46 protein-coding genes, 1 tRNA gene and 1 pseudogene (1 of these 48 running past the window's edge) are annotated in these 57,671 nt (G+C 41.4%); 9 read left to right on the forward strand and 39 right to left on the reverse strand.

Going from position 1 to position 57,671, the window contains the following annotated elements:
• The 5 genes from L1272_RS11730 to L1272_RS11750 form a co-directional block, all read right to left on the reverse strand.
• On the reverse strand, positions 1 to 283 hold a 283-nt coding region (locus L1272_RS11730; RefSeq protein WP_235373501.1), incomplete at its 3' end, for a Wzz/FepE/Etk N-terminal domain-containing protein.
• A gap of 86 nt (positions 284 to 369) precedes the next feature.
• Positions 370 to 1,362, reverse strand: coding sequence for an exopolysaccharide biosynthesis polyprenyl glycosylphosphotransferase (locus L1272_RS11735; protein ID WP_235373502.1), 993 nt, complete (start codon positions 1,360 to 1,362; stop codon positions 370 to 372).
• A 19-nt stretch (positions 1,363 to 1,381) separates the two neighbouring features.
• Complete coding sequence (locus tag L1272_RS11740) at positions 1,382 to 4,054, reverse strand: SLBB domain-containing protein (RefSeq protein ID WP_235373528.1); 2,673 nt, start codon at positions 4,052 to 4,054, stop codon at positions 1,382 to 1,384.
• A gap of 127 nt (positions 4,055 to 4,181) precedes the next feature.
• Positions 4,182 to 4,961, reverse strand: coding sequence for a DUF481 domain-containing protein (locus L1272_RS11745; RefSeq protein ID WP_054552510.1), 780 nt, complete (start codon positions 4,959 to 4,961; stop codon positions 4,182 to 4,184).
• A gap of 26 nt (positions 4,962 to 4,987) precedes the next feature.
• Positions 4,988 to 5,806, reverse strand: coding sequence for a mechanosensitive ion channel family protein (locus tag L1272_RS11750; RefSeq protein ID WP_054552509.1), 819 nt, complete (start codon positions 5,804 to 5,806; stop codon positions 4,988 to 4,990).
• Between the two features lie 279 nt (positions 5,807 to 6,085).
• Here L1272_RS11750 and L1272_RS11755 point away from each other — a divergent pair.
• A tRNA-His gene (locus L1272_RS11755) sits at positions 6,086 to 6,161 on the forward strand.
• A gap of 370 nt (positions 6,162 to 6,531) precedes the next feature.
• On the opposite strand, the gene nagP is transcribed toward L1272_RS11755, so the two are convergent.
• The 12 genes from nagP to L1272_RS11815 all read right to left on the reverse strand — a co-directional run bounded on the left by nagP (position 6,532) and on the right by L1272_RS11815 (position 19,608).
• Positions 6,532 to 7,818: an N-acetylglucosamine MFS transporter NagP gene (gene nagP / locus L1272_RS11760; RefSeq protein WP_235373503.1), complete on the reverse strand. Its 1,287-nt coding sequence runs from the start codon at positions 7,816 to 7,818 to the stop codon at positions 6,532 to 6,534.
• A gap of 434 nt (positions 7,819 to 8,252) precedes the next feature.
• Positions 8,253 to 10,901 (reverse strand): family 20 glycosylhydrolase, encoded by a 2,649-nt coding sequence (locus tag L1272_RS11765; protein ID WP_235373504.1) that lies wholly within the window; start codon positions 10,899 to 10,901, stop codon positions 8,253 to 8,255.
• 372 nt (positions 10,902 to 11,273) lie between these two features.
• Entirely contained in the window at positions 11,274 to 12,701 is a 1,428-nt protein-coding gene (locus tag L1272_RS11770; protein WP_235373505.1) for an NAD-dependent succinate-semialdehyde dehydrogenase, read from the reverse strand.
• Between the two features lie 124 nt (positions 12,702 to 12,825).
• Positions 12,826 to 13,164: an ISC system 2Fe-2S type ferredoxin gene (fdx, locus tag L1272_RS11775; protein ID WP_054552505.1), complete on the reverse strand. Its 339-nt coding sequence runs from the start codon at positions 13,162 to 13,164 to the stop codon at positions 12,826 to 12,828.
• Between the two features lie 11 nt (positions 13,165 to 13,175).
• Positions 13,176 to 15,038: a Fe-S protein assembly chaperone HscA gene (gene hscA / locus L1272_RS11780; protein WP_054552504.1), complete on the reverse strand. Its 1,863-nt coding sequence runs from the start codon at positions 15,036 to 15,038 to the stop codon at positions 13,176 to 13,178.
• A 47-nt stretch (positions 15,039 to 15,085) separates the two neighbouring features.
• Positions 15,086 to 15,613 carry a co-chaperone HscB gene (gene hscB / locus L1272_RS11785; RefSeq protein WP_054552503.1) on the reverse strand — a complete coding sequence of 176 codons (528 nt, stop codon included), beginning with the start codon at positions 15,611 to 15,613 and terminating at the stop codon, positions 15,086 to 15,088.
• A 78-nt stretch (positions 15,614 to 15,691) separates the two neighbouring features.
• Complete coding sequence (gene iscA, locus L1272_RS11790; RefSeq protein ID WP_054552502.1) at positions 15,692 to 16,015, reverse strand: iron-sulfur cluster assembly protein IscA; 324 nt, start codon at positions 16,013 to 16,015, stop codon at positions 15,692 to 15,694.
• A gap of 11 nt (positions 16,016 to 16,026) precedes the next feature.
• Positions 16,027 to 16,410 carry a Fe-S cluster assembly scaffold IscU gene (gene iscU, locus L1272_RS11795; protein WP_054552501.1) on the reverse strand — a complete coding sequence of 128 codons (384 nt, stop codon included), beginning with the start codon at positions 16,408 to 16,410 and terminating at the stop codon, positions 16,027 to 16,029.
• Positions 16,411 to 16,450: 40 nt separating this feature from the next.
• Entirely contained in the window at positions 16,451 to 17,668 is a 1,218-nt protein-coding gene (locus tag L1272_RS11800) for an IscS subfamily cysteine desulfurase (protein WP_054552500.1), read from the reverse strand.
• Positions 17,669 to 17,690: 22 nt separating this feature from the next.
• Positions 17,691 to 18,182: a Fe-S cluster assembly transcriptional regulator IscR gene (gene iscR / locus L1272_RS11805; protein WP_054552499.1), complete on the reverse strand. Its 492-nt coding sequence runs from the start codon at positions 18,180 to 18,182 to the stop codon at positions 17,691 to 17,693.
• Between the two features lie 192 nt (positions 18,183 to 18,374).
• A complete protein-coding gene (gene trmJ, locus L1272_RS11810) occupies positions 18,375 to 19,097 on the reverse strand; it encodes a tRNA (cytosine(32)/uridine(32)-2'-O)-methyltransferase TrmJ (RefSeq protein ID WP_235373506.1) in 723 nt (240 codons plus the stop codon).
• 163 nt (positions 19,098 to 19,260) lie between these two features.
• Positions 19,261 to 19,608 carry a four helix bundle protein gene (locus tag L1272_RS11815; protein ID WP_235373507.1) on the reverse strand — a complete coding sequence of 116 codons (348 nt, stop codon included), beginning with the start codon at positions 19,606 to 19,608 and terminating at the stop codon, positions 19,261 to 19,263.
• A 313-nt stretch (positions 19,609 to 19,921) separates the two neighbouring features.
• On the opposite strand from L1272_RS11815, the gene suhB reads away from it, so the two are divergent.
• Positions 19,922 to 20,725 (forward strand): inositol-1-monophosphatase, encoded by an 804-nt coding sequence (gene suhB, locus L1272_RS11820; protein WP_054552496.1) that lies wholly within the window; start codon positions 19,922 to 19,924, stop codon positions 20,723 to 20,725.
• A 33-nt stretch (positions 20,726 to 20,758) separates the two neighbouring features.
• Here suhB and L1272_RS11825 read toward each other — a convergent pair whose 3' ends face one another.
• The 5 genes from L1272_RS11825 to L1272_RS11845 all read right to left on the reverse strand — a co-directional run bounded on the left by L1272_RS11825 (position 20,759) and on the right by L1272_RS11845 (position 26,766).
• Positions 20,759 to 21,589, reverse strand: a complete 831-nt coding sequence (locus L1272_RS11825; RefSeq protein ID WP_166339893.1) for a substrate-binding periplasmic protein — start codon at positions 21,587 to 21,589, stop codon at positions 20,759 to 20,761.
• A gap of 83 nt (positions 21,590 to 21,672) precedes the next feature.
• Positions 21,673 to 23,463 (reverse strand): GGDEF domain-containing protein, encoded by a 1,791-nt coding sequence (locus L1272_RS11830; protein ID WP_054552494.1) that lies wholly within the window; start codon positions 23,461 to 23,463, stop codon positions 21,673 to 21,675.
• Positions 23,464 to 23,550: 87 nt separating this feature from the next.
• Positions 23,551 to 24,102 (reverse strand): hypothetical protein, encoded by a 552-nt coding sequence (locus L1272_RS11835; protein ID WP_235373508.1) that lies wholly within the window; start codon positions 24,100 to 24,102, stop codon positions 23,551 to 23,553.
• 99 nt (positions 24,103 to 24,201) lie between these two features.
• Complete coding sequence (locus L1272_RS11840) at positions 24,202 to 25,158, reverse strand: sugar-binding transcriptional regulator (RefSeq protein WP_235373509.1); 957 nt, start codon at positions 25,156 to 25,158, stop codon at positions 24,202 to 24,204.
• A gap of 258 nt (positions 25,159 to 25,416) precedes the next feature.
• Positions 25,417 to 26,766 (reverse strand): carbohydrate porin, encoded by a 1,350-nt coding sequence (locus L1272_RS11845; RefSeq protein WP_235373510.1) that lies wholly within the window; start codon positions 26,764 to 26,766, stop codon positions 25,417 to 25,419.
• A 611-nt stretch (positions 26,767 to 27,377) separates the two neighbouring features.
• Between L1272_RS11845 and L1272_RS11850 the strand changes: the two genes are divergently transcribed.
• A complete protein-coding gene (locus L1272_RS11850) occupies positions 27,378 to 29,090 on the forward strand; it encodes a purine-cytosine permease family protein (protein WP_235373511.1) in 1,713 nt (570 codons plus the stop codon).
• A 17-nt stretch (positions 29,091 to 29,107) separates the two neighbouring features.
• Positions 29,108 to 30,604 carry a mannitol dehydrogenase family protein gene (locus tag L1272_RS11855; protein ID WP_235373512.1) on the forward strand — a complete coding sequence of 499 codons (1,497 nt, stop codon included), beginning with the start codon at positions 29,108 to 29,110 and terminating at the stop codon, positions 30,602 to 30,604.
• 65 nt (positions 30,605 to 30,669) lie between these two features.
• Here the strand turns inward: L1272_RS11855 and secF are convergent, their stop codons facing one another.
• From secF to queA, 5 genes are all read right to left on the reverse strand, one after another.
• A complete protein-coding gene (secF, locus tag L1272_RS11860; RefSeq protein ID WP_054552488.1) occupies positions 30,670 to 31,617 on the reverse strand; it encodes a protein translocase subunit SecF in 948 nt (315 codons plus the stop codon).
• Between the two features lie 8 nt (positions 31,618 to 31,625).
• Positions 31,626 to 33,485, reverse strand: coding sequence for a protein translocase subunit SecD (secD, locus tag L1272_RS11865; RefSeq protein WP_166339885.1), 1,860 nt, complete (start codon positions 33,483 to 33,485; stop codon positions 31,626 to 31,628).
• 22 nt (positions 33,486 to 33,507) lie between these two features.
• Positions 33,508 to 33,846, reverse strand: coding sequence for a preprotein translocase subunit YajC (yajC, locus tag L1272_RS11870; RefSeq protein ID WP_036973302.1), 339 nt, complete (start codon positions 33,844 to 33,846; stop codon positions 33,508 to 33,510).
• Positions 33,847 to 33,875: 29 nt separating this feature from the next.
• Positions 33,876 to 35,003, reverse strand: a complete 1,128-nt coding sequence (gene tgt / locus L1272_RS11875) for a tRNA guanosine(34) transglycosylase Tgt (protein ID WP_235373513.1) — start codon at positions 35,001 to 35,003, stop codon at positions 33,876 to 33,878.
• A gap of 138 nt (positions 35,004 to 35,141) precedes the next feature.
• On the reverse strand, positions 35,142 to 36,173 hold the full coding sequence (gene queA, locus L1272_RS11880) for a tRNA preQ1(34) S-adenosylmethionine ribosyltransferase-isomerase QueA (RefSeq protein ID WP_235373514.1): 1,032 nt from the start codon (positions 36,171 to 36,173) through the stop codon (positions 35,142 to 35,144).
• A gap of 214 nt (positions 36,174 to 36,387) precedes the next feature.
• Here queA and L1272_RS11885 point away from each other — a divergent pair, with 214 nt between their 5' ends.
• Together L1272_RS11885 and L1272_RS11890 are read left to right on the forward strand one after the other, a co-directional pair.
• Positions 36,388 to 38,898 carry a two-component system response regulator gene (locus tag L1272_RS11885; protein ID WP_235373515.1) on the forward strand — a complete coding sequence of 837 codons (2,511 nt, stop codon included), beginning with the start codon at positions 36,388 to 36,390 and terminating at the stop codon, positions 38,896 to 38,898.
• Between the two features lie 233 nt (positions 38,899 to 39,131).
• Entirely contained in the window at positions 39,132 to 39,335 is a 204-nt protein-coding gene (locus L1272_RS11890; RefSeq protein ID WP_054552483.1) for a hypothetical protein, read from the forward strand.
• A gap of 23 nt (positions 39,336 to 39,358) precedes the next feature.
• Here L1272_RS11890 and L1272_RS11895 read toward each other — a convergent pair whose 3' ends face one another.
• The 10 genes and pseudogenes from L1272_RS11895 to L1272_RS11940 form a co-directional block, all read right to left on the reverse strand.
• Positions 39,359 to 40,267, reverse strand: coding sequence for a hypothetical protein (locus L1272_RS11895; protein WP_235373516.1), 909 nt, complete (start codon positions 40,265 to 40,267; stop codon positions 39,359 to 39,361).
• 1 nt (position 40,268) lies between these two features.
• The gene (locus L1272_RS11900) at positions 40,269 to 40,868 is read right to left on the reverse strand and encodes a hypothetical protein (protein WP_138600189.1); all 600 of its coding nucleotides are present in this window, start codon (positions 40,866 to 40,868) and stop codon (positions 40,269 to 40,271) included.
• Positions 40,861 to 41,402 (reverse strand): annotated as a pseudogene (locus L1272_RS11905) (RNA polymerase sigma factor). Before L1272_RS11905 ends, L1272_RS11900 begins: the two are co-directional and overlap by 8 nt.
• A gap of 121 nt (positions 41,403 to 41,523) precedes the next feature.
• Entirely contained in the window at positions 41,524 to 42,441 is a 918-nt protein-coding gene (locus tag L1272_RS11910) for a hydrogen peroxide-inducible genes activator (RefSeq protein WP_054552479.1), read from the reverse strand.
• Positions 42,442 to 42,517: 76 nt separating this feature from the next.
• Complete coding sequence (locus L1272_RS11915; protein WP_054552478.1) at positions 42,518 to 43,786, reverse strand: inorganic phosphate transporter; 1,269 nt, start codon at positions 43,784 to 43,786, stop codon at positions 42,518 to 42,520.
• Positions 43,787 to 43,828: 42 nt separating this feature from the next.
• Positions 43,829 to 44,506, reverse strand: coding sequence for a TIGR00153 family protein (locus L1272_RS11920; RefSeq protein WP_054552477.1), 678 nt, complete (start codon positions 44,504 to 44,506; stop codon positions 43,829 to 43,831).
• A 150-nt stretch (positions 44,507 to 44,656) separates the two neighbouring features.
• On the reverse strand, positions 44,657 to 45,358 hold the full coding sequence (phoU, locus tag L1272_RS11925; RefSeq protein WP_054552476.1) for a phosphate signaling complex protein PhoU: 702 nt from the start codon (positions 45,356 to 45,358) through the stop codon (positions 44,657 to 44,659).
• 47 nt (positions 45,359 to 45,405) lie between these two features.
• On the reverse strand, positions 45,406 to 46,233 hold the full coding sequence (gene pstB, locus L1272_RS11930; protein ID WP_054552475.1) for a phosphate ABC transporter ATP-binding protein PstB: 828 nt from the start codon (positions 46,231 to 46,233) through the stop codon (positions 45,406 to 45,408).
• Positions 46,234 to 46,259: 26 nt separating this feature from the next.
• Positions 46,260 to 47,909: a phosphate ABC transporter permease PstA gene (pstA, locus tag L1272_RS11935; protein WP_054552474.1), complete on the reverse strand. Its 1,650-nt coding sequence runs from the start codon at positions 47,907 to 47,909 to the stop codon at positions 46,260 to 46,262.
• 15 nt (positions 47,910 to 47,924) lie between these two features.
• Positions 47,925 to 50,159 carry an ABC transporter permease subunit gene (locus L1272_RS11940; protein WP_194442158.1) on the reverse strand — a complete coding sequence of 745 codons (2,235 nt, stop codon included), beginning with the start codon at positions 50,157 to 50,159 and terminating at the stop codon, positions 47,925 to 47,927.
• A 347-nt stretch (positions 50,160 to 50,506) separates the two neighbouring features.
• Between L1272_RS11940 and L1272_RS11945 the strand changes: the two genes are divergently transcribed.
• From L1272_RS11945 to ppx, 3 genes are all read left to right on the forward strand, one after another.
• Positions 50,507 to 51,013: a glycine cleavage system protein R gene (locus tag L1272_RS11945; RefSeq protein WP_187489490.1), complete on the forward strand. Its 507-nt coding sequence runs from the start codon at positions 50,507 to 50,509 to the stop codon at positions 51,011 to 51,013.
• 160 nt (positions 51,014 to 51,173) lie between these two features.
• A complete protein-coding gene (gene ppk1 / locus L1272_RS11950; RefSeq protein WP_194442160.1) occupies positions 51,174 to 53,255 on the forward strand; it encodes a polyphosphate kinase 1 in 2,082 nt (693 codons plus the stop codon).
• On the forward strand, positions 53,248 to 54,735 hold the full coding sequence (gene ppx, locus L1272_RS11955) for an exopolyphosphatase (protein ID WP_194442162.1): 1,488 nt from the start codon (positions 53,248 to 53,250) through the stop codon (positions 54,733 to 54,735). The genes ppk1 and ppx overlap by 8 nt, the downstream gene beginning before the upstream one ends.
• A 37-nt stretch (positions 54,736 to 54,772) precedes the next feature.
• On the opposite strand, the gene L1272_RS11960 is transcribed toward ppx, so the two are convergent.
• Positions 54,773 to 55,228 (reverse strand): hypothetical protein, encoded by a 456-nt coding sequence (locus tag L1272_RS11960; RefSeq protein ID WP_194442164.1) that lies wholly within the window; start codon positions 55,226 to 55,228, stop codon positions 54,773 to 54,775.
• 142 nt (positions 55,229 to 55,370) lie between these two features.
• Positions 55,371 to 57,671, reverse strand: the 3' portion of a protein-coding gene (locus tag L1272_RS11965) for an efflux RND transporter permease subunit (protein WP_235373517.1). The gene runs 804 nt beyond the window's last position; the window shows 2,301 of its 3,105 coding nt (coding positions 805-3,105); its start codon lies beyond the right edge, outside the window; it ends in the stop codon at positions 55,371 to 55,373.

Genomic DNA, 57,671 nt, shown 5'->3' on the forward strand with positions numbered 1-57,671 from the left:
GCTCTACACCAGCTAGAGCTGCAAGCCCCCCCAACTGACTAGACATATTACCTAGAGCAGATCCTGAGTTTGATTGGGATGGCGTAAGCAAAGAAGTAGATTTATATATATTTGGCTGTAATACTGCGTACACAACAGCTAACAATAAAAATGCAATAGCACATATAGTTATTACCCACTTTCCTTGCCAAATAGCCTCAAGAAGGTCTAAAAATGTTACAGGGAGCTCTTTTACCTGCTCATTCTTAGATTTAGATACATGTTTCTGTAATTGTATTGTCATTTTATTAACTATAAATCATCTTTTAATTTCAATTTTTAAGCTATTGATGTTATTAACTTAAATTATATTCTTCACCTAAATGGTAACTATCTACCCTGACCAAAGATCACCACTTTTATAGTTTTAAGCAGTATTTTCATATCAACTATGGTGCTATGGTGTTTAATGTAATGAATATCGTATTTATGTTTCCAAATTGCATCTTCTACTGAGGCACCATATGGATAGCTAATTTGTGCTAAACCAGTTACTCCTGGTTTAACAGCATGCCTAAAACGATAATAGGGGATAACCTTTTCAAGTTCTTCTATAAAAACTTCACGTTCAGGCCTTGGCCCGACAATAGACATTTCACCTCTAATAACATTAATAAGTTGGGGGATTTCGTCTATTCTAGTTTTGCGAATAAATTGTCCCACTTTTGTTATTCTTTCATCGTTTTTTTCCGCCCATTTTGCACCATTAACCTCAGCATCTATACGCATTGATCTAAACTTTATAACGTTAAATTCTTCATTATATTGGCCAACTCGCTTTTGTTTAAAGATAGCAGGGCCTGGACTATCAAACTTAATGAATAGATATGAAATTAATGCAATAGGTGAAAATAATATGAGCAGTATCGATGCTAATATTAGATCTATAATGCGCTTAGCAACTTGAGTTCTTTTTGTGTTTAGTATAGAAAATGCTTTTTGATGCAAAAAGTAGCTACTTTGCAACAAAGTGACCTCTGTATAACCCATCCTTTTATCTAAATAGCTTACAAGTGGCTCTACCCAAGCACCGAGCTCAGTTGCTGCAACTAGAAAGTTTCTCTTTTCATCTGATAGTGAAGAATTATCAAAGTGAGTAATAATTTTTTTATCTAAGTTCTTTAACGAATAGTCATTAAAAATGAAATTAACATCGTAATTTATAAGAGATCTTTTAAGTAACTCCAGTTTATCTTCAGGGCAAAAAACATACACATCTATTGAGTTATATGCATATTTGGGAGCTCTTACCGAACGGCCTTTTTTTAACTGAGAGCTAAGTAATGGAGTATCAAGTTTATGAGCTAGATTAAATTCAGTCATTTTAAAATTTTCCAAAAATCTAAATACTACTAATTGCAGCTAACGCTACACCTAACTGATAAACAATCTGTGTTGCTGTGCTCCACAGTGTTAAGTTATCCATGTAGTCAGAGTTCATAGGTACAACAATCGTATCGCCAGCTTCTAATAACTTAGAATCATTCACAGCGAACCAAGTACCTGTATTCGGTATGGCTACAGAACCATTTGCCTTAATGATGTAAATTCTGTCTTCGTCCGCACGCTCTTTTAGACCACCACTTAGGTCAATATATTGATCGACACTCACTCCAGGCTTATATAAATGTGACGTGGTGTAATTTACTTCACCAATTACACTGATTGAGTCTCGTAGACTCGGAACATAAAGCGTATCACCGTTTTGTAGCACTAGATTTTGTTTATTCTCCGCAATGAGAGGTAAGTCAATGACTAAACGACCTACGGCTTCAACATTTGCCAAATCAAGTAATAGCTTATTCATTTCATCATAAGAAAGTCGCGTGCTACTAACTGATTTTTCGAAGCTTTTCGTTGCTATATCTCTTCGTAAATCCTCTGCTAGCTTAGCTAATTGCTTTTGCTCTTGTTGACGAATTGACTCACGTGTAAAAATGGCAGCATTTGGCTCTGCAAACTCAGAGAAGCCACCTGCTCGTTCTAATAAGTTAGTTAATGTTTCTCCACGACGAATGGTATAGATACCTGGGAATTTAACTTCACCTTTGAGCTCAACTTTTACATTTTCTTGCCAGTTAGGTATTGCGAAAATATTAATGCTATCTTTACTTTTCAGTACTTTATTGGCAGCGACTTTCCCTTGCATTGCATCATTTAAGTTAAATTTAATATGTTCAATTTCAGAATTAGCAGTTGATACCACTCGAGTTATCTCTGCTTGCTCTAAATATGATGATTCAAGTAACCCACCTGAAGCAGCTATTAATTCATTTACTTCACTTCCAACCGTTAACGGGTAAACTCCTGGATATGTTACGTGACCATTTATTTCAACAAGCTGAATAGCTGATTTTACAGATGCTTGTTGTTTTAGCTTTGCTATAACTGGTTTTAATAAGTTATTTCGACTAAATAATGCATAATCTTCAGGTTGAAGGCCTTCTTTTTTCTCTATTGCTTTCTTTTTAGAGATTTCAGCAACTGATTTTTCTTCTGTTTCATCAACTTGTTTAACTTCTGTCGATTTTAAACCAACAAACTTTTCAAATTTTGATTGCTGAAATGAGTGCCACTGCTTTACTTTTGTTTGCTGAATTTGTTGCTCTTCGCTCAGCGCCATGTTCTTTAATGCAATGTCTTCATCAAATCTACTTTCGTAGCGGCTAAATACCATGAGTTTATCATTAGCTTTTAAGGCTAAGTTATGCTCTGGCACTTTAACAATTGCTTGTGCAATATCAAACTGATGCACCTCAATATCACCCGAAATATTAACTTCTCGTATCAATAAACCATAAGCTAGATCAGCTTGAGGAAGTAAATCACCACGTACCGAAGTTAATACATCAGCAATTCGTTTACCCTGATGCCATTGATAATGCCCAGGGCGTACAACAGCACCAATCAAGCTGATGCTATTTTGATATTGTAAGCTTATGGGATTAAATCGAACTCGGTCACCGTCACGAGGGGTATAGTCTATTTCATTTCCACTAAAATCAACCGACAACACTTCCTTCATATTATTGTTATTGAAGCGTTCAACAATTGCTTTTTTCGCATAAGCTTGCGGTTTTAAACCTCCCGCCATTTTTAATAACTGTGCTGCTGTTTCGCCTTTTTTCAGCTCAAAAATAGCAGGTCGTTTAACTAACCCTTCAACAGCGACTTGCGCACCAACTGGTGGAATAAAAACAACATCGCCTGGCTTAAGAATGATATCGTTACTACTATCACCATTGATCAATAAATCATATAAATCAAAATTAGCAACAACTTTGCCAGCACGCTTAACTTGAATATTACGTAATGAAGCAATATCAGACACTCCACCACTAACAAATAGTGCATGCGATACAGTTGTAAGTGATGAAACACTGTAACTACCAGGCATATAAGCTTCACCTAATACCATTACTCGAATACTACGTAGTTGACCTATTGCAACAAATGCTTTAACACCAATAATTTCTTGTTCAACTTTAGCTTTGATGAGCTCTTTTACTTCAGCAAAAGTAAGCCCAGCAACCTGTACAGGTGATAAATTAGGGATACTTATACGCCCTTCTCTATCAACAACTACGTTATAGTTTTGAGTTTCTTTTCCATAGAAGTTAACATCAAGAGTGTCTCCCCGGCCTACAAGATAAGTATCTGGTACAGCGGCATTCTCACTTGGCATAAATGAAGTTGGTTCGCCCGCAAATAAGTCATAACCAAAAGGCATAACTTTATTCAATTCAGGATTGAATTTTTGCTCATCTGTAAGAGGTTCCGCTTCAATACTTTTTCGAGGTTTGACTGTAGCAACAGGCTCTTCAGCAATGTCATTACCTAAAGCCCCTTGATTTCCAATACTAGATAAATCGACTCCATATTGTCTTGCTAACGCTTCCTGTTGCGCTTTTGGTAATTTTTTGAATTGCTCTATTTGAGCTGCAGTAGGAGTAAATGCCAATACCGATGAAGTGGTAAGAAATAAAAAAGTAAGGAATAGTCTTTTAAAAAACATCACAAGTAGGGATATCCATAGTTCTACAGTCAAAAAAGATTGTGTATTCTACCTGAAATGAAAAGAAATAAAAAAGGGACTTTCGTCCCTTTTTGTCATTAAAATGTCAACAAAACGGTTTATGTAGTTAAAAACTGTAAACCAGTGTTAATGAGGTTTCTGTATCTGTGTTTTCTTTATCATCCGCAACGTCTGAGTTGTGAGTGATGTTGTAAGCTACTTTCATTTGTAGTGAGCCGTTGATTTTGGCAAGAATTGCAGACTCTGAACGTGTTTTAGTATTGGTATCACCATATTCAACTGATACTAACTGAGTAAAACGTGCGCTGTCTGAAATCTGCCAGTTATAATCAACTTTACCTAACGCGATAACTTCACCTTCGCGCTCGCCGGCAAGTGAGTTACCGTTTTCATCAACTTCAGTGCTGTCATCAGGGTATTGGAAATACTTATAACCTGGACCGATTTCAGCGTTTAACCACATATCAGAACGGTCGATTACGCGTAAACCATAACCTGCTGAGATTACTGATTCGTTGCGATATGCACCAAAGTAATCAGATACGTGCGAGCCGTAGATGAATAAGTGTGAGTGCTTTTCGTTTAACTTGTAGTTACCTTGTGCAGAGATTGAGTACTTTTCGTTAGTACGTTGTGTTTCTTTAACACCGTCGTCGTTTTCGATCTCATCTTCTTTATAAAGACCGTCTAACTTGTACTCGTTATTCCAGTTTTCTAGGTTATGTAAAACCTTAACACCACCTTTTAGTGTTGTTGTTTCAGTGTTACCACTTGTAATAATGGCACCTAGTTCACTGGTTACATCCCAAGTTTTGGTTTCATCTGCTGCGAATGCGCTAGTTGCAGCACTTGCTGCAACTAGAATTGATAAAGCTTTTAATTTCATTAAAAAATAACCTTTACTACTTGTGATTAATCTTCTTTATGCAAATGAACATCCATTTGCGGGAATGGGATCGTGATATTTGCGTCATCTAATGCGATCTTAATGTTTTCCATTAGATCGAAATACGTTGGCCAATAATCTGATGAATTAACCCACGGGCGAACTACAAAGTTCACACTTGAATCTGCAAGCTCAGATACAGCGACTGTGTATGCTGGATCTTTTAATAAACGAGTTTCTTTATCTAATACTGATTTAAGAACTGCTTTTGCTTCTTTAAGGTCTGCATCGTAACCCACACCAATTACTAAATCGATACGACGAGTTGATTCACGAGAGAAGTTTGTAATTGGGCTGCCCATGATTGATGAGTTAGGCATGATAATTACTTTATTATCTGGTGTACGTAATTCTGTAGAGAAAATTTCGATTTTCTTAACAGTACCCGCTTTACCACCGGCTTCTACATAGTCACCTGATTTGAAAGGGCGAAGTAGGATGATTAAAACACCTGAAGCAAAGTTAGACAGTGAACCTTGAAGTGCTAGACCTACAGCTAAACCAGCCGCACCTAAAATAGCAATGAATGATGTTGTCTCAATGCCAAGTTGAGATAGTGCCATTAAGATAGTTGCTGCAAAAACAATAGCATAAACAATGCTTGCTACAAATGAACCTACGGCTTTGTCTACTTTCTTTTTATCAAATGCTTTTTCAGTCATCCCTTCGCAAAATTTTGCGATACGACCACCGATGAAGAAAATGATTAGCGCAAGAACAGCCTGAACGGCGTAATGTATGATTAAACCTGAATTCTCATTGATCCAGTTCATTATAGTATCCATATTCTCTCCTGAAGTTCATTTTTAGCATAACGCTGTTCAAATTATATATGATCTTTGGTTAAAAAATCATTAAATTACAGTCAAACTAAAAAATGAGTAATTGCTCAATTGCAAAAGTCGCAAGTCTAAATACCGAAACTGAACACTAACTGACTAAACTTGCTTTTCTGAATTTTCTGAAGCAAGTAAGTTTTTTTTACTTTTTTTAATTTAGGGGGTTCACAAGCCTAAGTTAATTATGTAATATGCGCGCCACACCAAACGAGGTGTATCTCAGTGGCGGCTGTAGCTCAGTTGGTAGAGCCCCGGATTGTGATTCCGGTTGTCGTGGGTTCAAGCCCCATCAGTCGCCCCACTTCTCCCCCTTAGTAAATCCCTATATTTTCCTAAATATTTTTTATTTTGAATTTCAAGATTTATCTTTAAAACCTGTTTTCAGATCTAAAAGCCGTCAGCTTTGGCTGTTCGGGTTTGTTTGTGGTTCAATATTTCTTTTGCACAAAGAGAAGTGAATGAGGAAACCACAATATTACTTTCTCTTAAGCGAAGCGCTCTCTTATCCTCTTTGTGAATAAAAGTGGTTTACTCTGTGTAACGAGAACCTTAAATTTCAAACAAAAAAATGCCACCTTTCGGTGGCATTACACACGGGATTATTTCTATTTACTAGAAATGCTTTTCAAAGTTCAAGGCGGTGCGCTTTACACCCAACCTCAAACTCATAATTACTTCCAACTTTTCATCTTGTGGCCTTTAACAGCATAGAAAAGTATGAATAAATAACAAGGCAACATCACAATATAAGCCATTTGTTGTGCTTCTGCGCTTTTTACGCCGCCACTTGCTAAGCCCCAAAATAATGGACCAAACGCTCCACCGGCTATACCCATAACGAGCAGACCAGAGCCTACACTAGTTAGCTTGCCTAAACCAGATAATGCTAGCGGCCAAACTGCAGGCCAAACAATCGCATTAGCAAAGCCTAGCACAGCAATGAGCAATAAGGTATCAGGCAGTACCGATTTTAGGCCAAACAATGTTGATATAAATACAGTTTCATTACTACCTGTAACTATCGCTAGCGTTAACACACAGCCCAATACCGCTGAAATAGTTAGTGCTGTTTGCTGCGATAACACTCGTGGGATAAGTAAAATCCCTAAAAAGTAACCTAGTACCATACACCCCATGGTGTACGATGTCATAACACTGTATTTTTCAATACCTAACGACAACGCAAAGCTACCAATGGTATCGCCGGCAATTACTTCAACAGCTACGTAGACAAAAAGTGCCACTATCCCTAAGGCAAGACTCGGATGGCTTAATGCTTCTTTTATCTGCCCCGGTTTCTGTTCATCAACGTCGTCATCAATTAACTCTGGCAATGGCATTTTAGTTACCGCAAAGCCGAGTATACCAATAAAAATAGACATCCCTAAATACGGTAAGATTAAGCCATTAGCCATGGCATCAATATCAGTTTGGCTAAGCTCTTTACCTACAAAGCCTTTAAAGTCGCTGAGTATCAGTGCGGTAAATACAATCGGTGCAACAACACCCGCACCTTTATTTAATATACCCATAATACTAACGCGAGCCGCGGCTGATTCTTCAGGTCCAATTCTTACTACGTATGGGTTAACCGCTGTTTGTAATAACGTTTGCCCTGCCCCCATAACAAGCTGCGCAAATAAAAACAGTGCAAAAACTTGTGTTTTTGCGGCAGGAATAAACAGTAAACCTGCCACCATCATGGTCGCCATACCCAGCGCCATACCGTTTTTATAACCTACCTTTCTGATGATCATCGCCGAAGGTAGAGCCGTAAAAGTCACGGCGATATAAAACGAGAAAATAATCAGCGATGCCTGAAAAGGTGATAGCTGCAAAATTTGCTGTAAAAATGGCATCAGTGAGCCATTTAACCATGTAGCAAAACCCAGTATAAAAAACAGCGTGGCAACAATCGCCATAGGCACAACACTGCTTTGTTTATTTATTTCAGACATAACATTTCCTATAACAGCACAGTTCGACTCTACAGCGCTGCTCATTCAGATGATTATATAAAAGAGATATTAAATATTTATAACACTATCGCAACAAAAATGACAGCGCTGACATATTTCTTTTAAATACCTTAGGTGTGAAATGTATTTCGGCCGATGTTTTAAGATTAGCCGTCAGCTTTCAGCTGTCAGTTTTGAGCCGAATGGTGTTGAATGTAAAACGCGCCAAGCAAGCGTGACGCCTACGAGATGCGAGATGCGAGGTGCGAGGTGCGAGGTGCGAGGTGCGAGGTGCGAGGTGCGAGGTGCAGGGTATTGTAGGCGTGAAATTTATTTCGCGCGAAGTTTTTAGGCCGCCAGATTTTAGTCAGACGCGCAAGCAAAAATGACGCCTACGCTTTGCTGTAGACGTCACATTTATTCATCACAAAGCACTACTCACCAACAACTGTGACGCGACTGGTTTGTTTTGCGTTTAAGCGGGTGCGTAGCGCAACTTTTGCATTGTTATCAACCTTCACAGGCTCGGCATAAGTTTGCCAGCTTTGGCCGTTGTCTAAGCTGTATTCAATGCTCAAATATGCAAATGCGCTGTTGGCATACAACTTACCATCTTCAATCACACCGCCAGGTACTGGTAAATGCAGGTTGATGCCGTCTTTAGCTAGTTTCTCAAGCTCTTTTAAACCAACTGCACTTGAAAACTCCGCCCAGTCTTTTGCTTGTTTTTTACTATCGACGTTTTCGCCTTCCCAATCGGCATTATGCCATGCGCGCTCTGCCACTGACAGAATACGCGGGAAGATCATTGCTAATACTTGCTCTTCAGTACGGATTGTTTCTGACCATACCTGTCCTTGCATACCCAGAATGTTCTCTGGCTTTTCAAGTTTAGGTAACGGGCGGCCCACCAACGCTTCTAAATTAACAATTGGCTCACGAGTGCGGGTGTAATCAGCATTGGCATACACGTCATCAGGCATATAGTTAAAGGCCTTTTTAGTATCTGTGTAACGAGTTGCCCAGTAATAACCGCGCTCTTCAGGGCTTGCTTCGTATGGGTGGTCAAAGTACAAATGCGTACCGTGTGATAACACCACTTGGTAACCGGCATTTGCTAGGCGGTATGCTCTATCGGCAACGCCCCATTCCCAAATGTTATCCCAAGTATTGACGGTAAAGGTTTTATTAGGGAACTCATCACGTTTAAACGAGTTTTCACGGTCATACATGATGCCATCTTCCCAAATACCCGGAGAAATACCACGTTTTTCAAGTAAGGTAGCAACACGTTGTGTGAAATAAGGTTTTAAATCAGCAGGGCCCGATACACCGTTATTAGGATCGGCAAATAGCGCCTGACAGATTGGCGAGCCTATCCACGAACCAGCACCGACTTCATCACCACCAATATGCAGGTTCTTTAACTGCACACCTGCTTCGCGGTACATCTGCTGAAGTTCATAAGTTACTTTATCTAAAAATGCGTAGGTTGAGTCCATACACACATTCATTGAGTTATCTTTGTAGTTTTGTACCGTCATGTACACAGAGGTATCTTTAGGGTCGGTAAGCAAGTATTGCGTTGCTGGCCCCATATCTATGTGTTGAATTTCTTTGTTTGCAGAGCGCGTTTTAATATTGTTTTTAGCGGCTTTCTCAGCTTCTTCTAACATGTTGTGATAACGTGCTTCCATCGCTTTGATTGAAGCACGCGCATGACCTGGCCCTTCAACTTCAGGGATGATTTGAATGTGGCGGTCTTTCGCAAACTTTAATAGCTCAACAAACTCATCACGTTTCAAATAACCATTACCTGAGCCTGATTTAAACGGCCCAGTGCCAAGTTGAGTTAATAAACACTCGCGCTCTTCTAAATCAAAGCAGCGATAGCCGCCAACGTCGGTAAGCTCTGGTAGACCTGGGATCTCAAGTCGCCAGCCTTCATCTTCTGAAAAGTGCCAGTGTAGCTTATTCATTTTATAGCGAGCCATTTGCTCAACCAGCTTGAACATTGCCTCTTTGCCATGATAGTTACGACCATTATCGTAATGCATGCCACGCCAACCATAACGCGGTGAGTCTTCAAGTTCTAACTGCGGTAAGCGGGCACTGCCTTGGCTATTTGCAGGAATGAGGTTTAATAAGCTTTGCATCGCATAAAACACACCGGCGTTATCGCTACCTACAATAGTGATCACTTCATCATCAATCTCTAGAGTGTAGCTTTCTGCTTTTGCATTATTGAGTTTAGGGTCAACTTTTAAGCGTATTACTTTGTCTTTGCCGACATTGATATGATCAGGCTGTGCTTTAAGGCTAATGCCATAGTCATCTTGTAAGTCTTGCATAAACACCATAACTTCGTGTTTCAGCTGACCTTGATAACTGATTTGCCAATTATTGTTTAGCGTCGCACTGCCACGGTTAAAATCGACTTTACGAGGCTTAGGAATAATACGCTTTAAGGCATCGTCTTTACTAACCGACACCTTATCAGCGTTATTTCGTTCGTAGCGTACTTTTGCCGTTGCTAAAACCGATAAATCTTTTGGCTCATTATAACGGTATAGCTGGTTTTCACGGGTAAATGGCGTCACAAACTGTTTAAAGTCTTCAGTGTCGGTGTTGGCAAATACGGCAGGTTTATTCTTACCTGACACAAAAAATGCCCGTGGCATAAAGTCACTGTAAGCAACAATCCACACTTGCGCATCAAACGGTAGCTCTAAACTTTTACCTGCAGCTAAACCTTTAAATGAGCTCGTTGGTACGATGCGGTGCAAGTCACCATTAACGTGTTCAATGTTTAAGCCCGCAACATGCTCAGTTGAGATTTTACGAACTGAGTGGATATAAAGCTGCCAATCGCTCTCGCCTGCAGGTAACGTCACATTAGAGCCATTGTTGAGGGTAATTTTTCCTAAAAAGCCCGCATCTTTATTACGAAAGTTATCTTCTACCGAAAACAACAGTTCGGTACCTTTCGCAAACTGATCAACTTGTGATTGAGTTAATGCTGCACTAGCCATTAAAGGCGCAGTCGCTAGCATTACCGCGAATAGTGACTTCTTAAAATCCATTACTTTCTCCTCGTTTAAGCCCTGAGTGTACGGTATTTCTGCGTACTATTTTTCATTTTTGTTAATAATTCGTTCCTATCATATAAAAACTAAAATGACAGCGCTATCATTTTGTGAGAAATAAAGGCGAGGAGTTTGAAGCTTTAAGCCATAAGCTGTAAGTTTGAAGCCGAATTGTGTTGTTTGTTAGTAAGGCGTAAATCCATCGAAAGAGTGTTGAATGTAAGACGCGCCAAGCAAGCGTGACGCCTACGTGGTAGGAGGCGTTTTAACGCCGAATAGATCTGACCTATTCACGGCTAAAGCCGTTCCTACGAGGTGCGAGGTATTGTAGGCGTGAAATTTTTTTCACGCGCACTTATAGCTTATAGCTCAAACCTTAACACAAAGATACTTCTCTTCTAGGTACTCATCTAGACCTTGGTGGCCGCCTTCTCGGCCTAAACCAGACTGTTTAACGCCGCCAAATGGCGCTACTGGGTTTGAGATAAGCCCTTCGTTAATACCTATCATGCCGTATTCGAGTGCTTCGCTTACTCGATAAACTTGCTTTATGTTTTCACTATAAAAATACGCAGCTAAACCATAAGGTACGTCGTTCGCAAGCTGAAGTACTTCTTCTTCATCATCAAAAGCGATGATACTGACTACAGGGCCAAACACTTCATCATGATAGATATCCATCTCTGGGGTCACATCGGTTAAAATTAATGGCGCTTGAAAGCTACCTTCAAGCTCGCTGTTATCACCGATTAACGACGCCCCTTTATCAACTGCATCTTGCACAAGCGTTTGAACTTTATCTTTTGCTTTAGGATAAATTAATGGGCCGATATCTACCCCGTCATCAAGTCCATTACCTACCTTTAACTCAGCCACTTTGTCTGTGAGTTTTTCGAGCACCGTTTCAAGTACTGAACGCTGAACAAATATGCGGTTTGCGGCGACACAAGTTTGCCCTGCGTTTCTGAATTTAGCGCCCATAAGGCCTGCAACAGCTTCATCTAAATCGGCATTATCAAAAATAATGAACGGGGCATTGCCGCCAAGTTCCATAGACGTTTGCTTAATTGTTGAGGCACACTGCGATAGTAACTGCTTACCTACACCGGTTGAGCCTGTGAAAGTGAACTTACGCACACGCTCAGACTCGGTCATGATCTCACCCACCATTTTGGCGTTTTCAGAGACCACCACATTCAGCGATCCTTTTACAAATCCCGCTTTATCAGCAAGATAGGCTAAGGCAATAGCGCATAATGGCGTATGCTCCGAAGGTTTAATCACAAAACTACAACCTGCGGCATAAGCTGGTGCCACTTTACGGGTGATCATGGCAATCGGGAAATTCCAAGGGGTAATACCAGCCACCACACCAATGGGCTGCTTGATAGTTGTTAAACGATGCTTGCTGTCAGTGGCAGGGATGGTGTCGCCATAACTGCGCTTTGCTTCTTCGCTAAACCACTTAATAAAGCCCGCACCATATTCCACTTCGCCCAAGGATTCTTTTAAAGGCTTCCCCTGCTCTTTAGTCATTAACTCAGCAAGCTGTTGCTTGTGCTCAATGACTAAGTCGTACCAACGGCGCAATGTTTCACTGCGCTCGGTTGCTGTTGTTTGCTTTAGTTTACTAAATGCCTCGTCAGCACTTTTTATAGCCAGCTCAACCCCAGCTGCATCAATATCAGAGACCTGAGTAATTACCTCTGCGGTTGCGGGGTTATCTACACTAAAACGCTGGCTCGTAGAGTAAAAGTCACCGTCGATAAACGAATCAGAAAAAACCAAATCAGACATAGAACCTCCAAGTAAAACTATCAGCTATCAGCTATCAGCTATCAGCTATCAGCTCTAAAATAAAAAAACCGCTGTAGAGACCAAGCAACTACAGCGGTTTTTACGAAATCAAAGCCGTTAAAAATTAATGCTCTTCATTAACGATATTGAGATTATACTTTGGAATTTCAACCACTAAATCTTCATCTTTGATCACCGCTTGGCAACCTAGGCGTGATTCAGGCTCAAGACCCCATGCTTTATCTAGCATATCGTCTTCAAGCTCATCACTCTCATCTAAAGAGTCAAAGCCTTCACGAATGATTAAGTGGCATGTTGTACATGCACATGATTTTTCACAAGCATGTGGAATGCTAATACCATTTTTTAGTGCAACATCTAATACAGTTTCACCTGTAGGAGCTTCAATAGCAGCGCCTTCTGGGCATAACTCTTCGTGTGGAAGAAAAATAATTTGTGGCATACCTTACCTCGTTAAACTTCGTCTACTGACTGCCCTTGCAGCGCTTTTTTGATTGATGCATCCATTCTGCGAGCAGCAAATTCGCTACTTGCATTGTCTACAGCTTCAATCGCTGCTTTAATTTCTGCAGGTGTTGTTGCGCTTTCGCGTACGGCAACAAGTTTAGCAATTTCTGCTTTTAACGCACCTAATTCTTGTTCGTCAAGTAATGCACTGTCGGTTGCCAGTGATGCTTCAAGTGCTTCAACAACACGTAACGCTTCAACTTGCTGCTCTTTAAGCATACGCGCTTGCATGTCGTCTTTCGCGTTAGTCATTGACTCTTTAAGCATGTTTGCAACTTGATCATCCGATAAACCAAATGATGGTTTGACCTGAATTTCAGCTTGCACACCCGTTGATTTTTCCATTGCCGATACACTTAATAGGCCATCAGCATCTACTTTAAAGGTTACGCGAATATGCGCAGCACCGGCTGCCATGGCCGGAATACCTTTTAAGCTGAATTTAGCCAATGAACGACAATCGTCAACTAACTCACGCTCACCTTGTAGTACATGCAGTGACATAGCCGTTTGACCATCTTTGAAAGTGGTAAACTCTTGTGCACGTGCAACAGGGATCGTGGTGTTACGTGGAATAATTTTCTCAACCAAGCCACCCATGGTTTCAAGACCTAGCGACAGTGGTAATACATCTAATAGCAACATGTCTGAATCTGGCTTATTGCCAACCAATACATCTGCTTGCAGTGCTGCACCGAGTGCAACTACGCGATCTGGGTCGATAGAAGTCAGTGGCTCTTTATCAAAAAATGCAGCAACTTGAGAGCGTACAATTGGCATACGAGTCGAGCCGCCAACCATTACAACTTGCAGTACTTCTTCGTTCTCGATACCCGCATCTTTTACCGCACGGCGACAAGAACGTAGTGTTTTCTTCACAAGGCTAAGAGCAAGCTCATCAAACGTTTCGCGGGTAACTTCAACTTTGTGGCTTTGACCATCAAACTCTAAACCTACATTCACAGTTTGGTATTGGCTTAGTGCTTCTTTACACGCTTTTGCTTTATTGATGAATAAACGCAATACCGATGCAGAAAGCTCGCTCACACCGGTTTGTTTTTTAAAGTATTCAACTAATAGCGAGTCAAAATCGTCACCACCAAGGCTTGAGTCACCGCCAGTCGCAAGCACTTCGAATACACCTTGGTGTAAACGTAAAATAGAAATATCGAAGGTACCGCCACCTAAATCGTATACGGCGATAATGCCTTCTTGGCCTGAATCAAGGCCATAAGCAACAGCCGCAGCCGTTGGCTCGTTTAATAAACGTAATACCTTAATACCAGCAAGCTCGGCGGCATCTTTAGTGCTTTGACGCTGAGCATCATCAAAATAAGCTGGCACTGTAATAACCGCGCCTAAGATGTCTTGACCTGCAAAGCTGTCTTCTGCGCGCAGTTTTAATGCTTTTAAAATTTCACTCGATGCAGTAACAGGGCTAATTGCACCTGCAACTGTGCTGATTGCTAATGAGCCATCATGCTCACAAAATTCGTACGGCAGTTGACCATAGCTTTTTTCGATTTCAGCCTGAGTTTTACCTAAGAAACGCTTTACTGAAATTAGTGTGTTTGCAGGGTCTTGAGTTGCAGCTGCAGCCGCTCGTTCACCAACCACAATGCTATCTGCTTGATATTGAACAACCGAAGGTAGCATCGCATTGCCTGCTAAATCAGTCAGTGTGCGCGCTTCGCCGCTTTGCACTGTTGCAACTAACGAGTTAGTTGTACCAAGGTCAATACCGACTGCTAATTTGTGCTCATGTGGTGCCGCGCTCTGCCCCGGCTCAGCAATTTGCAATAATGCCATAATGCTCTTTTTAAACTCTTAAATAGCTGTTGTGTAACAACTAACGATTAATCATCAAATAAACTGTCTTCAATACGCTCTAGTTCATCGCGTAACTTATAAACAAACTTCAATTTACGAATATTGTCAGCGGCAGCTTGCCATTGTTGCTCATCATTACTTGCCAGCTGAGCGGCTAATTCACTGCTGTATTGTTTATCGAGCTGTTTAATTTGCGCTTCAAACTGGGCAATTGCTGCATCAGGATCTGCGGCATTTTCAAGTTCTTCTAATTCTTCACGCAGCTCCATTTGCTGCATTAAGAATAGCGGGTCTTGTAATGTTTGTTGCTCGGCGCGAATATCAACACCAAGCTCGCTTAGCATGTACTCAGCACGTTTTACCGGGTGTTTTAAAGTTTGTAATGCATCATTGATTTCTGCTGCATTTTGCACAGCAAGTAATTTGTCACGGCTGCTAGAGCTTGCGTGGCGATCAGGGTGAACTGCGCGTTGCAGCTCAAGGTAGTGTTTATTAATAGTCGCTAAATCAATGTTGTAATCTACTGGAATTGCAAATAACTCAAAGTAACGCATTACATAATCCAACTCGGTAAACAGGAAAGAACAAAGCCCTACATAGGCAGGGCTTCAAGCAAAGAAAGTTTTATAAGCTTAAACGGTGAAGCTTTCGCCGCAACCACACTCATCGGCTTGGTTCGGGTTGTTAAACTTAAACCCTTCGTTCAAACCTTCTTTGGTGTAATCAAGCTCAGTACCATCAATATAGACTAAGCTTTTGGCATCAACGATCACTTTCACACCACGGCTTTCAAAAATTTCGTCGCCGTCTGCTAACTCATCAACAAATTCAAGAACATAAGCAAGACCTGAACAGCCCGTCGTTTTAATGCCAACGCGTAGGCCAATGCCTTTGCCGCGATTTGCTAAAAATGATTCTACGCGGTTTGCTGCCGCGTCTGTCAATGTCACTGCCATGAATTTATCTCTTACTTCGCTTGTTTGCTTTTGTAGTCAGCAATTGCTGCTTGAATCGCGTCTTCTGCTAAAATTGAGCAGTGAATTTTCACTGGCGGTAATTCAAGCTCAGCACTGATATCAGTGTTTTTGATTGTTGCAGCTTCATCTAATGTTTTGCCTTTTACCCACTCAGTTACAAGTGAAGAAGAAGCGATTGCGCTACCACAACCATATGTTTTGAATTTTGCATCTTCAATTACACCTTCTGGTGATACTTTGATTTGCAATTTCATTACGTCACCACATGCTGGTGCACCCACCATACCTGTTGCAACTGACGGATCATTTTTGTCTAAAGCACCCACGTTACGTGGATTTTCAACATGATCGATTACTTTATCACTATAAGCCATAATACTATCCTCACTACCTGCTAGCGGCGGCGATCACTGATTAGTGATGCGCCCACTCAACTGAATCTAAATCAATACCTTCTTGATGCATTTCCCATAGAGGAGACATCTCACGTAAACGGCCGATCGAGTTTTTGATTAGTTCAACGGTGTAATCAATCTCTTCTTCAGTCGTAAAGCGGCCAATGCTGAAACGAATTGAGCTGTGTGCCAACTCGTCATTACGGCCTAATGCACGTAGTACATAAGAAGGCTCTAAGCTTGCTGAGGTACAGGCTGAACCTGATGAAACAGCAATGTCTTTAACAGCCATTAATAACGACTCACCTTCAACAAAGTTGAAGCTGATATTTACAATACCTGGAACTGAGTGACTTGGTTCACCATTGAAGTAAACTTCGTCCATATCAGCCATGATGCCATCAATCAGACGCTTACGAAGTGCGCTGATGTGTGCATGGTCTTTTTCGAAATCTTCTTTAGCGATTCTAAATGCCGCACCCATACCAACTAATTGGTGAGTAGCTAGTGTGCCTGAACGCATACCACGCTCATGACCACCACCGTGCATTTGCGCTTCTAAACGTGCGCGAGGCTTACGACGAACATAAAGTGCGCCTACACCTTTCGGGCCATATACTTTGTGGCCAGAGAACGACATGAAATCTACTTTTAACTGTTGCACGTCGATAAGTACTTTACCTGCGCTTTGTGCAGCATCTACGTGGAACATAATTTTGCGCTCACGGCACATTTCGCCGATTGTCGCGATATCTTGGATAACACCTAGCTCGTTATTTACGTGCATTACGCTCACAAGTACTGTGTCGTCACGCATTGCAGCTTCAAGCTTTTTAAGGTCAAGTAAACCGTTTTCTTCAACGTCCATATAGGTTACTTCGAAACCTTGGCGCTCTAGTTCACGACACGTATCAAGCACTGCTTTGTGCTCTGTTTTAACCGTGATAACGTGCTTGCCTTTCTTTTTATAGAACTGCGCAGCACCTTTAATTGCTAGGTTGTTTGATTCTGTAGCACCTGAAGTGAAAACAATTTCACGTGGGTCAGCGTTGATCAGATCAGCAATGTCTGTACGTGCTTGATCAACGGCTTCTTCTGCTTGCCAACCAAAACGGTGTGAGCGTGATGCAGGGTTACCAAAATTACCGTCCATAGTCAGGCATTGCATCATTTCTTTTGCCACACGTTCATCAACAGGCGTGGTTGCTGCGTAATCTAAATAAATCGGTAACTTCATTTCTCTCTCCGCTTTCGTCAAGCTACAGTTGACAGCTTACTTGAATGTTTTCCAGTTGCTTAATTGCATTGTTGATGCTGTTATCTTGGCGCGATGCGACTTCTTTCACATCTGACTTTTCAACCAATTCAGCAAGGGTAATACTATTTAAAAACTCTTCGATACGTGCGCTTAAGTCCGACCATAAGGTATGAGTCAAACAACGCATGCCGCTTTGGCAGCCACCCGTTGCATTGTGGCAACGTGTTGCATCAACAGACTCATCAACGGCATTAATCACATCGCCGACAGAGATTTCGTTCGCTTCTCGACCTAGTAAATATCCGCCACCTGGGCCACGCACAGAGGTCACAAGGCCGTTTTTACGTAAACGGGCGAATAGTTGTTCAAGGTAAGATAACGAAATCTCTTGGCGTTCAGAAATATCGGCAAGAGGCACTGCACCCACATTTGTATGTAGTGCAACATCCAACATGGCGGTTACTGCGTATCTGCCTTTTGATGTTAACTTCATGGAGCCCCCGATGTTACTGCACGCTAAGGTGTGCAAATTTTAATTACCAGACCAAAATAGTCAAGTATTATCACTTGATAAAAATTGATACTTGCCATTGATAAAACCGAATACTTGACAAAAACAGTCAAGTACTGGGTACATTGTAATTACCTGAGTAATTTAGTCAAGTATTATACTTATAACCTGTGATTATTTAATAGACTTATTAATAGAGGTAAGAATACCGCGTAAAATGTTCATCTCAGCTTCTTCTGGACGTGCGCGGTTAAATAAACGACGTAGTTTAGTCATCACCATGCCTGGGTGCTGTTTGATGATAAAACCTGTGTCGTTTAGCGTTTGCTCTAGATGCTCATAGAAAAGCTCAGTTTGCTTCGCATTTGGGTAGGTTACTTCGTCTTCTTCTTGTGCTTTTGGCTGTTTATTTAAATATGCCATACGTGTTTCATAACACAGTGTTTGCACGGCCATCGCTAGGTTTAACGAGCTGTACTCAGGATTTGCAGGAATACATACGTGGTAGTTACATTGTTGTAGTTCTTCATTCGTTAAACCACTATTTTCGCGACCAAATACGAGTGCAACAGGGCCCTGTTCAGCCTCAGCCACTAACTTTTCACCACATTCACGCGGCTCAACCATTGGCCAAGATAAAGTACGTGAGCGTGCGCTAGTACCAATTGTTAAACCACAATCAGCAATCGCATCTGCCAGTGTATCAACAACCACTGTTTTACCTAAAACATCAGTTGCACCAGCTGCAAGCGCACTCGCATGACTATCAATTTCACAAGCAGGATCAACAAGATATAAATTTGATAAGCCCATCGTTTTCATAGCACGTGCCGCTGAGCCAATATTACCAGAATGTGATGTGTTAACTAATACGATACGAATATCATCAAGTGTCATTGCGTTGTTACTTACTGAAAGTCAAAAATTGCGGGGATTATAACATAGCTATCAGCTATCAGCTATCAGCTATCAGCTATCAGCTATCAGCTATCAGCTATCAGCTATCAGCTATCAGCTATCAGCTATCAGCTATCAGCTATCAGCTATCAGCTATCAGCTATCAGCTATCAGCTTCGATCTTATACATAAGAGATGTCAACATTTTTGATAGCTCTTCCGTTTCACTCACCCAAGCTCTACCTATGGCGGCATCGATATATTTAATCTCAATTCCGATATAAATTTGCGTTCGTGTTTCTGCTATTGACGATCTTGATATATCTAAAAAACGTACCCGCTCTTTTTTGCTGACTCTCACCATACCTTCTGCGATGTTACTCGGTATTGATAAACCAGAACGTGTGAGCTGATTGCGAAAGCCAAAATCATTCAGATCAGTCGTTTCTTTGTAGATGTCAGCACTTAATCTTGCTGAACGCTTCCATACCTCTAATTTTTCAAAATTCATACTTGCATCCTTTTAAGTATAAAAACTTTATATAGGCACGAATTTTTCAGAATGCAAATTTCAAACTGACGGCTGACGGCTGACGGCTGACGGCTGACGGCTGACGGCTGACGGCTCAACGATATCTAACTTCTGACGACTAACCACTTCTTCTGACCACTCCCCCCTTCTTCTGAAATTAAATCAATAACAAAATCAGAATCGTACAAAAAACAACCTAATTTATTCGAGTTTCTTGTTTACTTTACGCTAGAAATCGCTAGAATACGCCGACTTAAATATATTCGTTCTTTTACAACCCAAAGGTAATGCTATGCATCCAATGTTAAACATTGCGGTTCGCGCTGCGCGTAACGCAGGCAAAATTTTACTTCGCGCAAGTGAAGACTTATCAAAAGTTGATGTACAACAAAAAGGCACTAACGACTTAGTGACTAACATCGACAAAGAAGCTGAAGCCGCAATTCGTGACACTATTTTAAAATCTTACCCAGATCACACTATCGTAGGTGAAGAGCTAGGTGAGCATAAAGGTAAAGATGCAGATTACCAATGGATTGTAGACCCTCTTGATGGCACAACTAACTTCATCAAGGGTATCCCTCATTTCGCAGTATCTATTGCACTTAAAGTTAAAGGTCGTTTAGACCAAGCTGTTATCTATGATCCAATCCGCGGTGAATTATTCACGGCTTCTCGTGGTCAAGGCGCACAGCTTAACAGCAAGCGTTTACGCGTAACTAAAACTAACGAGTTAGCAGGTTCTGTACTTGCAACTGGTTTCCCATTCAAACAAAAGCACCACTTAGACGCATACTCTGAAGCGTTTAAAGCACTTTTCGTGCACACTGCTGATATCCGCCGTGCAGGTTCTGCTGCATTAGATATGGCTTATGTTGCAGCGGGTCGTGTTGATGGTTTCTTTGAAATTGGCCTTAAGCCATGGGACACAGCAGCAGGCGAGCTTTTAGTTAAAGAAGCTGGCGGTATGGTTGTTGATTTCGCAGGTGGTATTAACTATAACCAAAGCGGCAACATCATTTGTGGTGCACCTAAGTTAACTCAAGCGATCATTCGTGAAATTCGCCCAGTGTTAACTGAGTCACTACTTCGCTAATAGCGGTTGTAATGTAAAAATGCAAAAAAGGAGCTAAGGCTCCTTTTTTTGTGGCTGAAAATAATCGTTGTCGAGTTTTATCTCTATGACTTCACCTTCTTTAAATGGCAACTTAGCTAAGTCTTCAGCAAAGTAACTGGCAAATAATTGCTCAAATTCGCCCGAGCTTTTCATCGTGTTGAGCCCTTTTAATAATACCTCAGCTAGTTCAGGCTTGTGGTTACTGACAAAAAAGTAAAATGCTGTTGGATAACTAATATAAAGGTTAGGCACTATAACCAGCTCGTCACTTTTGATTTGTTCCATTTCAGACATGACTTCAATAAACGAACGTGGAAAATAATCTACTCGCCCTCTAATCACTAAGTTAAACATCGCTTGATAATTTGCCAGTGGCCTGACTGTTAAGCCGTTTTGCGCAAGGATTTTTGTATCAGGCCAATCATGGCCTTGAATGGCACTAAACTGCGCTAAATCTTGTTTCGTTTTTACATCTTTAAAACGCGGTAGAAACGCTCGTTTAGTGAGTAATGCGCGTTTACCAATGTAGCCTTTAAACAGAGGTACTTTGACTGCTATTGCAAGGTGTTCTCGCTCGGGGCTTGTCATACTCCAAAACACATCGGCCTGCTTTTCATCGAGCATCAGCAAAGTGCGCTGTTGATGAGGGTGAACCAGAACTTCGTTGATTTCTGCTTGATAATTACTGGCGCGTAAAGCCGCTGCCAGCAATTCATGAAGGTAATAATCGCGTTTATAAAGTGGGCGTTGTTCAATCGCTAAATTGACCACATTTTTAGCTTCTGTGGTAAGGCTGTATCCTAGGCTTAGCAATACTAGGATTGCACTACATAGTCGCTTCATTGTTATTTTGTTTATTGTGTTTTTTTTAAGCTACACCCAGTTAAACAGGGACACAAGTAAAATTAAGCAAACTTAAAATTTCTTCATGAGCGGGCAGATATCGCTTCATCTTTATGGCTGCTTAAACGTACCACTGCGGGGGCTGGCCGGCTACGTTTACATACAAACAAGTGGCTACTCTGATAACGTTTGGCCTCTTTTTTCGCATCAGTTGCCAGCGCTGCGACTTGGTGGCTGTTAATACATAGCTCTAAATCAGGCTTAACTAAACCGATTGATAATGTAAGCAGTGGCACAAACTGCTTTTTACCTTCTCGATTGCTTGCCCAATAACCCCCTTGCTCAATATGCTCTGGTGTGAAAAAGGCCCGAGACTGCAGCTCAAACTTACTAATAATGTTATGGCAAACTTGCTCTGCATCATTTTTGTCAAACACCACCATAAAGTCATCACCGCCAATGTGCCCGACAAACCCTTTGCTAGTACTACAGGCCTCGACGATGACTTCAGCAAGTAATTTTATAACGCTGTCACCACTGGCATAACCGTACAGGTCATTGAATTGTTTGAAGTGGTTTAAATCAACGTATGCGAGTGAGAACGGATAGTTATTACGAAGTCTCAGCTCAATTGCTTCGTTAATCGCGACATTACCCGGCAGCATAGTCAGCGGGTTGGCATGTTGTGCATGGCGGATTTTTTCTTCGGTAATGTGTTTTAAGATATTACGCAATGGCGCCAAACCTAAGTATTCACCATTTCGAGTGATCACAATATGGCGTCGAATATCAAACTCAAACTCGGTAATTTGCTGACTCACCGTATCGAGTAACTCGTTTTCGTCAACGATTAACGGCTGTTTATCCATTAAAGAAGTAACTGGCTGCTTATCATAAAGTGCATGGCCATAGGGAGCAGCAAACACTTCAGTGAGTTGATCTCGGTGTAATAAACCAACAGGAATATTGTGCTCTAATACGGCAAGACTAGTTAGCGTTTTATCTTGCTCAAAGATACTGTGGGCATCTTTACAGCGGGTTGTTGCTTCTATGCTGGCGTGCTCGACCGCCAACCAACCAATCGCCATAGACTGCTCAAAAGTATTGCTATTATCTGATGACTCTAAGTGCTTTAAGCAGTGAATATTTATTTCGTAACTTGGCTGTAAGCTCGGCCTTTCAAGTAAAAAGCCTTGTGCATGTTGCACACCTAAGCTTTCGAGTAAACGAAGCTCCTCTGCCCGTTCTATGCCTTCTGCGATAACTTGCGTATTGGTGGCTTTTGCAAGCTCTATAATTGACTTTAAAAACTCTTTTTTAACCACACTCTGGTCGCAGTGATCAATAAAGTAGCGGTCTATTTTTACAAACTCAGGACATAACTCAGACCACTGCTTTAAGCCAGAATAGCCAGCCCCTAAGTCATCAATAGCAATCGAAAAACCTAACTCACGATAATGAGCAATGGTTTTTAACAATAAAAAACCATCATCGACTTTTTCTTGTTCTGTAACCTCAATAACGACCCGATTGGTTGCAAGGCCAAAGTGTTCAACTAGGTGTAATGTTTCACCTTTAGGGTGGCAAGGGTCGAGTAAGGTTTTAGGGCTTACATTTAAGAATAACTTGCCTTGTAAATTGAGTTTCACAAAGTTCTCAATTGCTCTACTGCGGCAAAGTAGCTCCAATTCAGAGATCTTATGGCAAGCAATTGCTGCGCTGAATAATGCACTCGGCATTTCTAATTCAGACCCTTTTGGGCCGCGGCTTAATGCCTCATAGCCCAAAATATGTTGATTAGAAATATCAAAGATAGGTTGAAACAAGGTCTCAATTGCACTGTTATCTAAGATCTGCTGTAGTTGTGCGTTCACCTTACACCTAGCGTTAGTAATACAAATAGGTGGGTAAATTATCAACCTTGTATGACAATTTTATGGCAAGGCTATGACGAGTGCAGACTACTCAATAGCGGTGATGAGCTCAAGTTGCTTAATGCGGGCAAAACTATCAGTCATTTTTAATTTAGCATTTTGGTAATCACTCGTAGCTAAATCAGCTTGTTGCGCTAATTTATAAACTGCAAGTGGATTAAGTAATAACTGCTGTGCGTGATAACAGCTTGGCGCCGCAAACTCAGGTAGTTCTGGCTCTACATTAATTGTCATTTTATTCTGCAACGCCTCTGTATCCTCACTTTGTTGTTGCTGAAACTCTGTTGCGTCTGCCATCGCTTGTAAACTTGCCTCACACTCTGGCAACTGTGCTTTTAGGTTTAAAAACAAACCTGTTGATGAAGTAATTAACTTGAACGTCAGGTCTTGTAATTGCTGATCAGCTGATTGGTTTTGTAGTGCCTCTACAACTTGCCAAGCTAAACCTTGGTAGCTGTCGAACTGCTGCTGAAGTGTTACCTCAGGTGTTTGCTGTACTTCTGTCTGTTTTGGCTCTGGTTTATCTTCACAAGCACTGAGCATTAAAAGTATAAACACGCTAAACATCAGGTGTTTCATAATGTCTCCGAGAGTATAGTTAGACTCGTTTTTAAAAATCATAAACAGCTGTAAAACTGTCACTTGTTACCAAATTAGTAAACTTAATAATACCAAGACTTACCTCAGCAACAGTGCTTCTGCTGTTAGTTCATTTGTAATGAGACTATTGATCATTCCTGATTCGATGGCTCCTGCAATGGCTGGCACTTTACTGTCACCCGCAGCAATCCCAATAACACGTTTATCATTGGATGGAGAAAGTACCGCACTCGTCACGCGATTATTTATTTCTGATTCAACGAGATGACCTTCACTATCGTAAATCCAGCTAATTACTTCACCTGTTGCACCAATAGCGTCAAGCGCAGCTAGTTCATGTCGAGTAACAAAGCCGTCTAAATGAAGGGGAGAATTTATTCCTAAATCACCAACGCCCACAAATGCAACATCAGCTTGTGATGCCAGTTGATGTACATTTTTAACATGCGTTAATTGCTGCCAGCCTGCTTTATCAGCTTCAGATCCTGCAATAACAGGAACTGGCATAGGGAAATGTTGCGCACCAACCCTTTCTGCAACATGAATTGCAACTTCATAGCGACTTGCTGAGCCATCCTGAGCAATATTTCCAACTAAAGATACAATTCGATGATGTGGGCATTGCATCGTAGGGAGCTCTTCTGCGCATGCACGCAACACCCTTCCTGTACCAAACGCAATGATTTTTGCATGGCGCTGCTTTAACTGTCTTTCAATTTCTGCGGCACCCGCTTGAGCCAAACCAATGGTAGAGTTAATATCGTTGCTCTCGCTAGGCACCACTTCACAACTAAGCAAACCATATCGATTTTGTAGTGCATCAGCAAGCTCCATGCAGCGTCGAATTGGATGCTCTAATCGTACTTTTATTAACCCCTGAGATACTGCCAAAGCAACGAGCCTTTGCGCAGATTGGCGAGACGTATTAAGTTGCTTGGCTATTTCATCTTGTGTTTTGCCAGCAACATAGTAGAGCCAGCCAGCCCTCGCTGCTTCCTCTAATTTTTGATTATCATTGCTAGGAATTGAAGCCATTTTATACGCCTGTTTGAACAATAAATGAGGTAAATGATTAGCAAAATCAGCTATGCAGCGGCTATTCTATACATAATCTGTCATGAATAACAATTTTAGGGTTCACACTCTAAACTAACAAGACACCTTACTAAATTTGTTTCAAAATTAGTGAGGTGCCTACGCATTTCATAAAGTGTTAATAACCGGAAACCCTTCGCAACTGCACGACAAAAGTCGAGTACTTGCTGACAAATAACGCCGGTTTAAAAGCTTTAGCTAAAAATTTAAACTCAACTGCAAACCAGCAATCAATGCATTCTCAGCATCATTATCACCATTAGGGTCGATGATATACTGAATACTAGGCATTAATTGTATTGCTGGGGTAACAACATAATTATAATTTAACTCAATCGGGTACTCATGGTCTCTTACGATTACTTCATCATCTGAAAAATTCGCGTTATAAAAGCGCTGAGCATCATTAAGCTCATTACTCACACTGTTTCGGCCCACTGCAAAACCTATACGGTCGTGTGGTCTACTAACTAAAGGTGCATCAATGTATCCGCCAAACGCCAAAACTTCGCCAACAGCACTGACGCTTTGATCTGCGTGAATCATACTCGCAAAGATACGTAAGCCACCTCCAGAACTATTTCGAGTTAACTGTTGTTCAATATTAAAATAAAATGCATTATCAGTATCTTCTATAGCGACCATATCACTTGTCGTGCCAGCAGGGTAACCCGCATTATTGACTAATTTAGTTTTATCTAAACTGCTGCGGACAACGCCAAATCGATAATCTCCATCTAACCCATTCTTGTATTGGCGTTTATATTCCAACTCACCTACCAAGGTCGTGCCGTTAACCTCCCCTGATGTTGTTAATTTTAACCCTTGATTTAATGACATGGTTGCAGGGTTTGCATCATAACTGCCTAGTTTAAAAAGCAAATTATCAGTGACTTTGTATGTTAGTTGCACGCCTAGTGCACTAAGGGGGTCACCATACCAACTACTACTCAAATAATTGGATGAGCCACCACTGCAAAATGTTAGGTGCTGAAAGGCACAACTCATGGCAAAAAAATCAGCACTTGGGTAAATTCGACCCACTTTAATACTAAGTTGATCTTCAAATAAATGTTGAGTTAGAGAGAATTGAGTTAAACGCGTTACATTGCCTCGACCATAAATTTGTTGCGATTGTAGCAAAACGGGCAGATTTGCTTTTTCATTAATAAGCTCGCCATTACGGTTGGTAAGCTCCACCTTAAATTCGGCACCCGACCAATTAAGTAATTTTTCTAAATTAAAGTAGCCACCGACAAAAAACTGATCGGCATAAGCCGTTTCTGTACTTTCTCCCCCTTTTAAGTTGTGAGCTGTTTGACTGAAGTAGCCTAAGCGAATATCCACACCTTGCTCTGCTAGCTTATCTCTTGCCCCTAGCCAATCGCCACTTAGATGGCTGTGAACATCAAAACTATCATCTGCATAACCCGACTGAGAAAACAGCAACATAATGGCTGCGATAGATTTAAGCCAAGCTACGTTTAAATAGCGTTCACTGCTCCCTTTCCATATACGGCAAAACTTAGGTTGTTGATTTGTGTTCATATGCGTGTTCTCCATTTTAATTTGTCCTAACTTGATCAACATCTTAGTATTTAACGCCCAACAAAGGGCAAATGACAATATTGTGAGCATATTCCTAATGCAAAATGCATTTGTCAACATCAAAAAATAGAGCTCAAATTCTAACAAAAAGAAATTAGAATATTCGAAAGATAAATTAAAATGGATGAAACTAATCCTCTTTCATTTGAACGACCCCTCCAGACAAAACAAATACAAAATAAGGCATTGAAGGAATTGATTAAAAAATAACAAACCTTATCAAGCTTAATTTAATGAGGTTTAAATTTGCTAAACAAGTGCAATGACTTCGACTTATTAATAACAATCAGCCGATTAAATAGACTGGCTCACTAACATTGACAAACAACAAACGGAATAGGATTATGCCCATGAAGCATAGATTTGCTCAAAACAGGCATTTACTTTATGTAAATGCTCAATGACAACAATCATGGGCGTGTTGAATTTTGAAATTTTCTATTTATCTAATAAAAAGTTTTAAGTGTTAAACAATGAATACACAAATAAAGATGCGGTTAAGCTATTTGCTTACAAATCAGCATGCCTAGAAAGTACTGGGATCGTTACTTATGAATACTGATCATAAAGACCTAAACCACATAGAAGAAGAGCAATTACCTATTGCAAAACATAAGCTCAAAGGATGGAGACATTTTTTAGGTTTATACGCAGGTGAGCATGTTGCTGCCACTGAATTTGTATTTGGCGCAACCTTTGTCGCACTTGGCGCAACCATGACGGATATTCTGCTTGGCTTGCTTATTGGTAATATTCTCGCCGTGCTGAGCTGGACACTAATTACCACCCCAATAGCGGTTGATACACGCCTGAGCCTATATACGTACCTTCAAAAAATAGCAGGAAACTCAATGACCCGGTTATATAACTGGGCGAACGTCATAATCTTTACAGTTATTTCTGCTGCGATGATCACCGTTTCTGCAACGGCTGTTCGCTTTGCACTTGATATTCCCGCGCAATTAAATTGGTATCCAACAAACGCATGGTTTGTCATGGTTGTTCTTGCCGTTGGCATTATCGTTGTTTTGGTTGCCATGTATGGCTTTAACGCTGTATCGCAATTCTCAGGTATTTGTGCTCCATGGTTATTTGTTATGTTCATCAGCGGCCCATTAGTACTCATGCCTGAACTTGCTAATTCTGTCATTGGTGAAACCTCAGTCTCGAGTTGGGGAGACTTCATGCACATTGGCAGTGTCTCTGTATGGACTGGGTTAGATGCCAATGGTGAGCCAGGTATAGGGCTATTAGAAGTCATCGGTTTTTCTTGGGCTGCGAACACCATCACTCACTTTGGTTTAATAGACATGGCTCTGCTGCGTTACGCGAAGAAAAAAAGCTATGGCTTATGCACATCAGCCGGTATGTTATTTGGTCACTATATCGCTTGGATCTCTGCAGGCATTATGGGTGCGGGTACAGCAGTTTTGGTGAAAAAGTCGATTACTGAGCTAGATCCTGGCGATGTTGCGTTCCATGCACTTGGGTTATCTGGGTTAGTTATTGTTATTGTTGCAGGTTGGACTACAGCAAATGCAAACTTATACCGAGCTGGTCTTGCTGCACAAGCTATATTTAGTAACCTTTCGCGTACCAGAACGACATTTTTAGTGGGCATTGTTACTGTTTTAATTGCTTGCTTTCCATTTGTATTTACTAAGCTACTGCCACTTCTTACATACGCAGGACTTTTAGTCGTACCTGTTGGCGCTATCGTTTTTGCTGAACATTTTTTATTTCCAAAGATAGGTCTAACTCGTTATTGGGTCACCTACAAAAAGCTTGAGCATAGCTCTGCGGCTGTTATTGCGTGGGCACTTGGCCTAGTGTTCGGATTTACACTAAACGCGATCAATATAATCCCATTCTACTACCTTTTCTTACCAACTTGGGTATTCAGTATTGTCGTATATATTTTATTAGCAAAACGAAATGGCGCTGCACAGAAGTATCCTGAAGAAGAAGCAGAGCTAGCTAATTTTGATAAAAAAGTAGAAAGATTTCACGCCGAACAAGCAGCCAATGAGCCAGCATTTATTCTTGATCAGCGCCTGTTAACCAAAGTACTCACTGCGGTTGCTTGGTTAAGTCTAGGTGTTACTGTGGTGCTAGCAGCAAATGCCATGTTCAACTCACCAGATGTTGCTTCCTATGAACACAATAGAACATTATTTTTCAATAGTGGATTCGCTTGCACCATCATTTACTTCGCGAGTGCGTATTGGGCTATGCAACGTAGAAAACAATTTTCAGCCGTTTAACTGCTCGGGGGCAAAACATGAGCGCACTTTCTTTAAATAACTCAACACTGAGCTCTTTTCCTACATCTATATCAGTGCCGCGTTATAACCGACAATCACTAAAAGCCGGGATTGTCCATGTTGGTGTGGGCGGGTTTCACCGCTCTCATCAAGCTTTCTATACTGATAACTACATTAACCATACGGGGGATTTAGGTTGGGGCATATGCGGTATAGGCTTACGCGAGGCTGATCGGGCTATTAAGCAATCTCTAGAAGCACAAGATTATCTGTACTCCCTATTAGTAAAACACCCAAGTGGCAAAACTGATGTGCAAATAATTGGCTGTTTAACCGATTTTCTCTTAGCACCGGATGATCCAGAAGCTGTTATAAGTAAAATGGCCGCTGAGGAAACCCAGATTGTTTCATTAACAATAACCGAAGGCGGTTATAATTATGACCCATCTACCGGCGAGTTCGATTTTTCAAACCCCGATATACAACATGATTTAGCAAACCCAAACAAGCCAAAGCTCATTTTTGGCTACCTTGCTGCTGCTTTAGAACGACGCAGAAAGAGTGGGCAAAAACCGTTTACTGTTCAGTCTTGTGATAATGTTCAGCACAATGGTGATGTCATACGAAAAATGTTAGTTACTTACATTAGTTCATATGACTCAGAGCTTGCTGATTGGGTCGCAAATCAAGTTAGCTTTCCTAATGCAATGGTCGACCGTATTACCCCTGCAACCACAGATAAAGATATTGCTCTAGCAGAACAGTTGGGAGTGATTGATTCATGGCCTGTCACCTGTGAGCCTTTTCACCAATGGGTCATCGAGGATAAATTTTGTCAACAACGCCCAGCTTGGGAGAAAGTAGGTGCGCAAATAGTTAATGATGTAACGCCTTATGAAACCATGAAAATTCGCTTATTAAATGCAAGCCATACTGTTATGGGTATACTCGGGTCTTTGCGTGGCTATCAAACCATAGAGCAAACAATTTCAGATCCTTTATTTGCAACAGTGGTAAGCAATTTCATGGATAACGAAGTAACACCGATTTTAGATGACGTACCTGGTATTGATCTAAGTGATTATAAGCGAACACTGATAGCTCGATTTGCAAACCCTAACATCAAGGACAGCCTTGCACGAATTTGCTCTCAAAGCGCAAGTAAAGTCTCGACCTTTTTGGTACCTACGATAGTAGAGAACCTTAAAATTGGTGGAAATACTGCGATTGCTAATTTAGTGATTGCAGCTTGGTGCTTATACAGCGACACGCATTCGTCTCAACAAGGTCAGCCTTTAGAGGTTATCGATGATATGGCTGAAACATTACAGCAGGCAGCTCATGCATCACGCATTTCACCACTTGCTTTTCTTGAGCAACCGAGCATTTTCGGCTCAATTATTGAGAACGAGTCATTTTGTAATGAATATAAATATTACATCAGCAAACTTTACGCGGGAGTGTCAATTGAGCAGATTATGGAGGCGGTGTTAAGTAGTTATAAGGCCAAGTAGTATCAGGCAGAGTAAGTTTAAAAATAAAAAAACCGCCCTAGGGCGGTTTCTTTTTGTATCACTGATTAAGGCATAGGATCGAGATCCGCGCCTTCTTTTTCAATTACTTCAGGAATTAAGTCTTCTTTACTTACACCCATTGCAATTGCTACAGCTGAAGCAACATAAACAGATGAATAAGTACCGATGAACACACCAAATAGTAATGCGGTTGCGAAACCGTGGATCGTTTGACCACCCCAGCCAAATAAGGCAATCAATACTAGGATAGTGGTGATTGATGTTACTAGGGTACGGTTTAACGTTTGCGTTAATGAAATATCGATAATTTCAATCGTGTCATCAATGCGCACTTTACGGAAGTTTTCACGGATACGGTCAGATACAACGATGGTATCGTTCAGTGAGTAACCTATTACCGCCAAAATCGCCGCAAGAATCGTTAAGTCAAACTCTAGGCCAAGTACAGAGAATAAGCCTAGTGTGATGATAACGTCGTGTAATAGTGCTGATACAGCACCTACCGCAAAACGCCATTCAAAACGAAACGCAACGTAAATTAAGATACAGATAAGCGCAGTTAACATGGCAAGGCCACCCTGCTCTTTTAGATCTTCACCAACACTTGGGCCAACAAATTCGATACGACGCATTTCTACTGTCGACTCAACTTTTTGTAATGCCGTAATGATTTGGTTGCCAATTACTTCTGCTTTTACGCCAGCACCTTGCGGAGCAAGACGCACTAGAATTTCTTTACTTGAGCCAAACAGTTGCACTGAGAAATCTTCAAAGCCACTTTCAGTGATTGCATCACGTACTTCTTTAAGATCAGGTGCTTGTGTAAAGCCTACCTCAACAGCGGTACCGCCAGTGAAGTCGAGACCAAAATTTAAGCCTTTAGTAAAAAACGACACGAAAGAAGCCAAAATCAACAAAGTTGATAATGTCATGGCAAACTTTCTTAACTTCATAAACGGGAGTGTTTTACCACCGAGTTTTAAAATTTGCATGCTGACTCCTAAATCGACAACTTATCAATACGCTTACCGCCAATGAACAAGTTGATTACCGCACGGGTACCAACAATGGCTGTAAACATAGAGGTGATAATACCAATCGCTAGCGTTACTGCGAAACCAGCAATAGGACCTGTACCCACTGCAAATAGAATCACTGCTGCGATAAGCGTTGTGATGTTAGCATCTAAAATGGTGCTAAACGCGCTGTCGTAACCAAAATGAACGGCTTGTTGTGGACTACGGCCATCAGCAAGTTCTTCACGAATACGTTCGAAGATAAGTACATTGGCATCAACCGCCATACCTACGGTTAATACGATACCTGCAATACCCGGTAACGTTAACGCAGCACCCGGAATAAGCGACATCACACCAACAATTAATACTAGGTTGGCACCCAGAGCGATATTCGCCACCATGCCGAAACCTTTGTAGTAAATAAGCATAAATACCAGTACAAACACGAAACCAAGCACAACGGCAGTCATACCCGCTTCGATGTTCTCTTGACCTAGGCTTGGACCTACCGTGCGCTCTTCAACGATTTGAATTGGCGCAACCAGTGCACCAGCACGAAGTAATAGGCTAAGGTTATGTGCTTCAGCTGGGTTATCGATACCTGTAATACGGAATGAACGGTCAAGACGCGCTTGAATGGTCGCCACGTTAATCACTTCTTCAACTTTAATTGGCGGAAGTGCTTTACCGTTTTCATCTGTTTTACCTGATGGCTTGTATTCGATAAATACTGTAGCCATGCGTTTACCGATAGCACGCTTAGTGAACGCATTCATTTTTGCGCCACCTTTGCTATCTAGCGTAATACTAACTTGTGGACGTTGATACTCATCCATACCTGATTGCGCGCCAGTGATGTGGCTACCTTCAAGAATGATGCGCTGCTTAAGAACCACTGGGTAACCTTCACGCGCCATGATCATTTCTGTACCAGGCGGTAAACGGCCTTGAAGCGCTGCACTTGCATCTGCGTTTTCGTCAACTTCACGGAACTCTAGAGTTGCTGTTGCACCCAGAATCTCTTTAGCACGCGCTGTATCTTGTACACCCGGAAGTTGCACGATGATACGCTCAGCACCTTGGCGCTGTACGTTAGGCTCTGCAACACCGATTTGGTTAATACGGTTACGGATAATCGTTTCGTTTTGCTTGATAGCGTAGTCACGAATTTCTTTTAGCTTTTGCTCGCTCATGCTGGCATAAAAAGCATTGTCGCTGCTGCTATCATCAACGTAAACGTTTAATGGGTAACGAGTTGATAAGAAACGCTCTGCTGCGTCTTTATCTTCTTCGTTACGCATTTCAACACGTAATCGCTCGCTGTTCGCTACACGGCGAATAGTGCGATAACGTAGTTTTTCTTCACGTAAGTCACTTTTGAAATCTTGTTCCATTTGCTCAAGCTGAGTATCAACCGCCGTCGCCATGTCGATTTCCATAGTAAAGTGAACACCACCGCTTAAATCTAGGCCTAGTTTCATTGGGTTACCACCCAGTGACTTTAACCACTCTGGTTGAGCAGGTGCCATATTGATTGCAGAGATATAATCTTCACTAAGGGAATCACGCAGTAGATCTTGCGCTTTTAGTTGGTCTTCAACATTCTTAAAACGAACGAGGATTTGTCCATCTTCAAGTTTGCTTGATTTAACAGTAACGTTATGTTCTTTGAGAGTCGCATTTACTTTATCGAGTACGCTGAGGTCAGCATCAGTACCTTTAGTGCCCGATACTTGTATGGCCGGGTCTCGGCCATACAAGTTAGGAGAGGCATATAAAATACCAACGACTAACACTACAAGAACAAGTAAATACTTCCATAATGGAAACTTGTTTAACACGTGTGAGTCCTTATTTTTATTGTTATAGCGACTTCATAGTGCCTTTTGGCAATACTGCAGAAACAGCTGATTTTTGTACTGTTACTTCTGCTTGGTCGTTTAATGAAATCACGATGAAGTCTTTGTCATCAGCGATTTTAGCAATCTTACCTACTAAACCACCTTGCGTTAGTACTTCGTCGCCTTTCGCCATTGCGCTCATTAGGGCTTTATGCTCTTTTACACGCTTAGCTTGTGGACGGTAGATTAAGAAATAAAATACCAGACCGAAAATACCCAACATGATTAGCATTTCCATGCCACCACCTGCTGGTGCTGCACCTGCCGCACTTGCGTGGGCGTTTGAGATGAATAAACTCATTTCACTTCCTCTTTAATTTTTCTAAAAATTTAATCTGATGTATCTGCAAGCTCTGGCACTTCTTGGCCGCGGCGTGCATAAAAATCTGCAACAAATTCGTCTAGTTTGCCATCACTGATGGCATTACGTAAGCCTTCCATCACGCGTTGATAATAACGTAAGTTGTGAATCGTGTTTAGACGTGCGCCTAAGATTTCATTACATTTATCAAGATGATGCAAGTATGCACGTGAATAGTTTTTACACGTATGACAATCACACTCAGGATCCAATGGACCGGTGTCTGTTTTATGTACTGCATTACGAATTTTAACAATGCCGCCAGTTACGAATAAATGACCATTACGTGCGTTACGCGTAGGCATCACACAGTCAAACATATCGATACCACGGCGAACCGCTTCAACTAAGTCTTCTGGTTTACCAACGCCCATTAAGTAACGAGGCTTGTCTTCAGGCATTTTGTAAGCACAGTGGTCAAGAATGTTGATCATCTCGTTTTTCGGCTCACCAACCGATAAACCACCTAATGCATAACCATCAAAGCCGATTTCTTCTAGGCCTTTTTGCGATTGTGCACGAAGCTCAGGGTACATACCACCTTGGATAATACCAAACAGCGCAGCTGGGTTATCACCATGACCTTCTTTTGAGCGTTTAGCCCAGCGAAGTGACAACTCCATAGAATCTTTCGCTTCTTTTTCAGTCGCAGGGTATGGCGTACATTCGTCAAAGATCATCACGATGTCAGAGCCTAGATCACGCTGAACTTGCATCGCTTTTTCTGGCGAAAGCATGATTTTTTCACCATTAACGGGTGAGCTGAACATCACGCCTTCTTCTGTGATTTTACGCATTGCGCCTAAGCTGAATACTTGGAAACCGCCTGAATCAGTTAGGATTGGACGATCCCAATTCATAAAGTCGTGTAAGTCACCGTGCTGCTTAATGATTTCTGTACCAGGACGCAGCATTAAGTGGAAAGTGTTACCTAGGCAAATTTGTGCACCAGTATCTTTCACTTCGTCTGGCGTCATACCTTTTACAGTACCGTAAGTACCTACCGGCATAAATGCTGGCGTTTCTACAACACCACGTTCAAAAATCAAGCGGCCGCGGCGCGCTTTACCGTCAGTGCGGTCTAATTCAAATTTCATATTATCCTCAGTGTCGGAAAAACAGTCCAACAAGCTATAATTTAACCGCTCGATTCTACCCTGTTTGCAGGTTTATTACTATTAATTGAGCTAAATTCGAAAATAAAAAGCCCAGTTCAAAAACTGGGCTTTTTAACGTTATTTGCGCGTTAAGAACATCGCATCACCATAACTAAAGAAGCGATACTTCTGCTCAATAGCCGTTTGGTAAGCCCCCATTATGTTCTCTTGGCCTGCAAAGGCACTTACTAACATGATTAAGGTTGATTCAGGTAAATGGAAGTTTGTCACCATGGCATCAACCACATTGAACTGATAACCCGGATAAATAAAGATATCGGTATCGCCAAAGTAAGTATCTAGTTTGCCGCCGTGCACTTTAGCTGCTGACTCTAATGAGCGGACTGATGTAGTCCCTACAGCGATTACACGACCACCTTTTGCTTTCGTTTCGGCTACCGCTTTAACCACTTCATCTGGTACTTCGATGTACTCTGAGTGCATAACATGCTCATCAACTGAGTCAACGCGCACAGGCTGGAATGTACCAGCGCCCACGTGCAAGGTCACAAAGGCCATGTTAATGCCCTTGTCTTTTAAGGCTGCCATTAATTTATCATCAAAATGCAGGCCAGCTGTTGGCGCGGCTACGGCACCTGGCTTTTCACCATAAACAGTTTGATAACGCTCACGATCTGACTCATTATCAGGGCGGTCAATATAAGGTGGTAATGGCATATGACCGATGTCGTTTAGGATATCGAGTACATTTTCGTCTTTGGCAAATTCAAGCTCAAAAAGTTCGCCATGACGCGCAACCATGGTTGCTTCTGCTTTACCTTCTAGAATGATTTTTGAGCCTGGTTTTGGCGATTTACTAGCTCGTACATGTGCAAGCACACGGTGTTCGTCAAGTACACGCTCTACTAACACCTCAAGCTTACCGCCTGATTCTTTTTGCCCAAACATGCGAGCAGGGATCACTTTGGTGTTATTAAAAACTAATAAGTCATTTTCATTAACGAGCGATAAAATATCACTAAATACTTTATGCTCAACTTGCCCTGATGGGCCATCAAGCGTCAGTAAACGACTGCTAGTTCGATCTGCTTTCGGAAAACGAGCAATTAATTCATCAGGAAGGTCAAAGCTAAAATCAGCTACGCGCATAGAGCATATCTCTCATTAATAAAAACGCGCCAAGTTTACTCTGATACGCCTACTACCTCAAGCAAAGCCCTAGACCAAGTGAATGGCCGTTTACAGGTTTACACACTTAAGTGCTTATTAACCGCTTTTAGGTAAAGTTTGCTTGTAGATTAGGCAAAATGTCATTATTCTAGCCTATTCAATAAACATGGGTTAGGTAAGAGGTAGTAGCGCCATGGCAAAGCAGTTGAAACTGCTAATTTTAAACGCAAGCGTTGCTGAGCGTGAAACAATTAAGACCACATTAAACAAACTTAATGTCTTCACGTTTATCGAAGCCAGTGACTCTCAAGATGCGCTAAAAATTCTTAAAAGCCACCCAGTGGATATTATCATTACCGGTCTTGAGGTTGGTAAGATTGATGGTTGGCGTTTTTCGCGCATGATCCGTTCAGGGTTATTAAAAACACCAAAAAACACACCTATTTTACTTACTCCACCAATTTATTGTGAACGTATAGCCGAAACCACGGCTCGCAGCTATGGCATTGATGCCGTATTGCCATTTGAACGCCAAGATATGCTGCCGCAAATGCTAGCCAACGTGTTATCAACCCATCTTGAAAAAAGTAGCCGCCTCAATTTATTGCTACTTGAAACCGATAGTCGCAAAGCAAAAGATATTAGCGAGCAGCTTAAACTCAGTTTTGCTATTACTCACACCACGTCTACAAAAGCGACGCTAGCTACTTTTTTACAACAAAAATTTGCCATTGTATTGATTGACGCCACCGAGTCTCATTCTGATACCGCAGCTGGGTTAATTAGCGAAATATTACAACACAACCCAAAACAGGCGATTGTAACCATCATTGATAACAATGATGCAGATTACGCGGAGCAGTTGTTACTTTCTGGCGTTACTGATTTTATTCGCGCCCCTTACGATCACTCGTTATTAAGCAAAGTGTGTGACCACGCTGCTCGTCGTGAAGATTTCATGGTGAGCTACGCAGAGTTTGCACAAAAAGTAGAACAACTAAGCCAAAGTCAAAGCCGTTATAAAGAGCTGTTTTCTGCCCACCAACGTATTTTATTACACCTAAATACGGTGGTACTTGAGTTTAACCAAGAGGGTAATATTCGCTTTATTAACCCTGCTTGGGAGCACTTAACGGGCTATGGTATTAAATCTAGTTTAGCAAAGTCACTGACAGACTTTTGCTTACCTGAGTGCAAAACAAAGCTACAAGATACCATTCAGCGTATTTTGCTTGGTGGTGAGCAACAGCAACAGGTCGAGATCCAGCTAAAACATAAAAATGGTAATGCCATTTGGGTTGAATGTCGCTTACAACTAATAAAAAATAGCCAAAACTCAGCGACTATTACCGCCACTATCGATAACATTCATGAGCGTAAACAGGCAGAGCTACAACTTCGTCATTTAGCCTTGCACGATACGCTCACAGAGCTGCATAACCGTTATTACTTTGACCAACAATTACAACGTATTTGTAAGGCCAAGTACACCAGTAACGATACCGAGCATGCGCTGATTTATATCGACTTAGATCACTTTAAAATCATCAACGACAGTAAAGGTCACCAACAAGGCGACATCGTTCTAAAAGAAGTCGCTCAGTTATTTACAGCGAATATCAGTGATGAGCACTTGGTGTGCCGCATCGGTGGTGATGAATTCGCCGTGATCTTAAAAAATACGAACCTACTCGATGCACACTTGGTTGCAGAAAGCATTTGCATGGCGATTGAAAAACACCGTTTTCATTCAGAAGGCCAAGAGTACTCAATTAGCTGTTCAATTGGTTTAACACAAATCACTGAGCAAAATAACGATCCAAGTGAATGCTTAAAACAAGCTGATATCGCTCTTTATGTAGCAAAAAGCTTAGGACGTAACCTCGTTCATTGCTACTCTAAAGAAGACTCCAGCCACAATAGCTTACAAGCGGGTTTAGAGTGGGGGCACAGTATTCGTCAGGCATTACAGCACGATGCTATCGAGCTTCACTATCAGCCTATTTGGGACTTTAAGCGCGGCCATGTTGCCTATTTTGAAGCGCTATTACGCTTAAAATTAAACAATGAAATTGTTTACCCAAATCAATTTATCCCAGCTCTTGAACTTCTAAACGATACATTTTTAATGGATCAATGTGTTATTCGTAATGCCATTAAGAGTGTTGCCGAGTACCCGGAGCTCAATCAAATAGCAATTAACTTATCAGCACAGTCGTTTTTAGATGAACGCTTACTGCCTCATATAGAGTCGAGCTTAAAAGAATATGCTGTTGAACCAACACGTATCATTTTTGAGATCACCGAGTCTGCGAGTATTAATAACCTCGTTGCAACCCGTGCCATGATCGAGCGTTTGAACGGCTTAGGGTGTCACTTCTCAATTGATGACTTTGGTACAGGCTTTAGTACCTTCAACTACCTTAAACAATTACCGGCTCAACATGTAAAAATTGATGGTTCATTTGTTCGCGACATGCTGAACGACCCAATTGATTTAGCGTTGGTAAAAGCAATTAATGATATTAGCCGTTCCCTTGATAAACGCTCTGTTGCTGAATATGTTGAAAATCAAGAGATATTTTTAGCGCTAAAAGATATCGGCGTAGATTATGGGCAAGGTTACTTCATTGCTCGCCCGATGCCTGTTGAAAAAATAACGGCTGAACTTAAAAAAATATCTGAAAATAATCTGTTTAACTAACAATTATCTAGCCTATTTAGAGCAAAGCTTGATACATTTTTAAACATTTTTTCTAAGAAATTTTGCTTCCATACTGACAATACTCATCTATACTTAAATCCACAGCAAGGTTAAATGTCGTGTTTTTATAGTGATTATCCATAATAAACATGACATTACTTATTATATTAAACATACTAAGCATAACTTAACATCGTTAAGTCCATGTATTGGCGGTATAATGGAGAAAAGTGATGACACAACTAATCGTTTTGTTGCTGATTGTAAATCTAGGGATAGCGTATCAATGTTACCGTAATGCGAGCTTAAAAGGGTATCCGGTAAAAACCTTTACAGGGTTAGGTTTAGTACCTTACTTTAACTTAGTCGTGTGGGTTTACTTGTTGTTTTTACCCGACTTAAAACCATTTTCAATGAATGAAAAGCAGCCACTTTAGGCTGCTTTTTTAGTTGGGAGAATTTAAAAACTATAACTTGATGCTTTTTCGAGTAATTGCGCGGCTTTTATATCGCCAACCACACACTTTTTAATGTCTGACTTTTTAAACACTTTTACTTGTTCAGTTTTACCTTCGCTAACACCACGGATGATAAAGCTCACATGTTCATCGTTAGGCAGGCTTCTTAAACCGCTACCATAATCACATAGAGTCAGAGATAAGCTTTTATCTACTTGCTGTGCTAGGGCTGCTAGCTGTTGCTTTTGCTCTTTTACGCGGGCTTGTTTTTTCTCAGCTAACTCTTTGCGCATTTGCTGCTGCTTTTGTGATAACTTTAGCTGTTGCTTTTCAAGCTCTTTAATCGATGCTTGTAATGCTTGTTTACGTTTTTCGAGCTCTTGCTCTTTGGCATCTTTATCGTGGCGACGATCAAATTCAAGGTCGCGCTTTTCACGTTCAAGATCACGAATTTCACGGCTTACATCGCGCTCTTGCTCAGCCACTTCACGTACTCGCTCTGCACTTTCGCGCATCACTTCCATAGCTTGTTGGTAGGCTTCTTGCGTTTTCACTACCACCGCATCGCTGATCACTTGCACATGCTCGCCTAGTACTTCTATTTCAGTGAGTTCTTCAAAATCAATATCAGGCATTGGTGGCAACGGCGCATCGGGCACAGAGGCAAACACTGTAGACCAGCGTGAACTGCCTCGTACATCAAAACTAAACACCACGCCTTGATGCTGCAAATAACTCGAAGAGACATTCCTTACCTTGTTATCAGTATCTTGTTTTAACGCCGCTGAGAGAATCTTTTCCATAATCCCGACTTCACGCTGAATTTTATCCAATTCATCATTTGCTTGTGCTTGCACACTTACTGCTGCGCAAAGCAATAATGCAGCCGTAGTTGATTTGTATTTTGACATCTTAATACTCCAAATTGTTGGCAACGGTTGGCAATGGTCCGCCTTCCACTTGCTCTGCTAAATCATTTAACTGCATACGTAAGTACGCTTGGTCTTGGGCACGCTGTGTTTTGATATAAGCCAGCACGCTGGCAATATCTTCTTGGCGCTCTACTCGCCCGGTTTTAATCGCTTCTTTGGCCAGTTGGTACATCTGCTGTTGCTGCACTTCGTTTTGCGCAGTAATGATATTTTGTAACTGATCAATTTGCTTTTGTTGTGACTCTAATAAATTGGTTTGCTTGGCCACTTGCTCTAGTAATTGCTGGTTTCCTTGCTGTGGATTACTAACAAAAACCCATGCGCAAAATACTATTGACGCAGCCACTGCCCACACCCCAGCACCAAAAAACAGACTTTGTTTTTGTACTTTGGGCATCGTAGACTCTCTATCCCAATTTGGTACGGGTACCGTTTCATAATGTTGACTTTGTTGTTGCCACTGCATTGCATTGTTCATCATTGATGCATACTCAGCATTGGCTTGTAGCAACGCAATTTGCTCTTCAGTGAGGCTTTCGCCTTCTAACCATGCGGTAAATAATGAATCTAAATTAGCCATCTACGGCCTCCAAATGCACTTTTAACTTGCCTAGAGCACTGTATAGTCTTGATTTAGCTGTATTGGTCGAAATACCTAATTGCTCAGCGATTTCTTCAAATGTACAGTGCTGAAAAACTTTAACTCCACCACCAAGCGTTGCTCCCAGGGTAAATTGTTCATCATTACTTTGAGTTCATGATGCTGCTCAGATTGCAGTTGATTGGTTTCTAACTCACTATGCTCGCAGGTTTCTTCTGGTATATCGTCTAAACCTTGATGCAGCTTACGGCGGCGGTAATATTCAACACTACGCCTATGCACAATTTGATAGAGCCAAGTATTGAAACTCGATTCACCACGAAAGCTCGGTAAGCTTTTATAAACAGAAATAAACACTTCTTGCATTAAATCCATTGCATCATCAGGGTGACTTAACATCCTTAGGCAATAGTTATATACCTGTGTTTCGTGCTGCTTGACTAATTTCAACCACGCCCGTTTATTACCCTGTTGCGCTTTAGTAATTAGTGTTTCAAGTGATTGAAAAAACAAACTAGCCTCGTCATCTGATCTGCCTTTAATGGTTTTGTTATTATGTTAGTCGAGGGAAGGAAAAAAATAGTTTGCTTAAATAATAAAAAACCCCAAATATTTTTTATTTGGGGTTTTTTGTTCATTGACCGTCTAAGCTACATTGCTTATTGAGAAACAGCTCTAGCTGCTGGCTAAATAGCCTAAAGTCTCTGATCCGGCCCGTGGTTTTACGCCACACGATACCAATATCTCGGTATGCATCATTTTGCGATGGTGTTGCGACCATCTCTTTTTTATCTAAAATGCCTGCATTGATAGCCATTTGTGGTAAAAAAGTAACACCAAGCTGGTGTTCAACCATACTTAATAGCGTATGTAAGCTTGCCGCTTCAAATGGGTTAATACAACTTGAGCGATTCAAATGGCAAGCACTTAGTGCATGGCCAGTCATGCAGTGCTCACGTTCTAGTAAGAACACACTCGCATCCGGTAAAAGATTAAAATCTTCCACACCATCTGCTGGAGTATAATCTTTATGATGCACTAGACTGAAGTGGTCTTTAGCAAGTACTTGTGTATGAAACTTTTCAGTGTCATACGGTAAAGCCAGCAATGCCATATCAATTTGCCCATGTTCAAGTTTGTCGAGCAGTTTGTCACTGGTGTCTTCAACTAGCACTAGCTCTAACTCGGTAAAGGTCTGTTTGCAGAAATGATATAAAGGTGCAGCAATAAAGCTGGCAATCGTCGGGATCACACCAAGCGTGAGAGTGCCACTCAAAGGCGTTAAAAAACTCTTTGTCAGCTCTTTAAGGCTAAGGGTGTCGTCAATAATCTTACGTGCTTTTTCGACAACCTCTTCACCAATTGCGGTAAACATTAGGCTGCGGTTTTCACGCTCTATAAGTTGGCAACCTAAGGTTTCTTCTAAGTTTTGAATTGCACTACTTAAGGTTGATTGACCGATAAAACAGGCGCTTGCTGCGCGGCCAAAGTGTTGATGTTGGTGGACTGCTAATAAATACTGTAGTTGTTTAATACTTGGTAAGTTATTCATTCTCTACCTGCAAATAAAAAGACCCCAATACCTAAGGCATTGAGATCTTTTCAAGCTAAAAGTCTTTTAGTACTTTTTATACCCCGAAGGCAGTTCTCAGTACATAGAAAATAACAATAGCAAGGGCTGCGCCAACTGGCAATGTAATTACCCAAGAAACTACAATGTTTCTTACAACACCCATGTTAAGAGCCGCAATACCGCGTGCCATACCAACACCTAGTACCGCACCTACAAGTGTTTGCGTAGTAGAAATAGGTAAACCAGTACCTGATGCGATAACAACTGTTGAAGCAGCAGCAAGTTCAGCAGCAAAACCACGGCTTGGTGTTAAGTGCGTGATGCCTTCACCGATGGTCTTAATTACCTTCTTACCTAAGATAGCAAGACCAGCAACAATACCTAAACCACCTAATGGTAAAATCCACCATGCGATAGCCGCTTTCTTAGCGATTTCACCGTTGTGCTCAACAATGTTTACAACAGCAGCTAATGGACCAATCGCGTTAGCAACGTCATTTGAACCGTGTGCGAATGCCATACAACATGCTGTTAGTACCATAAGTACTGCGAACACTTTCTCAACGTTGTTGAACTGCATTTTCTTATCAGCTTTAGGATCGATTTTAAGGCGAGCAATCGCAATCTTACCGATGATAGCAACTACAACAGCAATCGCGATAGAAAGCGCATAACCTTCAACAGCACCTAAGTTAATACCGATATGCTTCAAGCCTTTCTTGATTGTTACAAGTGACATGATGAAGCCCGCTAGACCCATATAGATAGGCACGTAACGCTTAGCATTTTTAAGTGGTGCATCAGTGTCAAAAATTAGCTTTTGCGCACTCATGAAAATCAAATAAGCAATAAAACCAGAGATAGCAGGGGTAACAATCCAGCTACCTACGATACCCATTACCTTGTTCCATTGGATTGCTTCACTACCTACTGCAACCAATGCGAAACCAATGATGGCACCAATGATTGAGTGAGTCGTAGATACTGGCCAGCCTAAGAAAGAGGCAATTAATAACCAGCTACCTGCAGCGAATAAAGCGGCAATCATACCGAGTATCATTAACTCAGGTATGTCCATAAATGGCGTGGCATCGATAATCCCTTTACGGATTGTAGATGTAACCTCACCACCGGCAAGGTATGCGCCAGCGAATTCAAACACCATCGCGATGATGATTGCTTGTTTAATTGTAAGTGCTTTTGAGCCTACTGATGTACCCATTGCATTGGCAACGTCATTTGCACCAATACCATAAGCCATAAAGAAACCGACTGCGGCGGCAGTTAAAACCAATAACGTGCCGTAATTTGCAATGATATCCATTGTGTGAACCTTTAATTTTTTCGTGTTTGAACTGATTTTTAATTAACGAGCTAACATCAGCTCAAGACGAGAACCTACGCGCTCTGCAATATCTGCAAGCTCGCCCACCCACTCAATGATCTTGTATAAGAACATCACGTCGACTGGGTTAAGTTCATTTTCGATGGCGCGCAATTGACGGCGAATTTTGATCTGCATGTCATCCGTGTCTTGTTCAATAGCGTCCAATTCAACGAGCATTTTTTCAACTAAAGTCACTTCGCGACCTTTGAAGCCCGTTTCAAGCAGCTCATCTAGCTCATTGATTGCTTTTGACGCTTGTTTAGTCGCATCAACACAACGAGTTACATAAGCAAGGAAATCTGTTTGGATTTCGGTAGGTATGATCATCTCACGACCAACTACACGACCTGCGATATCTTTTGCTTTGTTAGCAATTTTGTCTTGTTGAGTAACAAGCTCTAGCAAATCGGTACGCTCAACTGGCATAAATAAGCCACGAGGTAGTTGAAGGCGGATGTTACGTTTCATTTCATCAGCTTCACGCTCTAAATTACGAATGTTTAAACGGATTTCTTCCGCTTCTTGCCATTCTTCTTTAAACACGTGATTAAAGAAAGGGATCAATGCTTTACTTGCTTGATGTACTTTCTTAATGTGATCTTCCATAGGCTTAATAGGTGATTTAGCAAAAACCCCTAAAAATGCATTTGTAGGCATAACTGACCCTTTATAAATTAGTATGCTTTGGCAGCTGCGAATTTTACAGCATTGTGTTCGATTGTGAACGCTTTTTCTGCCTTACATCAGCAATAAAACACAAAGCGGCCCTAGGGCCGCTCGATTTAGTAATGAAAAGTAGCGGCTTAATTACAGCGACTTTTCTATATCTGCTTGAGATGTATGACGAATATCTTTACCGTTAACAAAATAGATGATGTATTCAGCAATATTCTGGCAGCGATCGCCAATACGCTCTAATGAACGTACTGACCACACTAAATCCATAATTTTCGGGATTGAGCGTGGATCTTCCATCATATATGTCATAATTTGACGGGTAATTGCTTCGTATTCACGGTCAACTTTAGCGTCTTCTTTATGTACTTCAAACGCACATTGCACATCCATACGTGCAAATGCATCAAGTACATCATGAAGCATTTTCGATACTTGGCGACCCATGTTTTCAATGTTTACCAATAAGTCTTGCTGATCTTTAGTAAATGAGTCTAGTGCGACTTTAGCAATACGCTCAGCTTCATCGCCAATACGCTCTAAGTCGGCAATTGTTTTTGCAATGGCAATGACAAGACGTAAGTCACTCGCTGCCGGCTGACGACGAGCAATAATGCGTGTACATTCTTCGTCAATATTCACTTCCATTGCATTTACTTTATAGTCGTTTTCACGAACTTTCTGTGCAAGATCTGCATCACCATTGCTAACAGCATCCAGTGCACTGTTTAGTTGTTGTTCAACTAAACCACCCATGTTTAATACATGGTTACGCACATTTTCAAGCTCTTCATTAAAGCGGCCCGAAATGTGTTTATTGATATTATGTTCCATTGTCTACCTCTATAAATTTCGTTTACGGTACCAAGTAACTTTATTAACTAACCGTAACGGCCTGTAATGTAGTCTTCTGTTTTCTTCTTGCTTGGTGTTGTAAATAACGTATTGGTATCTGAATACTCAATCAACTCACCCATGTACATAAACGCAGTTTGGTCTGATACACGAGCAGCCTGTTGCATGTTGTGAGTAACGATTACCACGGTAAACTTATTCTTTAAGTCGTTAATTAGCTCTTCGATAACTAAAGTAGAAATTGGATCTAGTGCCGATGTAGGCTCATCCAGAAGTAGTACTTCAGGCTCGATAGCAATTGAGCGAGCAATTACAAGACGCTGTTGCTGACCACCCGATAAGCCAAATGCACTATCGTGTAAACGGTCTTTAACTTCATCCCATAACGCCGCGCCACGTAAAGATTGTTCAACCACTTCGTCTAGTTTACGCTTTTCTTTAATACCTTGTAAGCGTAGGCCATAAACGACATTTTCGTAGATTGATTTTGGAAATGGATTAGGACGTTGGAATACCATCCCGACATTTCTTCGTAGTGCAGCAACATCTACATTCTTATCATAGATATTGTGACCATGTAGTAAGATCTCACCATCAATACGACAGCTATCAACAAGGTCGTTCATACGGTTGATACAACGTAAAAGTGTTGATTTACCACAACCCGATGGACCGATAAATGCTGTTACCTGACCTTTCGGGATGTTCATATTTACGCCGCTAAGCGCTTGTTTATCACCGTAGTATAGATCTAAGTTTTTAATCTCTAACGCTGTTTGCTCTGCAGTTAGGTTATCTAAATCTAGCTTTGCCGCGCTTTTCGCTTGGTTTACTTGTGGTGCAACTGTAATCATCTCTGTCTACCTATAAAAATTCTGTATTAATGCTCAAGAGCTCTAAACTTTTCGCGTAAGTGGTTACGAATACCAATCGCGGTGATATTCAGGGCGATAATTACTGATACCAGTAAGAATGCCGTGGCATATACCAGCGGACGAGCCGCTTCTACGTTAGGGCTTTGGAAACCAACATCGTAAATATGGAAACCTAAGTGCATAAATTTTCTATCTAAATGTATGTATGGGAAGTTACCGTCAAGAGGCAGTGTTGGTGCCATCTTAACAACACCAACAAGCATGAGTGGTGCTACTTCACCGGCTGCACGTGCAACCGCTAGGATTAAACCTGTCATAATCGCAGGGCTTGCCATCGGAATGATGATGCGCCATAGCGTTTCTGCTTTTGTTGCGCCAAGTGCTAATGAACCATGACGAACCGTACTTGGTATACGTGATAAACCTTCTTCTGTCGAAACAATAACAACAGGCAGCGTTAAAATTGCGAGCGTTAATGCAGACCAAATCACACCTGGCGTACCAAATACTGGGCTTGGCGACGACTCAGGGTAGAATAATTGGTCAATGCTGCCACCGAGCATGTATACAAAGAAACCTAGACCAAATACACCGTATACAATCGAAGGTACACCCGCAAGGTTGATTACCGCGATACGGATCATCTTAGTCACGGCATTTTTTGCTGCGTATTCATGCAAGTAAATCGCTGCAACCACACCAAATGGCGTCACAATCACTGCCATTAGTAATACCATGAATACAGTACCGAAAATTGCCGGGAATACACCACCTTCAGTGTTTGCTTCACGTGGGTCATCCGCTACAAACTTACCAAGTTGTACAAAATAGTGACCAAGCTTAGCAAAGAAGCCCATGTCATTAGGGAACCACACATCAAGAACTTGATACAGAGGTAAAGTAACCACTTCACCGCGCATGTCTCTCACAGTTACTTGGTCACGCTTTGCCTCTTTACGAAGTGCAAACAACTGTTTTTCTAACACTGTGTATTCAGCACGTAACTCAGCACGAGTTTGTGCAAGCTCAGCAACACGCTCATCGGTTAGTTCGTTATCAAGCTGGTATGCTTTTTCTTTTAAGCGTAAACGCTCAAGTTCATAGTTAATATGACCAATATCACCGTTTTGTAAATCGAGTGCTTGGTCATTTAGGTCAACTGCACGCTCTACAAGATCATAAAGCACGTCTATTTTGTTATCTGTGATAACTTCACCGTCTTTAATAACCTGCTCAACATAACCGTAAAAGTTACCGTTTTTGCTACGTTCGAATACTGCAAGCTCTGCTGGCGCAGTACGCGATGTAATGTCTGTCTCTAGTACCCAACGGAAATCGAGATCAACATACTCACGGTTACCGGTTTTGATCAGTAAGCGCTCTAGCTGCTCTTTGTCGTAATGAGATAAATCAACGCCCGTCGCCTCAATACGTGATTTTGCAACTAGTTCACGGTCATAAATTTCACCGATCACTGTTTGTTTTGCAACAGAGCCTTGCAGCTCAAATTGCACTACTTCTGATGGCCAGAAAAAGCTTAAACCTTTCCAAGCAATCATGGCTAGTAAGCCAAGAACCGAGATTAAACTGATGCTTACCGCACCGCCGGTCATCCAAATCCAAGGAGAACCAGACTTAAACCACTGCTTTACCATGTCGTGTCTCTCCACCTACATTGAACTGTATTTTTCACGCAGTTGCTGACGAACAAACTCAGCCACTGTGTTGAAAACGAATGTGAATATGAATAATACAAATGCTGCTAAGAATAGGATGCGATAATGCGAGCTACCTACCTCAGACTCTGGCATTTCTACCGCGATATTCGCTGCAAGTGTTCTCATACCCTGGAAGATACTCCAGTCCATAATAGGTGTATTACCTGTTGCCATTAGTACAATCATTGTTTCACCTACCGCACGGCCTAGGCCCATCATTACTGCTGAGAAGATACCCGGGCTTGCTGTTAGTAGTACTACGCGAACCAATGTTTGCCATTGCGTTGCACCAAGTGCTAATGAACCGTTTGATAAGTGCTTAGGAACACTGAATACCGCATCTTCAGCAATTGAGAAAATAGTTGGGATAACAGCAAAGCCCATCGCAATACCAACAACTAGTGAGTTACGTTGGTCGAATGTCATACCTAATTCATTGGTTAGGTACTGACGCACATTACCGTCAAACATCCAAAGCTCAATTGAGTTACTCATCGCAAACGATAACCAGCCAATAAAGATAACCACTGGGATAAGTAAAATTGAATGCGAACCTTCAGGAATACGGTGACGAATTGACGCCGGTAGTTTGTTCCAGCCGAATGCAGTTAATAAGATACCAATTGGCAGCAACACCAATAATCCGACAATCGCTGGTAAATGTTCTTCAATTAATGGTGCTAACCAAAGACCAGCTAAGAAACCTAAGATTACCGTTGGTAATGCTTCCATAATTTCTACAGTCGGCTTAACCACTTTACGTAATTCACTCGACATAAAGTACGCCGTGTAAATTGCCGCTGAAAGCGCAATGGGTACCGCAAATAACATTGCGTACATTGCAGCTTTAATCGTACCGAATGAAATTGGCACTAACGAGAACTTAGATTCAAAGTCATCACTCGCAGACGTTGACTGCCAGATATAACCCGGCTCTGGATAGCCTTCGTACCACACTTCTTGCCATAATGCAGACCAGGTTACTTCTGGGTGCTCGTTATGGATTTCAATCACTTTTAACGCGTCATCAGCAAGAATCAGTGCCGCATTTGAACGTGGTGAAATAGCAAAGTTTTGAATTGGACCTTCGCTTACTTTACCTTGCCACAGTTTTGCATCACTGGTTGTGTAATAAATACCAAGCTCACCGTTAGCACCCGCTGTGAAGAAGGTACGACGATAGAACTCAGTAAAAATATTTAGTTTCGATTGCTTGCTGGTTTCAAATGCACGAATCTTTTGGAACTCACGGCCATTTTCAGTGTTTACTTCAAACCACTGTGATACTTCGCCATTATCGTTAGCAAGCATCAGTGAGTTGGCACCCGCTAATAGCTGAGTTGAAACTAGGTTCGCGTTTTCTTCGTTCGCTGCAAGCAGTTGGATTTGCTCAACTTCAGAAGGGTAACGGGTATCATATACGTAAATTTGATTTGCTGAACGCACGAATGTACGTGTTGTATCAGGTGAAATTAATAGCTCATCAACACGACCTTCGATATCAAGCTCAGTACGCTCAACAACCCACTCTACTTCGCCGGTGAACATGTTTTCTTCACCCACAAAGCTGCTAAATAAAACGCGCTTGTCAGCGGTTAAAGCAACAACAGCTGTTTTATCTTCGTAGTGGCTAAATGCAAATTTAGTGATTGCCGCACCTTGATCGTCAACCTCAAGCGCCATATCACCCAACGGATAATCTAAACGCGGTGTTAATTGGCGTTGGTTGTTCGGGAATGTCACTAAGAATTTTGGCGCAACCACAACAACAGAGCCATTCTCTAGGCCGTATGCGTATTGCCCCTGAAACGGTGCAGAGCTTGCAAAGCTGCTTACATCGCTTGGTAATTCTGTATTAAGAGTGGTGATCTTTTTACCAAATTGCTCTTTTTCAACATTGTAAAAGTCCACATTACCTTTTTCACCGAGTAAAAAGGCAACTTCTGTTTGCTCTTCAATGCCAAGGCCAACAACTTCTGACGCATTTTGTAGTTTTACACTATTACGTGTTTCTACTTTTGCTGATTCAAAAATAGGTTGAACAACATAAAGAAGGTAAAAGAATATGAGTAGCAGTGCTACAAGCACCATTACGCCACCCGCGGAAATACCCCACTTGGCAAACCTGTCTTTAAATAGACGGCTTCTATCCGTATGAAAGGTAGGTTTATTCGGATTGGAAGTCATCAAAACACCCTTAAAACTTAACGTTGCGCGAATTATATTTCACCAAGATGACAGTAATGTTACAAACGTCATAATTCAGTGTAATAAAGCGAGTATTTCAGGGACGTATTTTAAAGTTAAAAAATGACCAAAATAAGTCATTGTGGAGCACTTTTATTACAGTACCACAATCAAGCTAACAAATTGTTATAACTAATTTTTTATAACTACAGTGAAAAAATTGGACAAACATTAAAACAGCATCAATACTCAATGAGACTTATTTTTTCAACAATAAGAATCATTTTTAACCAACGCCTCCTCCCTTTTATTGCATTTTTCTGAGGCTTTTTTATAGAGATTTAAGTATGAAGCAGTTAGTAATTACTATTTTAGGGCCAGACAAACCCGGCCTAGTTGAAGATATTTCTGCCACAATTTTAAACCATCATGGTAACTGGCTGACAAGTAATTTGAGCCACCTTGCAGGTCATTTTGCCGGAATTATCGAAGCCGCAGTACCTGAAGAGCATTTGCAAGAATTACAAGATGCCCTTCACAGCTTACCTTATCTTGAAGTTCGAATTGAACGTGGAACTGATACCTTGCCTGATGTTCCGTCTGAGGAAATTAACTTCGTGATTACTGGTAACGACAGACCAGGCATTGTACAAGAGCTAGCCAGCGTTATTCGTCACAAAGGAGCGAATATCACTCACCTAAATTCAAAACAACAAAGTGCACCTAACTGGGGCGTGCCAATTTTTAGTGCTGTTGCGACCGTTGCTTTGCCAATAGGCATGAACAAAGACGAAGTGATTAGCGCACTTGAGTCTATTACCACAGATCTAATTGTTGATATTGAGGACGCATAACAAGCAAGTTTATAGGGATATTTAAACTTAAACTAAGCTTTAAAATTAATGACATACATGTCACAAAACTGACATGTATGTCATAAAAGTGATAAATACGTCATATAAACGTCATCTGCATCCTCTATATTCTAACTAGCTATAAACGTTGGAAAACCAGATGAACGCATCACATTCTTCTTCTCAAGCCGTTAATTACTTTGCCAAAGAGCTAAGTTGGCTGTCTTTTAATGAACGCGTGCTGCAAGAAGCCAAAGACAAATCGAACCCGATTATTGAGCGCATGCGCTTTTTAGGTATTTACTCAAACAACATGGATGAGTTTTTCCGTGTCCGTGTTGCCGATGTAAAGCGCCGCATATTACTTAATAAAATTCCTGATGCGAACTTTGAAGAAGACGAAATATTACTTCATCAGATCCAAAGTAAAGTGCTCCAGCTTGGTAAAAAGTTTAACCAAATTCATAAAGATATTTTAAATGACTTAAACGAGCATAATATTCATGTTGAACAACCAGAAGAGTTGTCTGAATTTCATTTGAGTTGGCTGAAAAAATTCTTCCACGACAATGTGCTACAACACATATTGCCGATTTTACTCTCTGAAAAGAAAGACTACTCAGATCAAATCAACGACACCATGACCTATTTGTTCGTCGAGATGACCAATCAAAAAAGTCATTATGCCATGATGGAAGTGCCCACTGACCGCGTATCTCGCTTTGTTATTTTGCCACCAGAGAAAACACGCCGTCACAAAACCATCGTGATGCTAGATGACATCATCGCCTACTTTATTCGCGATGTGTTTAGCAGCTTTTTTAGCTTTGATGATATTCAATGCTACGCCATCAAACTCACCCGTGATGCCGAGTACAATTTGGATGATGAGCTAGAAGAAGGCTTGCTCGATAAAATGTCAAAGGGTCTTAAGCAACGTATTTCTGCTGAGCCTGTGCGCCTTGTTTATGACGAGAGCATGCCAGCTGAAATGCTTAAAGTGATGAAAAAGCGTCTTAATATTAGTCAACATGATGCGTTGATCCCCGGCGGTCGTTACCGTAATTTCCGCGATTTTATTGCGTTTCCGAATGTTGGTCGTCAGTATTTAGAAAACAAACCACTGCCTGCATTACAAAGCACGGCTTTTAACAATCACTCAAGTGTGTTTGATGCCATTTCAGAGCAAGATATTTTACTGTATTACCCTTATCACACCTTTAACCATTTACTTGAGTTTGTACGCCAAGCCGCTTTTGACCCTGATGTTACCCAAATTAAGGTCAATATTTATCGCGTTGCGAGTCAATCTCGTCTTATCTCTACACTTATTAATGCAGCAAAAAATGGCAAACATGTCACCGTAATGGTTGAGCTGAAAGCGCGCTTTGATGAACAAAACAATATTGAATGGGCAAAAACTCTGAGTAATGCCGGTGTTAAAGTAATCTTTGGTATTCCTGCATTGAAAGTGCACAGCAAGTTATGCGTTATTCATCGTAAAGAAAAGAACAACATCGTGAAGTACGCCCATATAGGCACGGGTAACTTCCATGAGAAAACTGCCAAAATTTATACTGACTTTAGTTTATTTACCAGACATGAAGGTATTAGCGAAGAGTGCGATAGCGTTTTTAGATTCATCGAAAGTAGCTATAAACCATTTCAGTTTGATCACTTGATGCTATCACCAGTCAACGCACGACAAACTATTATGTCGCTAATTGATGCTGAAATAACCAATGTAGAGCATGGTAAGGCTGGCAAAATTACGCTAAAAATAAACAATCTTGTTGATAAAGAGCTGGTTGATCACCTCTATTTTGCCGCAAGACGCGGCGTAAAAATTCGCATTATTGTGCGTGGCATGTGTTCATTAGTGCCCTCTGCCGTGAACGATAACATTCGTATTATTAGTATTGTTGACCGCTTTTTAGAGCACCCTCGGGTGATGGTGTTTCATAATAATGGCGAAGAAAAAGTGTATATTTCATCAGCGGATTGGATGACTCGAAATCTTGATCACCGTGTTGAAGTCGCCACACCGATTTATGATGAAAAATTAAAACAGCTTATTATTGATATTCTTGAGCTACAGTTTAAAGATAGATCAAAAGCGCGCATAATCGATAGCGAACAAAAAAACAGCTATGTGCGCCGTGGCAATCGTAAAAAAATTCGCTCGCAAATTGCCATTTATGACCACCTTAAGAAATGGGAAAGTAACTATAATAATGAATGATTATCCCTCAATTGCTGCCGTTGATTTAGGCTCAAACAGTTTTCATTTAGTGGTGGCAAGAGAGGTCGATGGCTCTTTGCAAATCTTACACAAAGAAAAGCAGCGCGTTTATTTAGCTGATGGTTTAGATGATAAAAATCACTTAAGCCAAGAAGCTATAGAGCGCGCGCTGGCGATTCTTAAGCAGTTTGCTACTACCTTACAGGACTTTCCCCTTGAGAATGTCAAAGTGGCGGCAACTTACACATTACGCCGCGCGAAAAATATTCATTCGTTCTTAACGCAAGCAAGTAAGGTGTTTCCTTACCCGATTGAAGTTATATCAGGGCAAGAAGAAGCACGTTTAATTTACCAAGGTGTTGCCCATTATATTCATCACGATGAAAACCGCTTAGTTATTGATATCGGTGGCGGCAGTACTGAACTCATCATTGGTAAACACTTTAAGCACAAGTTACTTGCTAGTCGCAACATGGGCTGTGTTAGTTATACCAAGCAGTATTTTGCAGATGGACAAATCACTGCTAAGCGCTTCGCTAAAGCAGAAGTTCGCGCAGAACAAGAACTCGAAGTGATTTTTGCTAATTACTTATCGGCTGGCTGGCAATCTGTGGTGGGAACATCTGGCACAATTAAATCTATCCTTGCCATGATCAATGCCAACGATGCAGAGCAAGAGCTAATTACTTTAGAGCGATTATTAGAACTAAAAACCCAGTTTATTGCTGCAAAACAAGTACAAGCGCTGCAAATTGAAGGTCTTACGCCTGAGCGGCAAGTGAGTATTTGTGGAGGTTTAGCCATTTTAATCGCGGTATTTAGACTGTTTAAAATCGAAGCGATGCAGTACAGCGACTTTTCACTGCGTGAAGGCCTGCTTCATGAAATGCAGCAAAAGCTCGCCCATAAGGATATTCGCACAAATACCATAGAGAATTTATCTGAACGTAACGCCATAGATAAAGAGCATGCTAATCGTGTCTCGACAACTGCAAAGTGGCTGTTTGAACAAGTAAGAGAGACATGGCATCTGACCGACTCAGATCACATAAATTTATTGGATTGGGCTGCGCAGCTGCATGAAATTGGCTTAGGGGTTAATTCATCAGGGATACATAAGCACAGCGCGTATATCGTGGCGAATAGCCAATTACCTGGCTTTACGCAGCAACAACAAACCTTGCTTAGTTGCATGATCCGTTTTTATCGGAAAAAGATCCGCTTAGAAGAGTTTCCGGCACTGCATACCATGCAGCATTATGAAATATTGCAGCTTATTGTGATTTTGCGCTTAGCGGTACTACTGAATCAAAAGCGTATTACCGATCAAGGTTTTAAACTTGAGGTAACAGCCAAGCAAAATAGTATGTTCTTAAAGTTTCACAATAAGTGGCTTAAAGAACATACCTTGCTTTTAGCTGACTTACAGCAAGAGCAAAAATACCTTAAAAAAGTCGGCTTCTTACTCGATTTTCATTAAGCTGATTAATAGATTAATAGATTAATAGATTAATCGATTACATATCCATATGGCGGTTTGAGCTTTGCATCATTTGCTTAAGGCCTTGATGTTCAAGCTCAAGTAAACGTTCGAGCTTTTCTTTGCTTTGCTCTGTATCAGCTCGCGATACCAAGTATTCGTATAAGTCGATTACTTTTTGGTGTTGCGTGGTTAAGTAAACCTGAATCGCCTTTTCATCAATTTGCTGATCTGTGCTGATATCGTTAAAAGTAATTAGCTCTGGGTTTTCAGCAAAATACTCATAGCAATAGGTATCAAGCGTGTTTATTTCTGTAATGGCTTTAAAGCCAACGAGATCTTCTGCCAGTTTCTTCTCATATTGCAGGTAATAATCCACCAGCATTTGATTATGCTCGTCCAGTAAGTCTTTAACACTGTGGAAATTGGCTGCCATTTGAGTATGAAATAACACGGTCCAATCATAAACTTGTTTTATTGTTTTAACTTGCATGTGCATTCCTTATTAAAATCAATTTAATATGACTTTGCATAAATCACACCAGCAATAAACAAACCAATTATCAGTAAGTTAAAAATAAAATGTGTAACTTGCAGCAAGTAAAAGCGTACAAGTTACACACTGACTGTAAAATTTATAGGTGGCGTTTACGCCATATAAAGTAAAGCGCAGGTAGCACAAGTAGTGTTAAAACTATGGCACTGAGCATCCCGCCGACCATAGGTGCGGCTATTCGGCTCATCACTTCACTACCCGTTCCAGTGCCATAAAGCACTGGCAGTAACCCTATGATAATAGTAGCAACTGTCATCATCACTGGTCTAACCCGAAGGCCCGCACCATTGATGATTGCTTGGCGCAGCTCTGTAACCGTAAACTGTGCTGATTGCGCTTTAGCATCTTGATACGCTTGGTTGAGATAAACCAGCATGATCACGCCAATTTCCACAGCAACCCCAGCTAGGGCAATAAAACCAACCCCAACAGCAACCGAGAAGTTAAAGCCTTCAAGGTACATCAGCCAAATACCGCCTATCATCGCAAGCGGTAAGGTCAGCATAATCATTGCCACCTCAATAAAGCTTCTAAAATTGAGGTATAACAGCACCACAATAATTGCCAAGGTGAGTGGCAATACGTAACTGAGTTTAGCTTTTGCGCGCTCCATATATTCATATTGCCCCGCCCACGTAATTGAGTAACCAGCAGGTAGCTCAAGTTGCTCATGCAGCGCTTGTTGCGCACGCTCAACATAACTGCCGATATCACTGCCTTCAATGTCAATTAAGCTCCAGCCATTAATACGTGCATTTTCACTTTTAATACCCGGCGGGCCATCTTCGATAAAGACATGGGCAACATCAGCCAATGCGATACGCTGTCCGTTTGGTGTCACTATCGGTAACAACTTAAGCTCTTCTGGCGAGTCGCGATAATCTTGCGGGTAGCGCAAGTTAACTGGGTAACGCTCTTGCCCTTCAACCGTTTCGGTCACATTCATACCACCGATAGCAGTAGCAACAACCTGTTGTACATCAGCAATGTTCAAACCGTACCGTGCTGCTTTTTCACGGTTGATATCAACTTTGATGTAGCGACCACCGGCAACACGCTCTGAGTAAACCGACGCTGTGCCCGGTAAATCTTTTAGGATGACTTCAATTTGCTCACCGATTTTTTGAATTTCACTCAGCTTTGGCCCTGCAACTTTGATCCCCACAGGCGTTTTAATACCAGTGGCAAGCATGTCGATTCGCGTTTTGATTGGCATCACCCACGCATTGGTAAGCCCTGGGAACTTAACCAGATTATCGAGCTCTTTTTTCAGTTTCTCGGTTGTCATACCCTCTCGCCACTGCGACTTTGGCTTTAACTGAATAAAGGTTTCGATCATAGTAAGTGGCGCAGGATCTGTGGCAGTGTCTGCACGACCTACCTTACCAAATACCGACTCGACCTCTGGCACACTGGCAATTAACTTATCGGTCTGTTGTAAGATTTCACGGGCCTTACCAATTGAAATGCCTGGATAAGTCGTTGGCATGTACATTAAGTCGCCCTCATCAAGGGGAGGAATAAACTCACTGCCAATTTTATTAACCGGATAAAAGCCGATAGCAGCCAACACCAAGGCCAGTACCAATGTTGTTTTCGGCGCTTTTAACACCGCACTTAATAAAGGTTTATAGGCTGCCACCAATAAGCGGTTTACAGGGTTTTTCTGCTCAGAAATAACCCTACCGCGAATAAAGTAGCCCATTAATACCGGCACCAGTGTAATCGCTAAACCCGCCGAAGCTGCCATCGCATAGGTTTTTGTATAAGCCAGTGGCGAGAACATTCGTCCTTCTTGTGCTTCAAGAATAAACACAGGCATAAAGCTAACAGTGATGATCAATAAACTAAAGAATAACGCGGGCCCGACTTCTGCGGCTGAGTCCATCACCACTTGCCAGCGGTTCTCATCGGTCAGTGGTGTTTTCTCCATATGCTTATGCATATTTTCTATCATCACGATAGCACCATCGGTCATTGCACCAATAGCAATCGCTATCCCGCCAAGCGACATGATATTGGCGTTTATACCTTGCCAATACATCACCACAAAAGCCGTTAAAATACCCATTGGCAACGTGATAATGGCTACAATCGATGAGCGTATATGGAATAAAAACACCACACACACTAAGGCCACCACGATTAATTCTTCAATTAACTTTGAGCTTAAGTTATCAAGTGCTTGGGTAATTAGGTTTGAACGGTCGTACACAGGGATGATTTCAACGCCCTCAGGCAGGCCTTTTTTGAGCGACTCTAGCTTTTCCTTTACCAGTTTGATGGTTGCTTCGGCATTTTCTCCAAAACGCATCACCACTACACCACCAGTTACTTCGCCCTCACCGTTTAGTTCGGCAATACCACGGCGCATTTGCGG

This window comes from Pseudoalteromonas sp. PAST1 (genome assembly GCF_021532515.1).
Classification (GTDB): Bacteria; Pseudomonadota; Gammaproteobacteria; order Enterobacterales; family Alteromonadaceae; genus Pseudoalteromonas; species Pseudoalteromonas simplex.

Bases quoted from the DNA above. Each gene is read 5' to 3' on its own strand.
- L1272_RS11735 (WP_235373502.1), bottom strand. From the start codon at position 1,362: ATGACTGAATTTAATCTAGCTCATAAACTTGATACTCCATTACTTAGC.
- L1272_RS11740 (WP_235373528.1), bottom strand. From the start codon at position 4,054: ATGTTTTTTAAAAGACTATTCCTTACTTTTTTATTTCTTACCACTTCA.
- L1272_RS11745 (WP_054552510.1), bottom strand. From the start codon at position 4,961: ATGAAATTAAAAGCTTTATCAATTCTAGTTGCAGCAAGTGCTGCAACT.
- L1272_RS11750 (WP_054552509.1), bottom strand. From the start codon at position 5,806: ATGGATACTATAATGAACTGGATCAATGAGAATTCAGGTTTAATCATA.
- nagP (WP_235373503.1), bottom strand. From the start codon at position 7,818: ATGTCTGAAATAAATAAACAAAGCAGTGTTGTGCCTATGGCGATTGTT.
- L1272_RS11765 (WP_235373504.1), bottom strand. From the start codon at position 10,901: ATGGATTTTAAGAAGTCACTATTCGCGGTAATGCTAGCGACTGCGCCT.
- L1272_RS11770 (WP_235373505.1), bottom strand. From the start codon at position 12,701: ATGTCTGATTTGGTTTTTTCTGATTCGTTTATCGACGGTGACTTTTAC.
- fdx (WP_054552505.1), bottom strand. From the start codon at position 13,164: ATGCCACAAATTATTTTTCTTCCACACGAAGAGTTATGCCCAGAAGGC.
- hscA (WP_054552504.1), bottom strand. From the start codon at position 15,038: ATGGCATTATTGCAAATTGCTGAGCCGGGGCAGAGCGCGGCACCACAT.
- hscB (WP_054552503.1), bottom strand. From the start codon at position 15,613: ATGCGTTACTTTGAGTTATTTGCAATTCCAGTAGATTACAACATTGAT.
- iscA (WP_054552502.1), bottom strand. From the start codon at position 16,015: ATGGCAGTGACATTGACAGACGCGGCAGCAAACCGCGTAGAATCATTT.
- iscU (WP_054552501.1), bottom strand. From the start codon at position 16,410: ATGGCTTATAGTGATAAAGTAATCGATCATGTTGAAAATCCACGTAAC.
- L1272_RS11800 (WP_054552500.1), bottom strand. From the start codon at position 17,668: ATGAAGTTACCGATTTATTTAGATTACGCAGCAACCACGCCTGTTGAT.
- iscR (WP_054552499.1), bottom strand. From the start codon at position 18,182: ATGAAGTTAACATCAAAAGGCAGATACGCAGTAACCGCCATGTTGGAT.
- trmJ (WP_235373506.1), bottom strand. From the start codon at position 19,097: ATGACACTTGATGATATTCGTATCGTATTAGTTAACACATCACATTCT.
- L1272_RS11815 (WP_235373507.1), bottom strand. From the start codon at position 19,608: ATGAATTTTGAAAAATTAGAGGTATGGAAGCGTTCAGCAAGATTAAGT.
- suhB (WP_054552496.1), top strand. From the start codon at position 19,922: ATGCATCCAATGTTAAACATTGCGGTTCGCGCTGCGCGTAACGCAGGC.
- L1272_RS11825 (WP_166339893.1), bottom strand. From the start codon at position 21,589: ATGAAGCGACTATGTAGTGCAATCCTAGTATTGCTAAGCCTAGGATAC.
- L1272_RS11835 (WP_235373508.1), bottom strand. From the start codon at position 24,102: ATGAAACACCTGATGTTTAGCGTGTTTATACTTTTAATGCTCAGTGCT.
- L1272_RS11840 (WP_235373509.1), bottom strand. From the start codon at position 25,158: ATGGCTTCAATTCCTAGCAATGATAATCAAAAATTAGAGGAAGCAGCG.
- L1272_RS11845 (WP_235373510.1), bottom strand. From the start codon at position 26,766: ATGAACACAAATCAACAACCTAAGTTTTGCCGTATATGGAAAGGGAGC.
- L1272_RS11850 (WP_235373511.1), top strand. From the start codon at position 27,378: ATGAATACTGATCATAAAGACCTAAACCACATAGAAGAAGAGCAATTA.
- L1272_RS11855 (WP_235373512.1), top strand. From the start codon at position 29,108: ATGAGCGCACTTTCTTTAAATAACTCAACACTGAGCTCTTTTCCTACA.
- secF (WP_054552488.1), bottom strand. From the start codon at position 31,617: ATGCAAATTTTAAAACTCGGTGGTAAAACACTCCCGTTTATGAAGTTA.
- yajC (WP_036973302.1), bottom strand. From the start codon at position 33,846: ATGAGTTTATTCATCTCAAACGCCCACGCAAGTGCGGCAGGTGCAGCA.
- tgt (WP_235373513.1), bottom strand. From the start codon at position 35,003: ATGAAATTTGAATTAGACCGCACTGACGGTAAAGCGCGCCGCGGCCGC.
- queA (WP_235373514.1), bottom strand. From the start codon at position 36,173: ATGCGCGTAGCTGATTTTAGCTTTGACCTTCCTGATGAATTAATTGCT.
- L1272_RS11885 (WP_235373515.1), top strand. From the start codon at position 36,388: ATGGCAAAGCAGTTGAAACTGCTAATTTTAAACGCAAGCGTTGCTGAG.
- L1272_RS11890 (WP_054552483.1), top strand. From the start codon at position 39,132: ATGACACAACTAATCGTTTTGTTGCTGATTGTAAATCTAGGGATAGCG.
- L1272_RS11895 (WP_235373516.1), bottom strand. From the start codon at position 40,267: ATGTCAAAATACAAATCAACTACGGCTGCATTATTGCTTTGCGCAGCA.
- L1272_RS11900 (WP_138600189.1), bottom strand. From the start codon at position 40,868: ATGGCTAATTTAGATTCATTATTTACCGCATGGTTAGAAGGCGAAAGC.
- L1272_RS11910 (WP_054552479.1), bottom strand. From the start codon at position 42,441: ATGAATAACTTACCAAGTATTAAACAACTACAGTATTTATTAGCAGTC.
- L1272_RS11915 (WP_054552478.1), bottom strand. From the start codon at position 43,786: ATGGATATCATTGCAAATTACGGCACGTTATTGGTTTTAACTGCCGCC.
- L1272_RS11920 (WP_054552477.1), bottom strand. From the start codon at position 44,506: ATGCCTACAAATGCATTTTTAGGGGTTTTTGCTAAATCACCTATTAAG.
- phoU (WP_054552476.1), bottom strand. From the start codon at position 45,358: ATGGAACATAATATCAATAAACACATTTCGGGCCGCTTTAATGAAGAG.
- pstB (WP_054552475.1), bottom strand. From the start codon at position 46,233: ATGATTACAGTTGCACCACAAGTAAACCAAGCGAAAAGCGCGGCAAAG.
- pstA (WP_054552474.1), bottom strand. From the start codon at position 47,909: ATGGTAAAGCAGTGGTTTAAGTCTGGTTCTCCTTGGATTTGGATGACC.
- L1272_RS11940 (WP_194442158.1), bottom strand. From the start codon at position 50,159: ATGACTTCCAATCCGAATAAACCTACCTTTCATACGGATAGAAGCCGT.
- L1272_RS11945 (WP_187489490.1), top strand. From the start codon at position 50,507: ATGAAGCAGTTAGTAATTACTATTTTAGGGCCAGACAAACCCGGCCTA.
- ppk1 (WP_194442160.1), top strand. From the start codon at position 51,174: ATGAACGCATCACATTCTTCTTCTCAAGCCGTTAATTACTTTGCCAAA.
- ppx (WP_194442162.1), top strand. From the start codon at position 53,248: ATGAATGATTATCCCTCAATTGCTGCCGTTGATTTAGGCTCAAACAGT.
- L1272_RS11960 (WP_194442164.1), bottom strand. From the start codon at position 55,228: ATGCAAGTTAAAACAATAAAACAAGTTTATGATTGGACCGTGTTATTT.